The 56,345-nt window shown below is 53.8% G+C and carries 56 protein-coding genes and 1 tRNA gene (1 of these 57 running past the window's edge); 24 read left to right on the top strand and 33 right to left on the bottom strand.

What is annotated here, in order from left to right; translation table 11 throughout:
* From ABF287_RS12885 to ABF287_RS12875, 3 genes are all read left to right on the top strand, one after another.
* Window positions 1-1,046, top strand: the 3' portion of a protein-coding gene (locus ABF287_RS12885; RefSeq protein ID WP_347185406.1) for a hypothetical protein. 412 nt of this gene lie to the left of the window's left edge; the window shows 1,046 of its 1,458 coding nt (coding positions 413-1,458); its start codon lies off the left edge, out of view; the stop codon is at window positions 1,044-1,046.
* Between the two features lie 9 nt (window positions 1,047-1,055).
* Window positions 1,056-1,805, top strand: coding sequence for a hypothetical protein (locus ABF287_RS12880; RefSeq protein ID WP_347185405.1), 750 nt, complete (start codon window positions 1,056-1,058; stop codon window positions 1,803-1,805).
* Window positions 1,806-1,870: 65 nt separating this feature from the next.
* A complete protein-coding gene (locus tag ABF287_RS12875; RefSeq protein WP_347185404.1) occupies window positions 1,871-4,138 on the top strand; it encodes a sulfatase-like hydrolase/transferase in 2,268 nt (755 codons plus the stop codon).
* Window positions 4,139-4,155: 17 nt separating this feature from the next.
* On the opposite strand, the gene ABF287_RS12870 is transcribed toward ABF287_RS12875, so the two are convergent.
* Window positions 4,156-5,016, bottom strand: coding sequence for an N-formylglutamate amidohydrolase (locus ABF287_RS12870; RefSeq protein ID WP_347185403.1), 861 nt, complete (start codon window positions 5,014-5,016; stop codon window positions 4,156-4,158).
* A 173-nt stretch (window positions 5,017-5,189) separates the two neighbouring features.
* Between ABF287_RS12870 and ABF287_RS12865 the strand changes: the two genes are divergently transcribed.
* Both ABF287_RS12865 and ykgO read left to right on the top strand, forming a co-directional pair.
* Window positions 5,190-5,264, top strand: a tRNA-Val gene (locus ABF287_RS12865).
* A 59-nt stretch (window positions 5,265-5,323) separates the two neighbouring features.
* A complete protein-coding gene (ykgO, locus tag ABF287_RS12860) occupies window positions 5,324-5,449 on the top strand; it encodes a type B 50S ribosomal protein L36 (protein WP_085850311.1) in 126 nt (41 codons plus the stop codon).
* Window positions 5,450-5,543: 94 nt separating this feature from the next.
* Here ykgO and ABF287_RS12855 read toward each other — a convergent pair whose 3' ends face one another.
* The 10 genes from ABF287_RS12855 to ABF287_RS12810 all read right to left on the bottom strand — a co-directional run bounded on the left by ABF287_RS12855 (window position 5,544) and on the right by ABF287_RS12810 (window position 18,507).
* Entirely contained in the window at window positions 5,544-6,716 is a 1,173-nt protein-coding gene (locus ABF287_RS12855) for an MFS transporter (RefSeq protein WP_347185402.1), read from the bottom strand.
* 85 nt (window positions 6,717-6,801) lie between these two features.
* Complete coding sequence (gene rmuC, locus ABF287_RS12850) at window positions 6,802-7,965, bottom strand: DNA recombination protein RmuC (RefSeq protein WP_347185401.1); 1,164 nt, start codon at window positions 7,963-7,965, stop codon at window positions 6,802-6,804.
* A gap of 14 nt (window positions 7,966-7,979) precedes the next feature.
* Window positions 7,980-9,905 (bottom strand): DNA mismatch repair endonuclease MutL, encoded by a 1,926-nt coding sequence (gene mutL / locus ABF287_RS12845; protein WP_347185400.1) that lies wholly within the window; start codon window positions 9,903-9,905, stop codon window positions 7,980-7,982.
* Between the two features lie 45 nt (window positions 9,906-9,950).
* Entirely contained in the window at window positions 9,951-11,270 is a 1,320-nt protein-coding gene (locus tag ABF287_RS12840; protein ID WP_347185399.1) for a pitrilysin family protein, read from the bottom strand.
* Complete coding sequence (locus tag ABF287_RS12835; protein WP_347185398.1) at window positions 11,267-12,604, bottom strand: pitrilysin family protein; 1,338 nt, start codon at window positions 12,602-12,604, stop codon at window positions 11,267-11,269. The genes ABF287_RS12840 and ABF287_RS12835 overlap by 4 nt, the downstream gene beginning before the upstream one ends.
* Before the next feature lie 85 nt (window positions 12,605-12,689).
* Window positions 12,690-13,190 (bottom strand): DUF3035 domain-containing protein, encoded by a 501-nt coding sequence (locus tag ABF287_RS12830; protein WP_347185397.1) that lies wholly within the window; start codon window positions 13,188-13,190, stop codon window positions 12,690-12,692.
* 52 nt (window positions 13,191-13,242) lie between these two features.
* Window positions 13,243-13,716 carry a signal peptidase II gene (gene lspA / locus ABF287_RS12825; protein WP_347185396.1) on the bottom strand — a complete coding sequence of 158 codons (474 nt, stop codon included), beginning with the start codon at window positions 13,714-13,716 and terminating at the stop codon, window positions 13,243-13,245.
* 17 nt (window positions 13,717-13,733) lie between these two features.
* The gene (gene purH, locus ABF287_RS12820; protein ID WP_347185395.1) at window positions 13,734-15,323 is read right to left on the bottom strand and encodes a bifunctional phosphoribosylaminoimidazolecarboxamide formyltransferase/IMP cyclohydrolase; all 1,590 of its coding nucleotides are present in this window, start codon (window positions 15,321-15,323) and stop codon (window positions 13,734-13,736) included.
* Between the two features lie 60 nt (window positions 15,324-15,383).
* Complete coding sequence (locus ABF287_RS12815; RefSeq protein WP_347185394.1) at window positions 15,384-17,129, bottom strand: heparinase II/III family protein; 1,746 nt, start codon at window positions 17,127-17,129, stop codon at window positions 15,384-15,386.
* Between the two features lie 97 nt (window positions 17,130-17,226).
* Window positions 17,227-18,507 (bottom strand): RsmB/NOP family class I SAM-dependent RNA methyltransferase, encoded by a 1,281-nt coding sequence (locus tag ABF287_RS12810; protein WP_347185393.1) that lies wholly within the window; start codon window positions 18,505-18,507, stop codon window positions 17,227-17,229.
* Window positions 18,508-18,554: 47 nt separating this feature from the next.
* Here ABF287_RS12810 and ABF287_RS12805 point away from each other — a divergent pair, with 47 nt between their 5' ends.
* A complete protein-coding gene (locus ABF287_RS12805; protein WP_347185392.1) occupies window positions 18,555-18,761 on the top strand; it encodes a DUF1674 domain-containing protein in 207 nt (68 codons plus the stop codon).
* A 10-nt stretch (window positions 18,762-18,771) separates the two neighbouring features.
* On the opposite strand, the gene ABF287_RS12800 is transcribed toward ABF287_RS12805, so the two are convergent.
* A complete protein-coding gene (locus ABF287_RS12800) occupies window positions 18,772-19,125 on the bottom strand; it encodes a dihydrodipicolinate reductase (RefSeq protein ID WP_347185391.1) in 354 nt (117 codons plus the stop codon).
* Between the two features lie 68 nt (window positions 19,126-19,193).
* Window positions 19,194-20,015: a 4-hydroxy-tetrahydrodipicolinate reductase gene (dapB, locus tag ABF287_RS12795; protein WP_347185390.1), complete on the bottom strand. Its 822-nt coding sequence runs from the start codon at window positions 20,013-20,015 to the stop codon at window positions 19,194-19,196.
* Window positions 20,016-20,118: 103 nt separating this feature from the next.
* Here dapB and rbfA point away from each other — a divergent pair, with 103 nt between their 5' ends.
* The 3 genes from rbfA to ABF287_RS12780 are packed head-to-tail and all read left to right on the top strand — an operon-like array spanning window position 20,119 to window position 22,001.
* On the top strand, window positions 20,119-20,544 hold the full coding sequence (gene rbfA / locus ABF287_RS12790) for a 30S ribosome-binding factor RbfA (RefSeq protein ID WP_347185389.1): 426 nt from the start codon (window positions 20,119-20,121) through the stop codon (window positions 20,542-20,544).
* Window positions 20,544-21,446 (top strand): tRNA pseudouridine(55) synthase TruB, encoded by a 903-nt coding sequence (gene truB, locus ABF287_RS12785; protein WP_347185388.1) that lies wholly within the window; start codon window positions 20,544-20,546, stop codon window positions 21,444-21,446. The genes rbfA and truB overlap by 1 nt, the downstream gene beginning before the upstream one ends.
* A gap of 33 nt (window positions 21,447-21,479) precedes the next feature.
* Window positions 21,480-22,001, top strand: a complete 522-nt coding sequence (locus ABF287_RS12780) for a DUF1643 domain-containing protein (RefSeq protein WP_347185387.1) — start codon at window positions 21,480-21,482, stop codon at window positions 21,999-22,001.
* Here the strand turns inward: ABF287_RS12780 and ABF287_RS12775 are convergent.
* Window positions 21,998-23,386 carry a calcium-binding protein gene (locus ABF287_RS12775; protein ID WP_347185386.1) on the bottom strand — a complete coding sequence of 463 codons (1,389 nt, stop codon included), beginning with the start codon at window positions 23,384-23,386 and terminating at the stop codon, window positions 21,998-22,000. The two genes, ABF287_RS12780 and ABF287_RS12775, sit on opposite strands and share 4 nt — an antisense overlap.
* Window positions 23,387-23,529: 143 nt before the next feature.
* Between ABF287_RS12775 and ABF287_RS12770 the strand changes: the two genes are divergently transcribed.
* Together ABF287_RS12770 and rpsO are read left to right on the top strand one after the other, a co-directional pair.
* A complete protein-coding gene (locus ABF287_RS12770) occupies window positions 23,530-23,835 on the top strand; it encodes a DUF5665 domain-containing protein (RefSeq protein WP_347185385.1) in 306 nt (101 codons plus the stop codon).
* 145 nt (window positions 23,836-23,980) lie between these two features.
* The gene (gene rpsO, locus ABF287_RS12765; protein WP_215943092.1) at window positions 23,981-24,250 is read left to right on the top strand and encodes a 30S ribosomal protein S15; all 270 of its coding nucleotides are present in this window, start codon (window positions 23,981-23,983) and stop codon (window positions 24,248-24,250) included.
* 499 nt (window positions 24,251-24,749) lie between these two features.
* Here rpsO and ABF287_RS12760 read toward each other — a convergent pair whose 3' ends face one another.
* The gene (locus ABF287_RS12760) at window positions 24,750-25,856 is read right to left on the bottom strand and encodes a hypothetical protein (protein ID WP_347185384.1); all 1,107 of its coding nucleotides are present in this window, start codon (window positions 25,854-25,856) and stop codon (window positions 24,750-24,752) included.
* A 540-nt stretch (window positions 25,857-26,396) separates the two neighbouring features.
* Between ABF287_RS12760 and pnp the strand changes: the two genes are divergently transcribed.
* Entirely contained in the window at window positions 26,397-28,529 is a 2,133-nt protein-coding gene (pnp, locus tag ABF287_RS12755; RefSeq protein WP_347185383.1) for a polyribonucleotide nucleotidyltransferase, read from the top strand.
* Window positions 28,530-28,831: 302 nt separating this feature from the next.
* The gene (locus ABF287_RS12750; protein WP_347185382.1) at window positions 28,832-29,608 is read left to right on the top strand and encodes a glycosyltransferase family 25 protein; all 777 of its coding nucleotides are present in this window, start codon (window positions 28,832-28,834) and stop codon (window positions 29,606-29,608) included.
* Here the strand turns inward: ABF287_RS12750 and ABF287_RS12745 are convergent.
* The 3 genes from ABF287_RS12745 to ABF287_RS12735 form a co-directional block, all read right to left on the bottom strand.
* Entirely contained in the window at window positions 29,602-30,390 is a 789-nt protein-coding gene (locus ABF287_RS12745) for a sulfotransferase family 2 domain-containing protein (RefSeq protein WP_347185381.1), read from the bottom strand. The genes ABF287_RS12750 and ABF287_RS12745 overlap by 7 nt on opposite strands.
* Before the next feature lie 148 nt (window positions 30,391-30,538).
* Window positions 30,539-31,192 carry a peroxiredoxin gene (locus ABF287_RS12740; RefSeq protein WP_347185380.1) on the bottom strand — a complete coding sequence of 218 codons (654 nt, stop codon included), beginning with the start codon at window positions 31,190-31,192 and terminating at the stop codon, window positions 30,539-30,541.
* Between the two features lie 109 nt (window positions 31,193-31,301).
* Entirely contained in the window at window positions 31,302-31,949 is a 648-nt protein-coding gene (locus ABF287_RS12735; protein WP_347185379.1) for an RluA family pseudouridine synthase, read from the bottom strand.
* A 210-nt stretch (window positions 31,950-32,159) separates the two neighbouring features.
* Here ABF287_RS12735 and ABF287_RS12730 point away from each other — a divergent pair, with 210 nt between their 5' ends.
* Both ABF287_RS12730 and ABF287_RS12725 read left to right on the top strand, forming a co-directional pair.
* Entirely contained in the window at window positions 32,160-32,504 is a 345-nt protein-coding gene (locus ABF287_RS12730; RefSeq protein WP_347185378.1) for an STAS domain-containing protein, read from the top strand.
* Entirely contained in the window at window positions 32,494-32,976 is a 483-nt protein-coding gene (locus ABF287_RS12725; RefSeq protein WP_347185377.1) for an ATP-binding protein, read from the top strand. The genes ABF287_RS12730 and ABF287_RS12725 overlap by 11 nt, the downstream gene beginning before the upstream one ends.
* A gap of 25 nt (window positions 32,977-33,001) precedes the next feature.
* On the opposite strand, the gene hspQ is transcribed toward ABF287_RS12725, so the two are convergent.
* Window positions 33,002-33,328: a heat shock protein HspQ gene (gene hspQ, locus ABF287_RS12720; protein WP_347185419.1), complete on the bottom strand. Its 327-nt coding sequence runs from the start codon at window positions 33,326-33,328 to the stop codon at window positions 33,002-33,004.
* Window positions 33,329-33,413: 85 nt separating this feature from the next.
* On the opposite strand from hspQ, the gene ABF287_RS12715 reads away from it, so the two are divergent.
* Together ABF287_RS12715 and ABF287_RS12710 are read left to right on the top strand one after the other, a co-directional pair.
* Window positions 33,414-34,295 (top strand): AEC family transporter, encoded by an 882-nt coding sequence (locus tag ABF287_RS12715; RefSeq protein WP_347185376.1) that lies wholly within the window; start codon window positions 33,414-33,416, stop codon window positions 34,293-34,295.
* A gap of 85 nt (window positions 34,296-34,380) precedes the next feature.
* A complete protein-coding gene (locus ABF287_RS12710; RefSeq protein WP_347185375.1) occupies window positions 34,381-34,965 on the top strand; it encodes a lytic transglycosylase in 585 nt (194 codons plus the stop codon).
* A gap of 4 nt (window positions 34,966-34,969) precedes the next feature.
* Here the strand turns inward: ABF287_RS12710 and ABF287_RS12705 are convergent, their stop codons facing one another.
* The 4 genes from ABF287_RS12705 to ABF287_RS12690 form a co-directional block, all read right to left on the bottom strand.
* A complete protein-coding gene (locus ABF287_RS12705; RefSeq protein WP_347185374.1) occupies window positions 34,970-35,620 on the bottom strand; it encodes an outer membrane lipoprotein carrier protein LolA in 651 nt (216 codons plus the stop codon).
* 40 nt (window positions 35,621-35,660) lie between these two features.
* On the bottom strand, window positions 35,661-38,633 hold the full coding sequence (locus ABF287_RS12700) for a DNA translocase FtsK 4TM domain-containing protein (protein WP_347185373.1): 2,973 nt from the start codon (window positions 38,631-38,633) through the stop codon (window positions 35,661-35,663).
* An 11-nt stretch (window positions 38,634-38,644) separates the two neighbouring features.
* Entirely contained in the window at window positions 38,645-39,826 is a 1,182-nt protein-coding gene (locus tag ABF287_RS12695) for an aminotransferase class I/II-fold pyridoxal phosphate-dependent enzyme (RefSeq protein ID WP_347185418.1), read from the bottom strand.
* A 126-nt stretch (window positions 39,827-39,952) separates the two neighbouring features.
* On the bottom strand, window positions 39,953-41,281 hold the full coding sequence (locus tag ABF287_RS12690; RefSeq protein WP_347185372.1) for an amidase family protein: 1,329 nt from the start codon (window positions 41,279-41,281) through the stop codon (window positions 39,953-39,955).
* 91 nt (window positions 41,282-41,372) lie between these two features.
* Here ABF287_RS12690 and ABF287_RS12685 point away from each other — a divergent pair, with 91 nt between their 5' ends.
* Entirely contained in the window at window positions 41,373-42,596 is a 1,224-nt protein-coding gene (locus ABF287_RS12685; RefSeq protein ID WP_347185371.1) for an FAD-dependent monooxygenase, read from the top strand.
* A 6-nt stretch (window positions 42,597-42,602) separates the two neighbouring features.
* Here ABF287_RS12685 and ABF287_RS12680 read toward each other — a convergent pair whose 3' ends face one another.
* The 5 genes from ABF287_RS12680 to ABF287_RS12660 all read right to left on the bottom strand — a co-directional run bounded on the left by ABF287_RS12680 (window position 42,603) and on the right by ABF287_RS12660 (window position 45,676).
* Complete coding sequence (locus ABF287_RS12680; protein WP_347185370.1) at window positions 42,603-42,791, bottom strand: Trm112 family protein; 189 nt, start codon at window positions 42,789-42,791, stop codon at window positions 42,603-42,605.
* Window positions 42,791-43,426 (bottom strand): LON peptidase substrate-binding domain-containing protein, encoded by a 636-nt coding sequence (locus ABF287_RS12675; RefSeq protein ID WP_347185417.1) that lies wholly within the window; start codon window positions 43,424-43,426, stop codon window positions 42,791-42,793. The genes ABF287_RS12680 and ABF287_RS12675 overlap by 1 nt, the downstream gene beginning before the upstream one ends.
* A 26-nt stretch (window positions 43,427-43,452) precedes the next feature.
* A complete protein-coding gene (locus tag ABF287_RS12670) occupies window positions 43,453-44,358 on the bottom strand; it encodes a co-chaperone YbbN (RefSeq protein WP_347185369.1) in 906 nt (301 codons plus the stop codon).
* Window positions 44,359-44,413: 55 nt separating this feature from the next.
* Window positions 44,414-45,202, bottom strand: a complete 789-nt coding sequence (locus ABF287_RS12665; protein ID WP_347185368.1) for an exodeoxyribonuclease III — start codon at window positions 45,200-45,202, stop codon at window positions 44,414-44,416.
* A 90-nt stretch (window positions 45,203-45,292) separates the two neighbouring features.
* Window positions 45,293-45,676: a VOC family protein gene (locus ABF287_RS12660; RefSeq protein WP_347185367.1), complete on the bottom strand. Its 384-nt coding sequence runs from the start codon at window positions 45,674-45,676 to the stop codon at window positions 45,293-45,295.
* 82 nt (window positions 45,677-45,758) lie between these two features.
* Here ABF287_RS12660 and soxR point away from each other — a divergent pair, with 82 nt between their 5' ends.
* On the top strand, window positions 45,759-46,193 hold the full coding sequence (soxR, locus tag ABF287_RS12655) for a redox-sensitive transcriptional activator SoxR (protein WP_347185366.1): 435 nt from the start codon (window positions 45,759-45,761) through the stop codon (window positions 46,191-46,193).
* A gap of 53 nt (window positions 46,194-46,246) precedes the next feature.
* On the opposite strand, the gene ABF287_RS12650 is transcribed toward soxR, so the two are convergent.
* The 4 genes from ABF287_RS12650 to ABF287_RS12635 form a co-directional block, all read right to left on the bottom strand.
* Complete coding sequence (locus ABF287_RS12650; RefSeq protein ID WP_347185365.1) at window positions 46,247-47,035, bottom strand: transporter substrate-binding domain-containing protein; 789 nt, start codon at window positions 47,033-47,035, stop codon at window positions 46,247-46,249.
* 34 nt (window positions 47,036-47,069) lie between these two features.
* The gene (locus ABF287_RS12645; RefSeq protein WP_347185364.1) at window positions 47,070-47,765 is read right to left on the bottom strand and encodes an amino acid ABC transporter permease; all 696 of its coding nucleotides are present in this window, start codon (window positions 47,763-47,765) and stop codon (window positions 47,070-47,072) included.
* Complete coding sequence (locus ABF287_RS12640; protein WP_347185363.1) at window positions 47,762-48,439, bottom strand: amino acid ABC transporter permease; 678 nt, start codon at window positions 48,437-48,439, stop codon at window positions 47,762-47,764. The genes ABF287_RS12645 and ABF287_RS12640 overlap by 4 nt, the downstream gene beginning before the upstream one ends.
* A gap of 213 nt (window positions 48,440-48,652) precedes the next feature.
* The gene (locus tag ABF287_RS12635) at window positions 48,653-49,339 is read right to left on the bottom strand and encodes a response regulator transcription factor (RefSeq protein ID WP_347185362.1); all 687 of its coding nucleotides are present in this window, start codon (window positions 49,337-49,339) and stop codon (window positions 48,653-48,655) included.
* Window positions 49,340-49,505: 166 nt separating this feature from the next.
* Between ABF287_RS12635 and ribA the strand changes: the two genes are divergently transcribed.
* Window positions 49,506-50,594, top strand: a complete 1,089-nt coding sequence (gene ribA, locus ABF287_RS12630) for a GTP cyclohydrolase II (RefSeq protein WP_347185361.1) — start codon at window positions 49,506-49,508, stop codon at window positions 50,592-50,594.
* Window positions 50,595-50,647: 53 nt separating this feature from the next.
* Window positions 50,648-51,103, top strand: coding sequence for a L,D-transpeptidase family protein (locus ABF287_RS12625; RefSeq protein ID WP_347185416.1), 456 nt, complete (start codon window positions 50,648-50,650; stop codon window positions 51,101-51,103).
* On the opposite strand, the gene ABF287_RS12620 is transcribed toward ABF287_RS12625, so the two are convergent.
* Window positions 51,100-51,759: a YggS family pyridoxal phosphate-dependent enzyme gene (locus ABF287_RS12620; protein WP_347185360.1), complete on the bottom strand. Its 660-nt coding sequence runs from the start codon at window positions 51,757-51,759 to the stop codon at window positions 51,100-51,102. The genes ABF287_RS12625 and ABF287_RS12620 overlap by 4 nt on opposite strands.
* Before the next feature lie 215 nt (window positions 51,760-51,974).
* On the opposite strand from ABF287_RS12620, the gene ABF287_RS12615 reads away from it, so the two are divergent.
* The 3 genes from ABF287_RS12615 to leuS form a co-directional block, all read left to right on the top strand.
* Window positions 51,975-53,093, top strand: coding sequence for a porin (locus ABF287_RS12615; RefSeq protein ID WP_347185359.1), 1,119 nt, complete (start codon window positions 51,975-51,977; stop codon window positions 53,091-53,093).
* Between the two features lie 158 nt (window positions 53,094-53,251).
* A complete protein-coding gene (locus tag ABF287_RS12610) occupies window positions 53,252-53,803 on the top strand; it encodes a DUF3576 domain-containing protein (protein WP_347185358.1) in 552 nt (183 codons plus the stop codon).
* Between the two features lie 75 nt (window positions 53,804-53,878).
* On the top strand, window positions 53,879-56,345 hold a 2,467-nt coding region (leuS, locus tag ABF287_RS12605; protein ID WP_347185357.1), incomplete at its 3' end, for a leucine--tRNA ligase.

Below are 56,345 nucleotides of genomic sequence, written 5' to 3'. Positions count from 1 at the left end.
ACGTCCTTGCACCCGCCGACGAAATTGGAGCTGCTGGTTACGCTGGAACCGAAACTGCTGCGGTGGAAAGTACGTTGCAGCGCGTCCCTGAAATGACGCGAGATACAGCCCTTTCCGATGCCATCGTGGCGCGTCAACATCGGGCGCATGAGGCGCTATCCCTGCTGGTCACACGCACAGAAACCGATTCTTCCTCAAGCATCAGTGATTTTGTGTCTGGGGCTGCATATGAAAATTTCTTGACGGCAATTAAGTCATTGAAGGCGGCAGCTGATCGCCTAAACCGCCCCGCAGCGCTCTATGCAATTGGGTTAGATTTTGCGCTCGAAGACGTTTGGAGTGATCCAAGCACCTATCAGTACGGCATTTTCGCGCTTGTCGCTCAGATCACCGCTGACATTGCTAAATTGAACATGCGTTGCCCGCCCATTTTGGCGCATTTCGACTGCGGAACACATCATATCAGTGATCACCCGATCTTACGGGCGCAAACAGAATTGGCATGGCAAGGCGCCACACATGGGCTTTGCTACACAGCGCCAAGCTATATGTTCAAACAAGACCGTTTCGGCCGCCCCGACAGTGCCTCATTGGCAAACATGGCTGAAATCGATGCCTGTGCTTTGGAAGCGCTCCACGATGACAAAGAGTGGCTTTGTCCCACCTTCTTGTTGGCAGAGCGCGAGGCGAACGACTGTCAAATTCGCGTGCGTGCGCGCGCGTTGTCAGACCTTGTGATTGATAAAAACGACCCTTTTGGGTCAGGGGCCTGCTGTGGCTTCAGCTTGAGCGGCGCTGATAATGCGCCAGAACTCGTTGATGTATCCGTCTGTGCAGACGATCCACAGGATATCATTTTGACCTTCGACAAGGCCCCAACGGGATCTGCTTTAGAAGTGCTCTACGCCTTTGGGCAAGACCTAGAGCGCGCAGACGTCGACTTCCCTTCAGCTTGCGGATCGGTACGCGACACATGGGCCTTTGAAACAGAACAAAACGTAGTGTTGCACCGCTGGGCTATGCCTGCCGCAATACCGGTTTGGTAGGGTAGAGAAATGTTGAACCTAGATTTTTCAGTGCCTGACGCGTTGCTTCTGCCAAAGAGGGTAACCGATTTACGGGAACATCTGTCCAAGGCAAATGCTCATTGGTTTACAATGTCGCCTGAATGGGTCGACGCGGATGACAGTTCCCCAAATAGCATTTCCACTTTGCGGAGCTGCATAACCGCAGCGCATGCAGAGCGTACGATCCCACACGCCGATTCACCCTTTGAGAATTACAAAACAGCGAATGCACGGCTTGAATTTCGCGCGGGACAGCACTGCGGGTACACCTTGCCAGGGCCCGCAGACACAATTCAGGACTGGTCCTATGCCATCCGGTTTCAGGCACATTCAGGAGAAGCGCTCACACTTTTGACCCTGAATTTCAGTGACTCAAACAACTACGCTTTCTTACAGCACGTCGGCGGCGCAATGACGTTTCAAGATCGCAAGGGCGCGCTCAATGTGTCCACCCCATTCAAAAGCACCGAAGACTGTCTTGTGGTTGCTGGGCAATCTGATGGTCGGTTTTGGTTGCGGGTGAACAATGAAACAGTTGTATCGGAAACCCAAGCCACACCTGATCTGGCGGGCCCATCCCATCTGTTTATCGGTTGCCGCAGCCAGCGTGCCGGCCTGAAGAAAAAGCTGGGAACCTTTGAGCTGACAGATGTGATTTTTTGGCCCGACCGAAATGTCCTCAAGGCAGATCATGAAATGACAGTGCAGGCGCTTGATCTGCTCGGGTTGCGAGGATAGCGAACGTGACATTTACGCGAGACGAAATATCAAACGACAATATTTGTATCATTTGGATCGATGATATGATTGATGTTTTTACTTGGCGTGAGACGTTTGGCCTTACAATTCAAACCCCGAATATTGACCGTCTGACAGGCCATGGCGTTCGGTTTTCGAATGCCTACGCGACAATTCCACTGTGCGCGCCGTGTCGGGCTGAACTCGCCACAGGATTGTCGCCGTTCAGAACTGGACTGGTGGATCTGAACCGCATTTGGCGAGAAATGCTACCGCCAACGTCAGGGTGGCAGCTTGATCTGCGTCGCGCAGGATTTAAGACCTTTCAGACTGGCAAAGTCGACGGCAAATACAGACCCATGTCCGAAGAATACAAACGCATTCTTTTTCACGAGGAAAGGGAATGCCGTGACCGTGGAAAACGCACAAAAGTGAAAGATTACCTCGGGCGTGGCCCCGGGATTTGCGGTGTGAACCACCCGAATGACGATGGCAGCCAAGACCAAAAGTTCTACGACTATGAAGTAGCAGAAAACGCGATTCAATATCTGAAAACAGCGGACCCAAAGCGGCGACACCTCATGCAGCTTGGGTTCAAGCATCCGCATTACAAACTCGATTCACCGGATCGATTTTATCAGATGTACGATCCCGCGAAAATCGAATGGCCCAGCATTGCTGCGCCAGAGGACTTCTACGGCCCTCAGCCAGGCTTCGCGGTGTATGAAGCGGCCTATATCGCCAACGGAAATTGGACGCCTGAGCGCGCAGGCGATGAAGGATGGCGCCAAGTGGTGCGGGCGTACTTTGCAGCGATAAGCCATGTCGATCATGAAATTGGGCGGTTTTTGGACGCTTTAGAAGCCTCTGGAATGGGCCAAAACACCACCGTGGTGCTGCTGTCGGACAATGGCTTCAACCTTGGCAATCACGACAGTTTCCACAAGATGAGCCAATGGGACAGTGCTGCACACATCCCGCTGGCGATGTGGAACGCTCGGATGACTGAGCCTCAGGTGATCGACACGCCTGTTTCATTGCACAACTTGCCAAAGACAATATTTGATCTGGCTGGCATCCCGCCGCGTTTTCATTGGACGTCTGGCCAAAGCTTGCTCCCACTTATCAACAGTGAATTCGGCGAGTTTGACTGCACAAAGTCACCCATCACGTCAGTGTTCGGCACCTTGTCGGTCCGTCCGTCTGTCGAGGGTCTGTCCCAGTACAGGTACTTTCGTTATCCAAACGGCGAAGAACACGTCTATGACTTGGTCGCAGACCCCGGCGAGACCACAAACATCGTCGAGACCGCGCCTCTCGACAGATTGAGACAAGAGCTCGTGGATGGCGCGCTCAACTTGGGCTTGGACCTGCGTGGTTTTGAAAACCCAGCCGATGGCGTGAATGCGATGATGGCCGTTGACGGCACTGTCGTTCTTGAGGGCGGCGCAGGCGACAATGATTATTGGGCATACGGCGACGATGTAGAACGCATCAAAGAAGATAAGTACGGCGGCAATGATACCCTGTGGTACATGGGCGGCCCTAATGACTATGTGGTGCACATGCCCGCAAACGTTGAAAAGATCCGCATCGGCACAGTGGTTGCCCTGCCTGAGGCTGAATCAGGAACCGACAGGGATTCACTGCCTCGGCGTACGATCCACGTCGTCGGGCACCCTGACTCCCCTATGCATTTCGAAACCTCTGAGCGTGTATCCGTGGACGTCAAAGGTTCGCTTGGCGACGATGTTATGATCGGCGCAAAATTCACCTCCGCGACATTCTATGGCGGGGCCGGAAATGACACGTTGATCGCGTTACGTGAAAACAAAACTCGGAACAGGTTTTACGGCGGCGCTGGAAACGACACGCTGATTGGCGGATCGGGGAAAGACATTCTGGACGGCGGATCTGGAAACGACGTGATCATCGGGAACAGAAATCACAACCTGCTCATCGGGGGCACGGGGAATGACACAATTTCGGACGGGCTAGATGGGTCCGAGATTCACACAGGGCCAGGTCACAACACCGTTGTGTCCGAGGGCGGAGACGACAAAATATACATCGGCTCCGGTGACAACCAGATCACGACCGGTGACGGCGACGTTCGCTTCATCGTCACCTACGGCGGCGTCACCCATCTGAATACGTGGAAAGATGGGTATGTTTTGGATCTTTCCGATTGGCCCAAATACCCTGACATTCAAATGACAAACGACGGTGCAAGACTGTCCCTCGGCCTGTCATTCATTGTGATCCATGGCGCAAAAGATCTAAAGCAGCTGAAAGCGGCGATCGTGCACTCTTCATTACCCTCAAAAGGATGACCCTTGGCCAGAGAGGCTTATTCAGCCGCCAAAGGTAAGCTCTGCGCATCCAGATCGATAATGCCGCGCGCGACGCGATCAAGCGCTTGTTTGACGTCCTTAAAAGCGTCATTCGGCGCTAGAGTTTTTTCATCCATGTACAAAGATCGGTCGATTTCGATTTGAACACAGTGTTGGTTGAACGCTGGCCGCCCATAATGCTGTGCAATAAACGCGCCTGCAAAGGGCACATTTCGGATCACGTCAAAGCCTTCTGCGCGAAACGCCGCCTCGATTCCATCCACGAAAACGCGATGCGCCGAAGCACCATGCCGATCACCAATGACAATTTGCGGTCGCGCGCCACTGGCAGTGCGCACATGTTTAAGAGCTTCGCGAGGCATCGAATGACAATCCACCAGCAGCGCCTGCCCGAACTCTGCCTTGGTTTCCTGCAATAGCGCGTTGAGCTCCGCGTGATAAGGCTGCCAGACCTCTGCAATTCGCTGATCAGCCTCCGCGCGTGTCAGTTTGCCGCTGTAAATGGCGCGCCCATTGGCCACCACCCGTGGAATCACTCCAAGTCCAGACAGCACACGCGCATTGAGCGTGCGATTCGCAACCGTCTCGATCAGCGCAGGGTCCAGCTCGTCGGTCTGACGATTGAGATCGACCCAAGCTCTGGGATAAATCGCGTTCAAAAACGCCGCGCCGTGACTGACGGAATTTTCAAACAACTGGTCCACATAGGCATCTTCGGACGATCTAAGGGTCTCAGGGCTCAAAACAGAGCGCTCAACCATCTCCGTAGGATACTTGCGACCACTATGAGGCGACGCAAAGACAACGCATGACGTCCGCTTTTTAGGCCGACGGAGCCGATAAGGAAGTGTGCTCATCTCGTTGTCCTTTCACTGAAAACTATAGGTTTTAATTTTACTTCTCAAAAGCCCTTGATCAATGGTTCGACTCCTTTTATACGCGCTCGGACTGACGTGGGAAATGCCCATGTCTTGTTCATGGATGCCAATCGGCCGAAATGATCAAGGCGTGACACTCCCGTGGACGATATGGGTGTATAGCTCAGTGGTAGAGCACTTCGTTGACATCGAAGGGGTCACAAGTTCGAACCTTGTTATACCCACCATCGTTCCGTTAGAATGGTTTTAACAGGCGCACGCAGGCGCCGCGAAAAGGAGACTGGACATGAAAGTTCGCAACTCACTCCGCTCGCTGAAAAGCCGGCACCGCGATTGTCGCATCGTGCGCCGTAAAGGCCGCGTTTATGTGATCAACAAAACGCAGCCGCGCTTCAAAGCTCGTCAGGGCTAAGCTTCAGCAGCTTACTAAATTAAAAGAGCCGCTCAGGAAACTGAGCGGTTCTTTTTTGTCTTCAGGTATGAATACGACGGGCGTGTCCCCCGTTCTAAATGGCGGCTCTCTTGCGCACCTGTGCCAACCACAGATGCATCGCCGCACCGCACCCGAACATGAACACAGCAAAGGCAATAAGCCCCGAGATGCCGAACATATTGGTCAGCAAGATCAACAACGGGGTGCCGATCATGTTTCCTGCGTTGCCGCACTGCGCCAACGCCCCGTTCGCAAGCGCTTGATCTTGCGGCGTGATGTTCAAAACTGGAATAGATGAAAAACTGCCAGACTGGACCAACCCCATAGCAGCCAACATCGCCACACCTGCGACATCTATCGGCATCCCCAGCGCAATGGAAAGCGCGCAGGCCAAAGACAAGCCAAACCCCGTAATGACCACAGGAATCGACGTATATCGTCTGATCAACGCGATCCCCAATGTCATTGAAACGACCAAAGCCGACAAGGGCAAAACCCCCACCAAAAGGTCGCGGCGCTCTGGCGCAAAAAAGTCAGGCATGACGGTCACCAGCGCGACAAATCCCGCGGCATAGAAAAACCAACCCGCTGCAGGCGCTGCGATCCGAGGGGATGAATATGCTGTGACGTGGCGAGCCATGATGGTGCGCAATGTCAGCGGCTCCGGCGAGCGCGGTATAATATTACTTGGCAACAATGCCCAAACAGCGATAGCGATCACAGCAAGTGCCGCACTGTGGAGTTGAAACAATGCCGCCTCGCCAAACCGATCAACAAGCGGCGCGCCACCCCACGCGAAGACCGCAAAGGACACTGCAAACACAGTGCTCCACCCCGCCAGTGTCGCTGAGCGATGACGCGTTTCAGTGATTTGGCCCAAAACCGTTGGTGCGGCGACAACGATAATCAGATGCGATATGCCCTCAAAGGCACGGCTGATCAAAAACGGCGCGAAACTTGGAACTGTGCTTTGATACAAGGACAAAGCCGCCCCGAGGCATAGCGCCGCGATCAATGGCTTTCGCGCGCCAACACGCGCCACAAAAGCCCCCGCGAACAACCCACACAGCAATCCCACAGCTGAAATCAAGGAAACCAAAAACCCCAGCGTTGATCCGTGTGACGCAAAAATCTCGCGAAAATAGGGAAAAGTCACAGATATTTTGGCGAACTGACCGGCGGCCAAGACGCCGCTGAGCCACAAAACTGTGACCAAAACAAAAGGGGTGCGCGTGACTGTTTTCATATCACGGTGATGCCCTGCACATTCGCCGTTGGCAACGTCGATTAATGCAAGTGACTTGCACAGGTGCAATGAAAGCTGCGCGCGCTTAAGACTTGGGCGTCAAGGGCAACACACCCGCTGCAGGTGCTGAGGCCGTGTCAGCCGCCAGTTCTTCAAAATCGAAATGATCCAAACGGTGCGCGCGCTTTCCTGCCTTGTCGGCCGAAATTTTGATATCTTCGATATCTTTCGCAGCCTGACCAAAGTGACGATCCAGATTGCCGACACGCGTGCCAAGCCGATCCACATCGCCCGCCAAAAGCGCCAGTTCCTTGCGAATAGACCCCGCTTGCTCGCGCATGCGTGCGTCCTTCAGAATCGCCCGCATCGTGTGCAGCGTCGCCATGCAGGTGGTCGGCGAAACGATCCAAACGCGCTTATCAAATCCTTCACGCACAAGCTCAGGGAAGTTGGCGTGCAGCTCTGCGTAAACCGCTTCTGATGGCAAAAACATCAGAGCACCACCGGCAGTTTCACCTTCAATGATGTATTTCGCTGAAATGTCATTGATGTGTTTTTTCACCGCCGTGCGCATCATCTTCGCCGCTTCATTCACTTCCCATTGGGTGTCGGCGCGGCGCAATGCTTCATAGGCTTCCAACGGGAACTTGCTATCGACCACAATCGATCCGGGTGGATTCGGCAAGTGAATCAAACAGTCCGCGCGCTTGCCATTCGACAGCGTCGCTTGCAGCGTATAACTGTCTTTCGGCAGAGCTTTCCCAACGATATCATTGAGTTGGATCTCGCCAAACGCGCCACGTGTTTGCTTATTCGACAAGATATCTTGCAGCGACAGTACATTGCCCGACAGCTTTTCGATGTTGGCCTGCGCCTTATCAATCGTCTGCAGTCGTTCCTGCAATTCGCCCAAAGAATGCGCCGTGCGTCGCGCGGAGCCTTGCAGATTTTCTGTCATCGAAACCGTGACATCCGCCAGTCGTTTTTCCATCAATTGCAGCATATTGGCTTGCGCGGCTGCTTGGGCCTCGGACACATGAGACAACCCGCCAGCCAGCTGGTTTTGCCCATCAGACAGCGATTGCACACGGTGCCCCAGCTGGCTCATTTGATTGGCAAGGGGCAGCGCCAAACGGGCCGCCTCACCCGACCTGCGCAGCACTGCAAACAGCATGACGATCATCAAAATCAATACAGCGCCACCAATGCAGGCGGCGATCACCAACGGATCAGAAAAGTCGAGTGTCATAGATCCATTTTCCATTATGTGCGGCCAAACAAGCGTTCGATGTCAGACAATTTCAATTCCACATAGGTCGGGCGCCCATGGTTGCATTGACCCGAATGCGGTGTGCTTTCCATCTCACGCAACAGCGCATTCATTTCTTCGCCACGCATCCAACGACCAGAGCGAATGGAGCCATGGCAGGCCACACGCGATAGCACAGCTTCGATACGCGCCTGAACCGTTTGACTGTCGCCCAAATCAGCCAACTCATCCAAAATATCGGTGATCATCGCCGTTGCATCAACGCGGCCTAAAATGGCAGGCGTTTCGCGCACAGCAATCGCACCTCCGCCAAAGGCCTCGATCACCAAGCCAAGCTTGGCCAAGTCATCCGCCAGATCCAACAGCATCTGCGCGTCATTTGCACCAAGTTCGATCACTTCTGGGATCAACAGCGCCTGCGATGCAACGCCGTTTTCCGCCATCAGATTTTTCAGCTTTTCGTAAACAAGCCGCTCATGTGCTGCATGCTGATCAACGATCACAATGCCCGTCTCAGTCTGCGCAATGATGTAATTCTCATGCACCTGCGCGCGCGCCGCACCAAGAGGCAAAGCTTCCGCGCTTGGCGATGGCGCAACGTCTTCCACCCGCGCAGACGGCGCGGACATTTCGGAAAAGCCCTGCATTTCAGACCGCTCAGGCGCTTGCCAGTTATAGCTGTTTTGCACGGTGTCCGTTGCGTGCCGTGGTGTTGATGTGTACCCACCCGAAAATCTGCGATCCATTTGATACACGCGCGGTGCATCTGCCTCTTGCGGCGCTTGCCCTTCGGCCCGCGGCGCCTCGGGGCGCATGGCTCCCAACGTGGCTTGCGCCACGGTCGTCGACGCGCGGTGCCCAGCAGCCGCCAAGGCCGTACGCAAACCCGTCACAATCAAACTGCGCGCCTCAGCAGGTTCACGAAACCGGACTTCAGACTTGGCAGGATGAACGTTCACATCCACACGGTGCGGATCAACATCGATAAACAGACAAGCGGCAGGGTGACGATCCCGGCTGAGATAGTCAAAATAAGCCGCCCGCAAGGCGCCGTACAACAACTTGTCGCGCACAGGGCGCCCATTCACGAACAGAAACTGCTGCACAGACGAGCCGCGCGAATAGGTCGGCAGTGCTGCGTACCCTGTCAGGTGCAGACCCTCGCGTTCTGCATCAATCGCCAAGGCGTTTTCCGCGAAATCTTTGCCAAGCACCCGCGCCAAGCGCCCGTGCAAAGCGTCAAACATGTCGCCAGTTTGCGGATCAGCACGGAATGTGACGCGCCCCTCTCCGCCACCAGACACATCGCGCAGGGTGAAACCAACGAAGGGTTCGGCCATTGCGAGGCGCTTGATCACGTCAGAAATCGCTTGGGCTTCGGCGCGATCTGTGCGCAAAAACTTGAGGCGTGCGGGTGTCGCGAAAAACAAGTCACGCAGCTCAACCACGGTGCCTTTGGTTAACGCGGCAGGTTTGATCGGATCAACACGACCACCAGACACAGACAGGCTTACGCCGTCGTGCCCTTCGGCGCGCGATGTGATTCTCAGCCGTCCCACAGCGCCCAAAGAGGGCAAAGCCTCCCCGCGAAAACCAAATGTGTGAATGTCCAAAAGGTCTGACCCGTCAATCTTGGATGTCGCATGGCGTGACAGGGCCAACGGCAGATCGTCAGCGGTCATGCCGCACCCATCATCGGTAACGCGGATCAGCGTTTTACCACCATCGGCATAGTCCACGGTGATGCGATGCGCACCAGCATCTATGGCGTTTTCAACCAATTCTTTGACAGCCGATGCAGGGCGTTCAACCACCTCGCCAGCCGCAATTCGATTGATCACGCCTTCGTCCAGTTGACGAATGACGGGGCGCGGCGTCTCAGCGCCAGAATGGCTTATATTGAGGTCAGAAGAGTTCATGCCACTAGAAATAGCACAGACTCTTCCGATTCGACCATGTTCAAATCATTCAGATTTTAGGTCTTCTGGTTGCCCGACCACCACGAAGGTAAGGTCCTGTGGTTTATACAAATCGCGCACGACGCGGTTGATGTCGTCCAAGGTCACGGCCTCGACCAAGGCGTTGCGAAGCAAGATGTAGTCGCGATCCAGTCCCACCATTTGCATCCCGACGAGAATACTGGCGATCGGTCCGTTCCCATCAAACCGGAGCGCATAGGCGCCAGTCAGATAGGTTTTTGCCACCTCAAGCTCTTCACTTGTGATGCCCTCAGCAACGAATTTGCGCCATTCTTCTTTCACGACATCAATGGCTTCGGCCGCAACAGCATTACTTGAGGAAAACTGACCCAAGACCACTTCGGAGTGGTCGAAAGGCACAAGGTAGGAGCCGATTCCATAAGTTAACCCGCGCTTTTCGCGTACCTCGTGCATCAGTCGCGATTCACGACGCCCGCCAAGGATTTCATTGGCAATATAGGCGGCTACAAAATCCGGATCATCGCGCTTGATACCTGAGTGACCGAACATCACAACGGATTGCGGTGACTCAAACGGCACAACTGTGATGCCGCCGTGAAGTTTCGGCTCCACCCGCTTTGCAGGCTCAGGGCCGGATTGTGGGAGATCGCTGAGCAAACCGTCCAAAAGCGCGGACAGCTCAGTGGGCGTGATATCCCCAACAGCGGCGACGAAAACCTGATCTTTGACGAGGGTACGATTTCGGGCCGCAAACATATCATCGCTGGTCAGTCCTGCCACAGACTCAGGCGTACCATTTGCCGAACTTCCATAGGGGTGATCCCCGAATGCCTGTGCGTTTAACGTTGCTGAAGCGATGTCATTTGGCGACTTGGCATCAGAATCGATAATCGACAGCACCTGCCCCCGCACGCGATCAATCGCGCTTTGATCAAACCGCGGCTCCATAATTGCGGTGCGCAAAAGCGCCACGGCTTCATCGCGGTTTTCGGTCAAAAAGCGCGCCGAGATTGTGACCGTGTCAGAATAGGCATCAAAGCTAAAATCCGCAGCAAGACTGTCACGCGCCTTTGCGAACTCTTGCGCATCAAGATCCGCCGCGCCTTCTTCCAGCGTGGCCATCATCAAATTAACTTCACCACGCTTTCCAGTGCGATCCAGCGATGTCCCACCCCGAAAGCGCAGCTCTAGCGCTGTGAACGGGATCGAATGCTCTTCCACAAGCCACGCTTCAATCCCGCTTTCGGTTTTCACCTCTTGTACATCGATTTGAGCCAAGGCGGGCATCGACAACATAGCTACAGTCATGAAAGCGCCGGTGAGACTTAAAATGAACGACTTCATTGTGTGCCCTCCATTGGTGCGGTTTCTGGCATCAAATGCCCTGTCACCGCGTTGGATTTAGCAAAAACGCTACGTGCAGCGGCCATAACATCTTCGGGCGTGACAGCAGCAAGGACATCCGGCCACGCCTCGATATCCTCAATCGACAGGCCAATGGCCAAATTGGCGCCGACTTCTCGCGCAAGGCCTTCGATATTGTCTTGCTTGTAAATGAGCGACGCGCGCAATTGCGTTTTGAGCCTTTCGAACTGCTCCATATCAACACCTTCGGCCAAAAAGCGCGCTATTGTTGCGTCTAAGGCCGCTTCTGCATCATCCAGAGATACGCCTGGTACAGGCACGATGACCAAGCCAAATGTTGCAAGATCAAGCGAGGCGCCTCCATATGACGTAGAAACATAAATTGCTTTGGGATCTTCAAACATCAAAGCCTGCCCCAAATAGGACGTCGCCCCATCACCCCCCAGCAGATTGGCCAAAATCGTCAAAGCGGCTGCATCAGACTGATCACCAGAATTGCGCTCTGGTGCGATATAGGAGCGCGTCACATAGGGTTGCGAAACACGCGGATCGCGCATCGCCATGCGCCGTTCTGCGCGCTGTGGTGGTTCTGTCGGGCGCACGCGATCTTGCAAACCGATTGTTGGCGCAATTGGACCATAATAGGTTTCCGCCAACTGCCGCACATCGTCAGGATAAACATCGCCTGCCACCACCAAAATAGCGTTGTTAGGTGCGTAATACTGGCGATAAAACGCAAACGCATCATCGCGGTTGAGCTGTTCGATTTCGTGTCGCCAGCCAATCACGGGAATGCCGTAAGGATGGTTTAAGAACTGGGCTGCGCGCATTTGCTCACGAAACAACGCGCTTGGATCACTATCCGTGCGCTGGTTGCGCTCCGCAAGAACCACGTCGCGCTCGGTCGCAACATCCCCTTCGGTCATTTGCAAACCACGCATACGGTCCGCTTCCATTTTCATCATCAAGGGCAGGCGATCCGCAGCGACTCGTTGGTAGTAGGCCGTGTAATCCCAACTTGTGAACGCATTATCAGACCCGCCGTTGCGTGTGACAGTCTCAGACAGCTCGCCATTTTCCATTTTATCCGTGCCCTTGAACATCAAATGCTCAAGAAAATGCGCGATCCCGCTTTTGCCTGGAGCTTCGTCCGCGGCGCCGACCTTGTACCAAACAGTGTGGACCACGACGGGCGCGCGGTGGTCTTCAAGAACCACCACTTCCATACCGTTATCGAGTTCGAAGCTTGAAATGTTGCTCGCAAATGCTGGCAATGCAAAACCAACGAATAGAGCACTGAGAAGAAATTTCATGTGGTCACCTTACGACAATTTCAGCGCTATAGTTGCTGCACTCTTGGACGAGGGCAAGCGCTCATGACGGTTAAGTGAACAGTGTTTAGCGCAATGGTGGGTACGACGGAACTTGCACGCCAAGGTCACGCAAACGTGCAGCCTCTACCCAAGGGTCAAGTGCAAATCTGCGGTACGCGCGCTCGTATTTATTTTTCACCCATGGGAATGAAGGCGTTGCCGATTTTCGCTTAAGAAATCGTGTGTCCGCCAAAGACAGCTCTGCACGGATCGCAGGATCAACACCATAGCGCGACGCATAGGTTACAATACCACCATCAATTCCGGATGCGGGAACTCGGCCACCTAACGCGATAATTGCGTCTGCGTTGGGTGTTGCATCGGTTAGATTGGTTCCACCCAACGTTGGTGCCGGCAAGACCGAGAAATCATCAGGGGATTCCAAAGGTTTCGCAGGTGTGATGGAGAATTCATCAGGTCCAGCGCTTATTGCGGAAGGCGTAAGGGGCGTTTTAGACGCACATGCGGATAGTGCGACCAAAGCCAGTGAGCAGATCACCATTTTAATGCCAATTACGCGCAACATATGCTTCCTCCGACAGACGTTCAAATATCTCTACCGCAAGCGCGCAGTAAGGTCACGCGCGCTTTTTCGTCTCACCTGTAAACAAGATAAGCCCAAACGCGCCAATGAAAATAGCAATATCCGCCACGTTAAATGAATATGGGTTCGCAAAGCCGCAACAGGACATGTTCAAAAAGTCGGCGACCGCGCCGTATAGAATACGATCAAGCCCATTCCCAAGCGCGCCACCCACTAGAAAACCCGCACTGATCAGGCCAATGCGGTCAAAGTTTTCACGCTGCGCCCAAATGAGAACCCATACGGAAATCGCGACCGCCAGAGCAACCCATCCCCAACGCAGCATGCCAGCATGTTCCGAAAATAAACCAAAATTAATCCCCGTATTCCACGCCATGCGGAACACAAGAAATGGCGGGAAAACATCCATTTCCCCGATAGTGCGCAAATTGAGCAGGTGCACCACGACCCACTTTGAAAGCTGGTCGATCACAAAGATAACGAAAGCCGTCAGGACCGTGGTGCGCATGCTCAATTCCTAGTTTGTTAGTGACGGAAGTGACGCATGCCGGTGAAGACCATGGCAAGACCAGCCTCATCTGCTGCATCAATCACTTCTTGGTCGCGCATAGAGCCACCCGGTTGGATCACGCAAGACGCACCAGCCGCAGCGGCTTCAAGCAAGCCATCTGCAAATGGGAAGAACGCGTCAGACGCCACGGCTGAGCCGATAGACAAAGGCTGCTCCAGCCCCATCGCGTCCGCCATACGTTTGGATTTCGCGGCCGCAATCAAGGCTGAATCAAGGCGTGACATCTGCCCAGCACCGACACCAACCGTGGCTTGGTCTTTTACGTACACAATTGCGTTGGATTTGACGTGTTTCGCAACCTTCCAAGCAAAGAGCATGTCTTTGAGTTGCTCTTTGGTTGGCGCGACCTTGGTCACAACTTTAAGGTCATCAAGGCTGATGAAGCCCGCGTCTTTGTTTTGCACCAGCAAACCACCAGCGACTTGGCGCACAGTGTGAGAGGCTTCCAAAACATTTGGCAGACCATCTGTGGTCAGCAAACGCAGGTTCTTCTTCTTCGCGAAAATCGCTTTCGCCTCATCCGATGCACCAGGTGCGATCACAACTTCGGTAAAGATCTCAACGATGGCTTCAGCCGTTTCAGCGTCCAGTTCTTTGTTCAAAGCAACGATGCCACCGAACGCAGATGTGCGGTCACAATCGAATGCGTTTTTGTAGGCCTCAAGCAGTGTTTCACCTTTGGCAACGCCACATGGGTTCGCGTGCTTGATGATCGCAACAGCAGGTGTTTCGGCAGGATCAAATTCTGCCACCAACTCAAACGCCGCATCGGTGTCGTTGATGTTGTTGTAAGACAGTTCTTTACCTTGGTGCTGGGTCGCAGTTGCCACGCCAGGACGGTTTGACCCATCTGTGTAGAACGCCGCAGATTGGTGCGGGTTTTCACCGTAACGCAAAGTTTGCTTGATTGTGCCAGCAAAAGCACGACGACGCGGAGCCGCTTCGCCAATAGCCTCAGCCATCCAGTTGGACACGGCCGCATCATAGGCGCCAGTGCGCGCATATGCGATTTGCGCCAGTTTCTGGCGGAAAGCGTAAGATGTCTGACCATCGTTGGCTTCCAATTCAGCCAGCAACGCGTCGTAATCTTCAACATCCACAACAGTCGTCACGAACCCGTGGTTCTTCGCAGAAGCGCGGATCATCGCAGGACCGCCGATGTCGATGTTTTCAATCATCTCGTCGTAGTCTGCACCACGCGCCAACGCGGCCTCGAATGGGTAGAGGTTTACAACCAACAAATCGATGCCGCCGATGTCGTGCTCATCCATGGCTTTGACGTGATCGTCGTTGTCGCGCAGCGCCAAAAGGCCACCGTGCACTTTTGGGTGCAGTGTTTTCACACGGCCGTCCATCATCTCAGGAAAGCCGGTTACGTCGGCCACATCTTTAACCTCAAGACCAGCATCGCGCAGCGTCTTGGCGGATCCGCCAGTGGACAACAGCTCCACTCCACGCGCAGCCAGTGCTTTGCCAAGGTCAACAAGACCCGTTTTGTCAGAAACAGAAAGAAGCGCGCGGCGCACCGGATAAAGATCAGTCATCAAGAGGTCCCCAGAGTGGCAGTCATTCGGGTGATCCAGCAAGCCAGATCACAGTTCAGATCAGGTCAAAATATCTTCGTCTCGTTCAAGATCTCGCAAAGCAGACGGCGTACCCCGCGCCTTGGCAAGACTCCAACGGACGCGCGTCGCATAATCCATTGCGGCGGCAGATAGAACCACTTGTTTGCATCCACGCGGCTTTAATCGGTCTTTTTCGAGATAAACTGAGCTTTCCACGCTCAATTTCGCCGATCCGTCGTGCTCAAAGACCCAAACTTCACCAGATTTGAGCAAAATGGCGACCGTGCCGTCCTCCACGTTATGCTCGACAGCCACGTCTGGATGCAGGTGAAACCGAATGCGAAACGGTACGCCCTGACGTGTCACTTTATCCGTCATCAAATCAAACTGTGCTTCGTCCGCACTTGTAATGGTCGCAAGCGTATCTTCGCCAACTATGCCCCGCCCGTCTGTGCTCAAGTCGATCTTGCGAATGTGGGTTAGGCCGTGTGTCGGGGTATATCCATTGTGTGCCGCGACAAACCCAATGACCGCTTCAGACGTGTGTGTTTCCAACCGCACGCTTTGTGGCACATCGATCAAGAACTCTCGGACACGGCCCCCGATCAATTGCCGTGTGCCCAAGCGCGATGACGAAAAGCCTTCAATGGCAAGTGTGGAATGAGATGGCGTGGCTCGCCCAGCGCGCCGCCAATCATCCCCAAAGTTCGTACCAGCACCGCAATTCACGATCAAAGGTCGCCGCCCAGACGTGAGCTCAAACGCCAGTGTCGAGGCATGCGCATCAATGGAATGTTCGCCAGTGACAGGTGGCGCGACATCAGTGATCACCGACGTGCGGCCCGCAGAAAGACGCACAAAACCCATGTGAGGCTCCGCCGAAGGTCGCTGCGTGTTGCCGGAACTGGCCAGTGCGTAATCAAGCCGCCCTTCCAATCCGCGTCCGCCACCATGAAACCGCGCAAGACTGCCGTCAGAGTGCCTGAGCGTGCGCAACACTGGCGCGATTCTATCGATTGTCTGGACAAGCGCCGCATCCGCCATCAGGCCCGCATCGGACAATGCACCAGCCGTCCACGTAAGAAGCGTAAAGATCTCCAACAGCTCTTCTGGGTTGCGCGACGGAACGGCACCAGTGTCATCGATATGCGCAGAGCATGCACGGGCCAACGCGTGAACAGCCGGTTCAACATGACGCTGCATGCCATGCAAGGACAGTGATGCGTAAATCAGACCTGCCAAGGCCTCAAACCGCGGCAATCCCGTGGGCACCGTGTGCCATCTGCGAGACAAAAACAGGGTTTGTTGCGCAAGCGATGTATAAAATGCATTCGCAACAGCCTCAGGCTGCTCAGACAGACAGAATGATGAGTGGTTGATCCAGCGTGTCAGTCGCCGGCCTGTCAAATCTGGCCGCCACCCCCGTCCAGAACCACGCCCATAGCGCTCAAGCCAAAGCAATATCCAGTCCTGCGCATGACCTCGGGCGATATCATCGCCCACCGCCGCCAAATCATCGAGCCACGCAAAGCCTTGAAGCTCGTCCACGAAATCGTCGGTGACGTCGTTCAAGTCCCAAATCGCGACGGATTGCGCCTCGATCAACTGGCCCGCGAAAAGAAAGTTGCCAGCGTTGAGCTGCCGCCCTTTGGCGTATGATCCAATTGATTTCGGCTCAGGCTGAGACACAAATGCGGTCGTCACCGACGCGCGCGCTGCGCGCCACGCATGAAACCTGTTCATGCGGCGGGTCATTTTTGCGCGCCAATTTCCGGTTTGCGACATGATCTGCCTGCCTCACCCTGCATTGCTCAAGGCTTATGTGCTCTGCATTATGAATACAGGCTACAACAGATTCTGTCATTGAAGATTTGTCAGAGGTCTAGGACTGGCGGAAAACCGTAACAAAGAACCCGTCCATACCGCCTTGCTCTGCCCAAAAATCAGGACGCGTGCGCAGCCCCTCTGGACCAATCCAGTCAGCGTCCACACCGGCAATTTTCAACGCATCCAAATCAACGCGCAAATTGGGGTGACGTTCCAATGCATCTCGAACTTGCTCTTCGCCTTCATCGATCAACAAAGAACAGGTGCAATACACCAAACGACCATCGGGCTTCAAAAGGGTCAAAGCCCGATCAATCATGTGCTCTTGCAACTCAAACAGGCCCGGAAAGTCAGACCCGTCTTTGGAGTAGGGCAAATCTGGGTGGCGTCGAATCGTGCCCGTAGCCGTACAAGGCGCATCCAACAAAATCGCGTCAAACGCTTCGCTTTCAAATTCAAGCGCGTCTTGCACCACAGGAATCGCAGGCAAATAGCAGCGCTGAAGATTCTCTACCAACCGTTTCATACGGCTTTCGGACACATCCAAAGACGTCACTTCCGCACCAGCAGCCGACATTTGCAGGGTTTTACCACCGGGTGCGGCGCACATATCCAGCACGCGTTCTCCTTTTTGCGCGTTCAAAATACGCGCGGGCAAAGCGGCTGCAGCATCTTGAACCCACCAATCGCCCTCTTCAAATCCGTGAAGTTTTGTCACCTGAGCGCCATCTGGCACCCGCACAGACCCCGTAGGCAAAAGCGTCGCGTTCAAGTTTTGCGCAGTTTTTGCGGCATCCGCTTTAGACGTAACATCCAATGGCGCGCCCTTGGCATGGGCTGCTTCGATCGCTGAAACCACTTCTTTGCCGTAATCCGCCAGCAATGGCTTGCGCAGCCATTTGGGCATCATCGGCACAGGCAAGCTGTCCCATTTCGCGGCATCATCAGTGACTTTTCGCAAAACGGCGTTTACCAAACCCTTGAAATGGCTTGATTTTGCGCGCTCCTGCATCAATGACACATAAGAATTTACCACACCATGCGATGCTTCACTCGCACCACAAATTTCATAAACACCTAGGCGCAGCGCATTCATCACATGTGGCGCTGGGCGTTTGGACAGGTGCGGCCCCAACATGCGGTCACTGCGATCCATCGCGCGCAACGCCTCAGTCACCAAACGTTGCGCGCGCGCGCGTTCGCTTGGATCTAGACGCTCGGTCTTTGAGGGCAAAACTTCGGACAGCAGCCGTTTTTCAACGGTCACGGCATCAAGAAGCGCGAGGGCAGCACGGCGCGCATCAAGGCCCGCGTCTTTTGGAGATCTTGTTTTCATGGCTTTGCCTCGTATATCACTCTCATGAACCGAACAAGGATTTCCCGATGACCGACGAAACGTCAAAGCCGCAAACGCGTGATATTAGCCACCTTCCAGCAGCCGCCCAGCGCGCGCTCGCCGAAGCAGAAGAGCGCCGCGCAGCACAGGAAGCCAAACTTGCCGCGATGCCGCTTGAACTTGGCGGCCGTGAAGGCCCAGAGCCCGTGCGCTTTGGTGATTATGAGAAAAAGGGAATCGCTGTCGATTTCTAAGCGGTCGCCCTTAGCGAAGCTTAAACATGGCAGAATCACCGGCGCCGCGATCAGAGGTAAACCGAATCCGGTCGCCGCGCGCCGTGACCAACTGACAATTTGGCCCCAAATCTTCGTCTCCAAAGAAAAGGTCGCGGCAAAAGTAACCCGCATCCCAGCGCCACTGACCAGTGACATCTTTGCCAAAAGCACGCCCGCGAATGTCACCAGAGGGCGCCACCGTCAATTTGATACCAAAACGGGTTAGTTGACGCCCCTCGACGACCTCAACAAACTCCGTCAGCGAAGTGAGACGTTGCATATCCTGTGCGGCCAGAGGCGTCGCACTGAACAGCAATCCACCAAGAAAAAACATACGCAGCATGCGCCACCTCTTTACGTCAACTAAAGAGGTGTACGTGCAAAAACGCAAATTGGATCAAATTTTAGAGGCTACGGCCCAAATCCAAGTCCCAGCACATCCATCATGTCGTACTCGCCAGGCTTTTGGGTTTGACCCCAAAGGGCTGCTTTCAAAGCGCCTTTGGCGAACAATGCACGATCTGACGCCACATGGCGCAGGATGATCCGTTCGCCATCGCCCAAGAACATCACGTCGTGTTCGCCGACAATGTCGCCTCCACGAATGGCAGAGAAACCGATGTCACCGCGTGTACGCGCGCCTGTGATGCCGTCGCGGCCCGAATCTGACACATCCGCCAGTTTCACCCCGCGCCCTTCGGCAGCAGCTTCACCCAGCATCAACGCCGTGCCAGACGGCGCGTCGACTTTGCGGTTGTGATGAGATTCGACAACCTCAATATCGAAATCGGCATCCAATGCTTGAGCAACCATTTTGGTAAGCTTTGTCAAAAGGTTGACACCCAACGACATGTTGCCTGCACGCACAATCGTACAGTGATGTGCCGCAGCACCAAGCTTCGCGATGTCATCCTCGGTCATGCCGGTTGTGCCAATCACGTGCACGCAGCGCGCCTGAGCGGCCAAGGCCGAAAACGCCACAGTGGCGGCGGGGGCGGTGAAATCGATGACAGCTTGTGCCTGCGCAAAGGCTTCAAGCGCATCGTCAGTTACGATCACGCCATTTGGCATGCCGCCCATGGCCTCACCCACATCGCGGCCAACCCAGTCATGGCCACTGCGCTCTACGGCGCCAACCAGTTTGCACTTGTCGGACCCCATAACAGTGTTAATCAACATCTGACCCATGCGGCCTGATGCTCCTGTGATCACGATACCTGGTAGATCGGTCATTTTGGGGCTCCTGTGCTTTGATTTAGGGCGTGGTTTAACGCGCTCGAAACAGTTTGGCAAAGCCTCGCTTGCAAGAACGGCCAATCACGACTATTTCGCATCTATGGCTAGACGTACAAATTCAGGCGGACAATCAGGTTCGCACCGCACCCTTCGCGTTGGCGAAGCAATTCGCCGCCGCTTGTCGGAGATGTTCGCACGTGGTGAAATTCACGATCCTGCGATCACTGCGCTGTCGATCACCGTTGGTGAGGTCCGCGTGACCAACGACATGCGTATCGCAACGGTCTACATTATGCCGCTTGGTGGTGAAGGTGCCGCAGAAGCCCTTGAAGCGATGCGTCGCCGTCAAGGTTTGATCCGCCATCACGTCGCCAAAGCCCTGACAATCAAGCACATCCCAGAACTGCGCTTTGAACTTGATGACACCTTTGATCGTATGGACGCCACGCGTGAGTTGTTCAAAGACGAGCGCATTCAGCGTGATCTCGAAAAGAACGACACTCCAGAGACGGACGAAGAAGAATAATGGCGCGGACTAAAAAAGGCCGTGCTGTTCACGGTTGGCTCATTGTCGATAAGCCTGCCGGCATGACATCCACTGCGGTTGTAAACAAAGTGAAATGGGCGTTGGACGCGCAAAAAGCGGGCCACGCTGGCACCCTTGACCCCGAAGCCACAGGTCTTTTGGCTGTAGCCTTGGGTGAAGCTACAAAGACCGTGCCCTACATCACCGACGCATTGAAATGCTACCGATTCTCAGTGCGTCTCGGGCAAGCCACGAACACAGACGACACCGAAGGCGAAGTGATTGCAACCAGCGATCTGCGCCCAACTGACGCTGAAATCGAAGCCGCACTTCCACAATTCGTTGGCGACATTCAGCAAGTGCCACCTAAGTTCTCCGCCGTTAAAATCGACGGGCAGCGCGCGTATAAACTGGCGCGCGAAGAAGAAGACTTCGAGATCGCCGCACGCCCGCTCTACGTTGACGAAATGCTGATGATTGAGCGTACTGATACAGACCACGTCTTGCTGGAAATGACCTGCGGAAAGGGCGGCTATGTGCGCTCTATCGCGCGCGATTTGGGCGAATCCTTGGGCTGTCACGGCCACGTTGAATGGCTGCGCCGCGAATGGTCCGGTCCGTGGGAAACAGACGATGGCGTCACCATTGACGTTATCAACGAACTGGCCAAAACCGAAGAACTCGACGACTACATTTTACCGGTATCAGAAGGCCTTGGTGGATTGCCAGAACTGCAAGCGACTGCCGAGGGTGCTGCCAAGTTGAAAAATGGCAATCCTGGCATGGTGCTCACTGGCGCTGAATACGGTGATGAGGTTTGGGTGTCATACGGCGGTCAACCTGTTGCCGTGGGTGTTTACAAATCTGGTGAAGTGCACCCAAGCCGCGTATTCAATCTGTAAGGGCGACGTGATGATGGGTTGGAGTGTCGACACATGATCACGCGCACGCACACCAAAGGCGATGCGCCATCAACGGCGGTCTATTCAGACTGCGAACGTTACCGGTACGCATTGACCCGCGTTTGGGATCCATTGGGGTCCAAAGTGCTTTTTGTGATGCTCAACCCCTCGACCGCAACCGAAGTGCAAAACGACCCTACGGTAGAGCGCTGCGAACGGCGCGCGCGCACCTTGGGGTATGGAGCATTTTGCGTCACGAACATCTTTGCATGGCGCGATACTGACCCACGAAAAATGCGGGCAGCCAGTGACCCTATCGGATCGGAAAACGACAAAACGATCGTCGATTTTTCCGAATGGGCGGACACAATTATTTGCGCTTGGGGCACCCATGGGGAACACCTTGAACGCGGCAAGCACGTCGAGGTGCTCCTGCGAGAAACTGGTCACCCGCTCTATCATTTGGGGTTGTCGAAGGCAGGGCACCCAAAGCACCCGCTCTATATCGCCTACAGTGAGCAGCCAAGGCCTTGGCAAGTCGGTGGCGCTCTTTAAGCGGTAAAATCCAAAATCACATCGCTTGCCGTTGCGTTCGGCGCCCCATGAAGAACCGCGACGACATCGCCGTTTACAGTGACCTGCGCCGCTAAACCGTCATCTGTTGGCGAGACCTCGATGTCAAAATTTCCAGACTGTTCGGCCTCAGCAGGCAGGCTGATACGAATGATGTCCTCCCCTTGAGAAAAGTCCGTAATCTCTGCAAAATTTGTGCCAGCGCCTTCAATCGAAGTGATCCAAAACGTGTCATCACCCGCGCCGCCTTCAGCGGCATCTTGAGTATCTATCAGCAAAGTATCATCGCCTGCACCGCCGGACAGCGTATCAGAGCCGGCGCCGCCAATAAGAGCTTCCGCGGCATCACCGCCGACCAATTGGTCATCCCCCGCACCGCCACTCAAAAGATACTCCGATCCAAGATCGCTGCCGCCATAGATGGTATCATCGCCTGCACCCGCATCAACAATTGCGGTGCCTTCACCCGCGAAGATGGTGTCATTTCCATCCCCCGCCTGAACAATCGCAGCATGGTCACCAAGCACAATTGTGTCAGCAGCGTCGCTGCCTTGAACCTGATGCAGTGGGTAGTCCGTCTCGATTGAAACTGTGTTGCCAGACGTCACAATAGAAGCGTCCGAACCGCCTTCAAGCGGGTCGTTGTTCAGCACCAGAGCCTCGTCGCCTTCTGCCATATTGTGTGTGAAAATTTGGCCATCGTCATCGGGTGAATTCGGCGTCAAGACAGGACCATCTGGATCCTCAGACCCATTGGGAACCGCAGGATCTTCAGGATCATTGGGCGCAATGATGGGGCCATTCGACCCGTCATCTGGAGTCGGAATTGCAGGGTCTTCTGGGTCATTTGGATCGAGCGCGTGAAAATCCGCAAGCTCCGACAGCCCATACAGCTCTTCTTCGCCCGTGTCTTGAGACGTAATACCTATTTCGATGCTGTCTTCAGGCATAGTTGTTATGCCAAGAAAATTTAGGGTCGTCTCTACGCCCTCCGAAACATAGCTCAGGCTGACACCAATGGGCTCTCCAGTGTTGTCTTGCAGGGTTTCAGAAATAAATTCGCCGCTCCCATCGTCCGTGAGATGAAGCGTGATTTTGTCTTCGTCGGTATCAAAATTTTCGAACAAGGTCTCAGCGCCATTGGAAACCAATTCGTGATGTGAGGCCTGAGAATCTTCAAGGGTGCCCTCCTCGGCCTGCCCAAGGGCAATATCAAACACGTCGGGCCCGATGTTTTCTTGTGACACGGCCTCTTCGTTTTGATCAGAGACGTCGTTGGCGCCTTGCTCATCGTCGGTCTCGCTCTCATCTTCGTTGAAAATGAAAGCTGCTGGTAGAATACCCAGAAGTGCTAGCGCCCAGAGCATGCTTAACCTCACCATTAATTTCTGCAATACTCATATCACGTGCGCCAGATACGCCGAAGAACATAATAAAAACATTTTGATTTAAAGCGTTGTTAGTAAATGATTAATTCGAGGCACAAACCCCAAAAGCGGACATCATACCCATGGACACTTCGACACAGACTCTAGCGAATGAACTCGAAGCTTTGCGCAAAGAGGTAACGCTGCTCAATGGGCATCGCTTTGTGCGGTTGCACGATTCCACGTGGCGGTTGATGTGGTTTAACTTCTTGCGTGGACTGGCTTTTGGGTTCGGATCGGTGGCAGGTGCGACCATCGTTGTGTCTATCGTCGGGTACTTTTTGAACCAAATCGAAGTGGTGCCAATCATCGGCGAATGGGCCAAACAACTGGCCTCGGAAATCATGGCCCTGCCCCCTGCGTCCGATCCCACATCGCCGCCAAATTAGACCAATGCGCAAAAAACTTTCCTTTTGCACAGAATCCGCCTATACGCCCACATCCCCATAGAAATATGGGGTGATTCATGGGCCTTGCTGGACGACATCCCGGCTCGTGCCGTCTTCGTACCCTAACCTTATAAAGGAGACCCCGATGTCGATTACTGCAGAAGATAAAGCACGCATCATGAAAGAATTCGCGACCAAAGAAGGTGACACTGGCTCACCCGAAGTTCAGGTTGCTATCCTTTCCTCACGCATTGCTACGCTCACTGAGCACTTCAAAACACACAAAAAAGACAACCACGGTCGCCGTGGCCTGTTGATGATGGTTGCGCAACGCCGCAAACTTCTCGACTACGTCAAAGGCAAAGACGCCGCACGTTACCAGTCGCTCATCGAGCGCCTCGGCCTGCGTCGCTAAGCTTTTCGCACAGCGATTTGTGATCAGATCTATTCTGAGAAAAACGCGTCCCTCGGGGCGCGTTTTTTGCTTGTTTTGACCCGAAACCCCTTACCCCACCGCGCGTTGCAAAAGGCCGTCACGCAAAACCGTGTTTGCAAGTCTTACACAACATTGTGGCGCGCGTTTGCAAAAGTTTAAAGCTTTCAGCCCACCTCACTTTACATGTTTTAAAGGTGGTTTTGTGGGGTTTTGGGCGCGAACGGACCACGGACGGCACCGAGGAGTGTTGTGTAAGTATGGGTGGATTGCGGACTTTAGTTCCTTAGGCGGGAAACGGATGTTCGCTGCGCTCTATACCAATTTCCGCCAAGCGGATTTTGCTGCCGTTCGCTGTAGTTCTGCCTATGGCCGCTATCAGCGCAAAGCCGATCGATACCTTGAAGCTCATGCTCGGTCAGCAAAGCATTGCTCGGTGCCGGCCCCTGAAACCAAACGGGGCGACAAAAGCGTTGCGATGCTACTCCGCCGGATTGCGGGCCGTCTCTAATATGGCTCCAAGAGCTTCAATTATGGCTTCGTTCTGTAACTTTTGCTGTTGCAGAAGCTGGTCGATTCTTTGTAACAGCGCGGTGTTAGTTTCGCCCGTCGAGTTGACTGAATCTGCAACAGCTGCGGCAGTTTCCGCTTGCGCAGCTTGGTAGCTTGTGAGGTCCGCTCCCAAAGCAGTCTGTAGCTCATCGATTTCGCCACGAACGCTGGCGAGCGCAGCATCCATTGCAGCGGTGTCTTGAGGCACGCGCCTAAACTCTGTGTAGAAGATCTGTCCCACTGAGAAAAGTACGGCGAAAATACCGACCCAAATTGCCTTGTTCGCTGCTCTGCTGTTGTTTTCCGCTTCGGTCGAGAATTTTTCAAGGAACTCCACCGATGCAACCTGAAGCCCAGTCATTATTTGGAGAGCATTCTCTCCAAATCCAACTAGGTTCTCTAGTCGCTCGGTCATGTCGCCGAGGCGGTCATTAGTCTCGTGAATTGGATTCGGCGGTGGGACAAAAAGTTTAGGCGACGGTTCTAAAATTTTTAGCTTTGGGCTGTAATAGCTTTCAAGTCCCCTGTTTTGCTTGAGAAGGTCTTCGCTAACTCTTCTAATTCCAGAGTTCTTGCTGCCCAGAAGTCCACCAAGGCTGCTATTCAGCTTTGAAAGCATGTCGCGTCTTTTTTCGCTCTGTTTCTTGTTTTCGCCTTCTAAGACTTGGAGAAAAAATTCTGCGTCCGATTGATCTTCCGATTTTTCTAACTTGTCCGTCGTGCCCAAAGAGTTGTCATGCTCTAAAAATTCACGTGAAAAACTGTTAATATCTTCGTCGGTAAATGCGGCAAGATCTTCTTCGGTCGGTTCCGTTGAGGTGCTGTCGTCATCTTCTTGATTGTCGTTATGGGTTTTGCACATCACGCTGATCAGTGCGCGGACCGCCTCGATGGAATCTGCTATTTCGCCGGAGGAATACTTTTCGACCTGGACCGCCGCGTTCACAGAGTAGAAATAAACGTCCCAGTCTCCTGCAGTTTCAGATCGAAAAACCCATTGGGGCGTATTTGGAATCTTAAAATCAGCTATTGCCATTACTGCCCCCTGTTACGCGTTCCCGAGTGTTTTCTATCACATTAGGCGTTGGTTGAAAGGTCATCTTTCGTGATCCACTCCTGCAAAAAAGCCGCCGTTCGCACACGCCGCAGCATTCGACACTATGTGCTAAAAGCTGACATTCGCTGCAATGTGTATCAGTGGCAGCTTCAGGGCCGAAAATATCATTCGCCTAATCCCTGCCCCCTATCGCATCGCTCTTTGCTTTGGCCAGAGCAACCACAGCCCCAAACACCCAACCTCAGCCAAACCCCGAAGCCGCTTCGAACATCTATCGGATTTGCGCTTTGGGTGGTGGGGATGGTTGTGATGTTTTGGGGCAAAACCCCTTCAGATATGCGCAAATATATAGATCTCTTCCCAAACACAGGAAATTCGTGTATGGCCCGTCTATCTGAGACGTAGCGCGATGATCCCCGCGCTGTGAAGAATGATAGAGGGATCGGCGGCAATGGGGCCGCTATATATCACGGGAGACCTGACAGGGGTCAGGGTGCTCCCAATTAGGATGCTGAATTCATGTTCAATGAAGTTAAAAAATCAATCCAGTGGGGCGAAGAAGAGCTTACACTGGAAACCGGTAAAGTTGCGCGTCAGGCTGACGGCACAGTGATCGCCACTTTGGGTGAAACATCTGTCATGGCCAACGTGACCTTTGCCCGCAAACAAAAGCCTGGTCAGGATTTCTTTCCTCTGACTGTGCACTACCAAGAGAAATACTACGCGGCTGGTAAAGTCCCAGGTGGTTTCTTCAAACGCGAAGCACGCCCAACTGAAAAAGAGACTTTGACAGCGCGTCTTATCGACCGTCCGATCCGTCCTTTGTTCGTTCCAGGCTTCAAAAACGAAGTTTTGGTGATGTGTACAGTTTTGTCACACGATCTTGTCAACGACCCTGACGTTGTTGCGATGATCGCGGCTTCTGCTGCTTTGACAATCTCTGGCGCGCCGTTCCGCGGCCCAATCGCTTGTGCGCGTGTTGGTTTTGAAGATGGCGAATACATCTTGAACCCAACTGTCGACGACATGCAGGACCTGCGCAACAACCCTGATCAACGTCTTGATCTGGTTGTGGCTGGTACCAAAGACGCCGTGATGATGGTTGAATCTGAAGCTTACGAGCTGAACGAAGAAGAAATGCTCGGCGCTGTGAACTTTGCCCACGAGCAAATCCAACCTGTGATCGACTTGATCATCGACTTGGCAGAAGATGCTGCCAAAGAGCCATTCGATTTCCAAGCACCTGAGTACTCTGAATTGTCTGCTGCTGTTGCAGCGGCGGGTTCTGACGCGATGAAAGCGGCTTACGCGATCACCGACAAACAAGAACGTGTTGCGGCGGTTTCTGCTGCGAAAGAAGCGATCTTGGCGACATTGACCGAAGAGCAGCTTGAAGATGCGAACCTCGGTTCCGCTTTGAAAGGCCTTGAGTCTTCCGTTTTGCGCGGCGTTGTTGTGCGCGAAGGCAAACGTATCGACGGTCGTGCGCTTGATCAGATCCGTCCTATCGTTTCTGAAACTGGTATTTTGCCACGCACACACGGTTCTGCCCTGTTCACACGCGGCGAAACACAAGGTTTGGTTGTGACCACATTGGGCACAGGCGATGATGAGCAATTCATCGACGCCTTGCACGGCAACTTCAAATCCAACTTCCTGTTGCACTACAACTTCCCTCCCTACTCTGTGGGTGAAGTTGGTCGTGTGTCTGGCCCAGGTCGTCGTGAAATCGGTCACGGTAAACTGGCATGGCGCGCGCTTCAGGCTGTATTGCCTGCTGCAACTGATTTCCCATACACAGTTCGCGTTGTGTCTGAGATCACTGAATCAAACGGTTCGTCTTCAATGGCGTCTGTTTGTGGTGGCTCCTTGTCCATGATGGATGCGGGCGTTCCGCTCAAATCCGCTGTGGCTGGTGTTGCTATGGGTCTGATCATGGAAGACGATGGCGAATACGCTATTTTGTCTGACATCTTGGGTGACGAAGATCACTTGGGCGACATGGACTTTAAAGTGGCGGGTACTGAAAACGGTATCACATCTTTGCAAATGGACATCAAAATCGCGGGCATCACACCTGAGATCATGGCAAAAGCCTTGGCACAAGCCAAAGAAGGCCGTTTGCACATCTTGGGCGAAATGAACAAAGCTTTGTCCGGCGCGTCTTCTTTCTCTGAGCACGCGCCTAAGATTGAGACCATGCAGATCCCAACGGACAAAATCCGTGAAGTGATCGGTTCCGGTGGTAAAGTGATCCGCGAAATCGTTGAAACATCCGGCGCAAAAGTCGACATCAACGACGAAGGCATCATCAAAATCGCATCCTCCGATGCGGCTGCGATCAAAGCTGCCTACGACATGATCCACTCCATCGTGGCAGAGCCTGAAGCCAACAAGATCTACAAAGGTAAAGTTGTTAAAGTCGTCGACTTTGGCGCCTTTGTGAACTTCTTCGGCAAACGCGATGGTCTTGTGCACGTGTCTCAAATCGAGAACCGTCGCTTGAACCACCCATCTGACGTGCTCAAAGAAGGCCAAGAAGTGTTCGTGAAACTCTTGGGCTTTGACGACCGCGGCAAAGTGCGTTTGGCGATGAAAATGGTTGATCAAACAACTGGCGAAGAAATCGTTGAAGAGAAAAAAGAAGACTAAGCTCTTTAGTCTTTAAGTTGTGATAAGCCCCGTTGGAAACAGCGGGGCTTTTTGTTTGGCCACGTTTAGGTTGCGGCCCTCAAGGCGCTACTCGTAATAGCCAAATGACACTGAAAAAATACGATGGCAGATATGCGCGTATTGAACGCCATTTAAAAAGTTCTTCTCGTAACCCGACCCAGAATGGGCATAGAATCGTCTTGCTGAGCTACAACCATAAGCGGTAATAACAGCCAGAAGCTGGGCATTGTTTTTGCGCCAGTGGCGCAAATTTCAGGCGCTCACACGAGAAAGATAAAAACATGAATGAACTCTTGTCGCTAGTCATTAACTTGGATGGATCAGATCAGCGCTGGGCGGATGCCTCATCACAATTGGATGCTGCGGGACTCAATTTTGAGCGCCTCGCTGCAGTTGATGCGCGCGGAAAGTCCCCCGAAAGCTTTGCCCAATATGACGAAAAGCGTGCGGTTGATTTTTATGGCCGCGCTATGACGGGCGGCGAAATAGGCTGCTACCTAAGTCACCTTAAATGCGCCAAACGTTTGCTAGACAGTGACTGCGACTATGCACTGGTCCTTGAAGACGACGTCGTGCTTGCAGAGAATTTTACGCAAATTCTTCAGAAGTTGATCCAAAACCTTGACGCTGGTGTCGCCCCCGACTGGGAGCTGATCAACCTTGGCCGCCATGGGCACAAACTGAAGACGCCTGTTTCGGACATTTGTGGTCACAGCTTGGAACACGCTTTTTATTTTCCGGTGACCACCACCGCGCTTTTGTGGTCTCGAAAAGGTGCGAAAGCATTTTATGACTCACGGGACACCATCTATGCCCCCGTTGATCACTATTTTAGAAAAATGTTTTCGCAACGCGGGACCGGCTTTGCCCTAAATCCGCCATGCGCAATCCCATCTGGCGCCGAAAGCGAAATCGACAACGCAGTTCTTGCTCGGAACCGAATTCCCCGAACGCCAGCCTACTTTTGGTCGGAATTCAAACGCCAGTCGAAGAATTACGCGAACGCTTGGAAACACAAAACGCTATCTGAACGCTTGTCTTCCAGAAAATTTCAATAACCAAACGCCTCGTAGTCTTTGGCATATAACGCCTCAATCTTTTTCACCTGCATCGCTGATGGTGAAAACTGGCTGGGTCTAGACGCGTTCTCGCGCTTTCCGAGAGCCCCACTGTCACGCGGGAACATAAACCCAATATCTTTGAACACCGCCTGCATATCAGCATTATAGTTTTCAAGCTTGCAGATACGATCGTAGAGAATATCTGGATACCCAAGGTTGAGTGTCTGCAAGCGAAAGTGCGGATCAGTCAAAATAAGGTTCTGTGTGAAGGACAATTCAATCAACCTTAGAAAGCTGTCAAAGTTGTCTTCCATGGGTCCTCCGTCAACGAACCCCAATTTTCGGATGGCACGACTATACTTCGGATAGTGCCCATTTTTTTTGTCTATGAAAAAGTTTTTAAAACAAGAGACGGCCCGCTTTAAAGGGTCGCGAACGATTGAAAAGACGTAAGTCTCTGGACTATTCAATGCAATTAAAGCGTCATCAAAGTATGATAAACCCCTATGAAGACCTGCATCGCCCCCATGGATAGCGCCTTCATAACGATTGCCCCGCGAGTATTCATAGATCAGATGGGATGCAGACGTGCAGCCCGCCTTTGAGTTTTGGACAAAAAGCAGCTTCCGATCATCACTCATAACGATGTGAGGAATGATGGTCTGAAGGGGCATCGCACTGGCTGCGATCTTTGCCTTGGTTTTGTATCGTTCGGAAAACGGCGCAAGCATCCGATATTTGAACGGGTGCAAGGGTTTTTGCATTTGAATTTTGGGCATGAATTAGTCTCTTACCTGCACAAGGTGGTCATCAGAAATGGTGCAGAGTGACCTTTAATTCCTAGAGCCGCGGTTGCCAACACGGAAACATCATTGAACAGAAAACCCCACCAATAGGCAGGGTTTTCTTCGTTTCAGTGCGCGAAATTTACGCAGGGTCTTTGGCCATCCGCAGGTAAGGCAGTTTGATATCAAGCGCGCCGTATTTGGCTTCTGCTGCTTCATTATCAAGCGACAAGGCCACCACAACGTCTTGGCCTGTCTGCCAATTCGCAGGCGTCGCCAATGGTGCGCCGAATGTCTTTTGCAACGCATCCAAAGCCCGCAGAACTTCGGCAAAGTTGCGGCCCACAGACATTGGGTATGTCATGGTCAATTGCAGCTTTTTGTCAGGCGAAATGATGAAGACAGAACGCACAGTGGCGCTGTCAGCAGGTGTACGACCATCGGGCATGTAGGCGTCTTCTGGCAGCATATCAAAGGCTTTCGACACCTTCAGATCACTGTCCGCGATGATCGGGAAACCAGCAGCCGTGCCGGCAAAAGATTCGATGTCTTTCTTCCAGCCTTTGTGCTCTTCCACGCCGTCCACAGACACGCCGATCACCTTGGTGCCACGCGCCGCCCATTCGTCGGCCAACTGCGCAACCGCACCGAATTCAGTGGTGCACACTGGCGTAAAATCTTTGGGGTGAGAGAACAAAATCGCCCAGCTATCGCCAATCCAATCGTGAAATGAAATCTCACCTTGATCGGTTTGAGCGGTAAAATTTGGAACAGTAGAATTGATGCGCAGACCCATGTGGAGCCTCCCTTACAGATGTGTATTTATCCTTCAAACATAAGGGTTCGCTGCGTCATTGAAAGACATCAATGCAAGAAAGAATAACGTTCTGTAACTTGGTCCCGCGTTAGAACGGGCACTTCGCGGAATAGCTCATACCAGCACCGCCATCAGGGTGACGGAATTTCAAGTTCTCGGAATGCAGCATCAAACGCGGCGCATCACGGGCCTCACCTGTCGCATAAAGCGGATCGCCAATGATCGGATGCCCCAAGTGCAGCATATGCACACGCAGCTGATGTGACCGGCCTGTGTGAGGATACAAACGCACACGCGTGCCGGTTTCATCATAGCGCTGCACCCGCCAATCGGTCTGCGCCGCGCGCCCTGTTTCATGGCAGATCTTTTGCAAAGGACGGTTTTCCCAATCGACGATAATGGGCTGATCCACCGTGCCCGTCTTTTCCTCAAGCCGTCCCCATATGCGCGCTACATATGTCTTTTTCGTGCGGCGCTTTTCAAACTGCTGCCCGATGTGTTTTTGCGCATGTGGCGTCAAAGCAAAGACCATCACCCCGCTCGTGTCACGATCAAGACGATGAATCAGCAAAGCCTCTGGAAAGACTTTCAAAATCCGCGCCATCAAACAATCAGACAGATGCTCCCCCTTGCCCGGCACTGACAAAAGACCAGCGGGCTTATCGACAATCAAAATTTGATGGTCGGCATGAATGACAACCAAAGGGTCGTGGGGGGGATTATATGTATCGCTCATGCGCAGCCGATAACATGTTCATTCGGTTTGGCCAACGCGTTTGGCCTTTATTCACGCGCGCCGCGCTAAAATCATCGCGCAATATCTTTGTGTGAGTAGTTAAATTTCTATGTATCTTTTCGCATTTGCGCAGGCGCTTTGCGACCGATGAAAACTGGTTGGTAAGAATTCGAACATAGTCTCAAATCAAATTTGGACAAAAGGTGCACGATGAAACTAAACCACAAAGACTTTGAAGACGCGCGTCTTGTAACGGTATGCGAAAACAGAATTGACGCGGTTTGCGCTATTCAATTTAAAGACGAAATGCGCAAGCTGACGGATGAGGGGCCAACGCGCGTCATCCTTGATCTGTCACAGGTCGAATTTCTGGACAGTTCGGGCCTTGGGGCTGTGGTTGCCGCCCTCAAGGCAAAGAAACTTGAACAAACGCTGGAATTGGCCGCACTTCAACCCGCTGTCGAAAAGGTGTTTCACCTCACGCGCATGGACACCGTCTTTGTGATTCATGACAGCGCCACCACCGCAGTTGAGGGCGCTATTGATGCATCATGAGAAGTTTCCAAAGATTCCCAAACCCGCCACAGACAAGGAAGAAGCTGCGTTGCGTCTCGTTATTCCAGCCAATGAAGAAGCTGTCCGAGAAGGTCTAAGCACCATCAAGTCTGGATTGTCCGATCTCGAATTTTCCCAAGACGAATGGAGTACCCTTGAACTCGTCGTCGCAGAGGTGCTCAACAACATCGTCGTGCACGCCTATCAAGAACGCAACGATGGCATGATCGAAACCCATATGGATCATTCCAACGGGTCACTGCTGTGCAAAATCATCGACACGGGAAACCCAATGCCCGGTGGTGAGCTTCCGAACAAACCGCAAAGCGATTTGACCTGCGCGACCGAAGACCTACCAGAAGGGGGGTTTGGGTGGTTTTTGATCCGTCAACTGACCAAAGACCTAAACTATGGCCGCATGGAAGACCAAAACGTCCTCACCTTCAGGCTTAAATTCGGAGAGGCCTCGTAAACCAAAAAAGGCGGAGACCGCCTGCTCAGTTCATGTGAAAATGAAGTGGGTAGGCGCCGCCTTCAAATGGCCCAAACAACTCTTCCAAATCGGGGTGCTCAACGGGCACACCCGATTGATCGATCATCAGGTTTTGCTCTGACACATAGGCCACGTAGTGGCTTTGGTCATTCTCGGCCAAAAGGTGATAAAACGGCTGATCACGTTTGGGGCGACTGTCTTCGGGGATCGCCTCGTACCATTCTTCTGAATTCGAAAAGGTTGGATCCACGTCAAAGACCACCCCACGAAAGGGGTGCTTTCGATGGCGGACGATTTGTCCCAAGTGATATTTAGCCTGTGTCTTCAACATGACATTGCAACCTTCGTTTATCGTTATTAAGCTTTTCCAAGCACTGGTGTCCACGGTGGACAAGTAAATATTCGGGAAACTGTTTGTGAACGTCATTTTAACGGTCCTAGAAATCGTCGCTCCGGTGTTTTTTTTGGCATCTATTGGATTCATATGGGTCAAATTGGGCTACACCTACCCCATCGAATTTGTCACCAAGATGGCCATGACATTGTCTGTGCCGGCGCTCATCTTCACCGCCTTGGTCAAGGCAGAGATTGATCCCGCGGCTCTGACGAACTTATCCATGGCGGCCATTGTGGCCTACGGCTGCGTCACGCTGATCATGTATGCAGCTGTGAAAATCCTAAAACTGGAAACGCGCACCTACCTGAATCCTTTGATTTTCGGCAACGTGGGCAACCTCGGATTGCCTCTTGCCTACTTCGCGTTCGGCCAAGAAGGCTTGAGCTACGCCATCGTGGTATTTGCGGTCATGGCGATTTGGTCGTTCACCTTCGGCGTCTATGTGACCGCGGGAGGCGGATCCATCGTCAAAGCCATCAAAGAACCTTTGGTTGGCGCGACGATACTGGGGTCGATATTCTTGTGGCAAGGCTGGACGTTGCCAACATTTGCCATGAACACGCTGGAATTGCTGGGGCAAATCGCGATCCCGATCATGTTGATCACGCTCGGCGTTGCGGTGGCGCGCTTGGCGCCCAAAGGCCTTGCCCGCGCGGTCATATTGTCCCTGTTCAAAGCGGTCATTTGCACCGGAATTGCTGTCGCCGTTGGGCACCAGTTCAATTTGTTGTCCATTCCCTATGCGGTTTTGATTTTGCAAATCACAACGCCAGTTGCGGTGACATCCTATTTATTGGCTGAAAAATATGGCGCAAAAGCCGACGATGTCGCGGGATTGGTCGTCGCCTCGACAGTTTTGTCTATTTTTTACATTCCGCTGCTCCTTGCCTTTGTGGTTTGACCCAAAAATTGCTCATGCAAAAAAAATCCATTTTATGACGTCGTAAAAAACGGTAGAATTTGGAAAACAACAAATGAGAGCAGTTATGAAAAAAGGTCTTCGCACACTGGCACTTTTGGTGCTTGTTGCCGCATGCGGCAGTGGCAATTTTTCCGCACCACGCAACCTCGATAACGCTTGTTCAATCGTGAAACAGCGCCCCTCATATCTGCGCGCGATGAAATCGAGCGAGCGCAAATGGGGCATCCCTGTGAACGTGCAAATGGCGGTGCTGTACCAAGAAAGCAAATTTGTCGGCAACGCCAGAACCCCCTACAGATACGTGCTTGGCGTGATTCCGATGGGTCGTCAAAGTTCCGCCTATGGCTATGCGCAAGCGCTTGATGCCACTTGGGACGAATACCGGAAAGACCAAGGACGCTTTGGAGCAAAGCGGAATCGCATTTCTGACGCCGCCGATTTTATGGGTTGGTACATGGATGAATCGACTGAAATGCTTGGGATTTCAAAATCCGATGCGCGACGTCAATACCTTGCCTACCACGACGGTCGCGCCGGCTACAGCCGTGGCACTTACAAGTCCAAGCCGTGGCTTTTGGACGTGTCGGCGAAAGTCGAACAACGCTCACAAACTTACAAGTCTCAGCTTCAGTCCTGCGGCAAAATCTAACGCATTATTCCAGAGGTGTGCCCCTGCGGCGCGCCTCTGACCGGATGTTGAACTCTGTATCCCGCACGGTTCCGCCCAAAAGCATTTTGGTCAGTTGCACGGTGGTGGACCCGCCGCTTTCGTCATTGATCACCCATGCTTTCAGGATCGGCCTGTCGCCGAAGATCAAATCAATCGACCCATATTCTGGGTGGTTAGGGTCTTGCGCGCGCACGATCGTGTCGCCATCTTTCTCGGTATGCGACACAACCATTTTGGCGCGACTGAGATCAACGTCTTTCGCCAAAATCAAAGACAGGGGTGTTTTGCTCATCGGAAACCGCTGTGGCGGTTCGTTGGATGCAGGATCAAATATCGCAACCTGACCACCAGAGCCCAACACCAAAGGGTCGTCTTGGCCGCCATAAGAAAGACGCATCCGACCGGGACGTTTGAGCGTCAAAACACCGTTGCTCGTTGACCCATCATCGTTCATTTGCACAAAGTCCGCTTGCACAGTGCCGAGCGAATTGAGGTAGCCTGACAGCTCATTCAAAGACAGCTTTTCAGCTGCCGCAGGCAAGGCAAAACAAACAGAAGCGATAACGGGCGCAAGAGCGTAACGAAGTGTTTTCATACGCCCAACATATGCATCTTTGACGCGCAGAACAGCCATCAAGTGATCACATAAACCGGAAAACCGCGTGATGGGCAGATTACTGCTCGGGGACCAAAATATCGCGTTTACCGACATGGTTTGCGGCAGACACAACGCCCTCTTCTTCCATTTGCTCCACAAGGCCGGCCGCTTTGTTATAGCCGATCGACAGTTTGCGCTGGATGTAGGAGGTCGAACATTTACGGTCCTTGATCACGATCGCAACGGCGGTGTCATACAAGGCGTTTTCCACATCTGTGTTGCCACCCGTAGACAGGCCGAGCACCGCGTCGATGCTGTTTTCTTTGTCAGAAGGCGGACCTTCGACCACACCACCGACATAGCTAGGCGGACCATATGACTTGAGGTAGGAGACGATCTTTTCGACTTCTTCATCTGAACAGAATGGCCCGTGAACGCGGGTGATTTTCGACCCGCCGCCCATGTAAAGCATGTCGCCCATGCCCAAAAGTTGCTCGGCGCCCTGTTCACCAAGAATGGTGCGGCTGTCAATTTTCGAGCTCACTTGGAACGAAATACGGGTTGGGAAGTTGGCTTTAATCGTACCGGTGATCACGTCAACTGACGGACGTTGTGTCGCCATAATGATGTGAATGCCAGAGGCACGCGCCATCTGTGCGAGGCGTTGAATACAGGCTTCGATTTCTTTGCCCGCCACCATCATCAAGTCGGCCATCTCATCGACGACAACGACGATGTACGGCAATGTTTCGGGCTGGAACTCTTCGGTTTCAAAGATTGGATCGCCCGTCTCATCATCAAAGCCCGTTTGAACGGTGCGCGAGAACATCTCGTCCTTGGCCAGCGCTTCTTTGACGCGACCATTATAGCCGTCAATGTTGCGCACACCCATTTTCGACATCTTGCGGTAGCGATCTTCCATCTCTGCCACGGTCCATTTCAAAGCCACAACGGCCTTTTTCGGATCGGTCACAACAGGCGACAACAGGTGCGGGATGCCGTCGTAAACGGACAGTTCGAGCATCTTCGGATCAATCATGATCATCCGGCATTCTTCCGGCGTCAGCTTGTACAGCAGCGACAAAATCATCGTGTTGATCGCAACAGATTTACCGGAACCGGTGGTACCCGCGATCAGCAAGTGCGGCATCTTCGCAAGGTTCGCAACGATGGGATCGCCGCCAATGTCTTTGCCCAAGGCCAGTGGCAACTTCATGCTGCTGTCGCCGAAACCGCGCGCAGACAGGATTTCACGCAAGACCACTTTCTCGCGGTTTTCATTTGGCAATTCGATACCAATCACGGTGCGACCTGGCACGGTGGACACGCGCGCAGACAAGGCGGACATAGACCGCGCGATGTCTTCGGCCAAACCGATAACGCGTGATGCTTTAAGACCGGGCGCGGGTTCAAGTTCGTACATGGTAACAACGGGGCCCGGACGCACAGAAACGATTTCGCCTTTGACGCCGTAGTCATCGAGCACATTTTCAAGCATGCGCGCGTTTTCTTCCAAGGCCTCATCGGACAAGGTGTATCGCTGAACCGTGGTTGCACTTTCCAAAAGCGACAATGGCGGCAGTTCGTATTCGGCCTCTTTGGGGTCAAACTTCAAAGTTGGTTGCGCCTCAGCTTGCGCCTGTTTAGAGGCGGCAGCTGGCTTGCGAACGGGGTTCTGCACAACGCGTTTGGGGTCTGGCTTGGCCACCACAGGAGGCTCATACCGCGCCGCATCGGGGGCAACATAGTCGGGCGTGTCGAGTGGCTCAGGCATGTCGAGCGCAATTTCATCATCATAGACAAGAGGCTCTGAATCCGTGGGCGCGGCAAAGGATGCGGCCTGCGGATCGTCGTTTTGAAGTTCAGTGTATGGCGTCTCATAAGAAACCGGCGCGGGTGCTTCTGGCTGCTCAAAGCGCATGGGCTTTGGACCCTTTTTGTATTTCGCAACGGCCGCCTGCGCGGCAGACAAAGGTGGCTCGACACGACCTGCACCGGGGGTAATGGCGCGCGAACCAACGCGGGCACGGGCATTCACCACATTTGAGATTTTGTTGCGAATGCGGTCATCAAAGCCACCATCAATATCTGGCTCAGGCGCGTATTCAGGCTCAACCAATTCTGGCTCAACCGGCGCCTCTTGCGCGCGTTTCAGCAAGGTTGGCATTTTCGCAAACAGACCTGATTTTTCGGCAAATTCAGCTGCGCCAGCCGGTGGCACGTCGGCTGCAGGCATCTCGGCATGGTCTTCGACCACTTCTGAGCGGAACACACGCGGCGCAGCTGCTGGCTGGTTATGATAGTCTTGCGCGGCGAATTGGTGCTGGCTTTCTTGCGCAACCCGCTGCTTTTCAGCGCGACGTTCCGCGTTCTTTTGGGCCAACATTTGACCCGTCGCAATAGAACCGCGCCCTGCTTTGCCAAGCATGTGAAGCACCAAAGCATAAAGACCCGTCAGGCCCAACAACAAGAATTTGAAACCAGTTTTGAGTTCGCTACGGGTAAAACCAGTGACGAACAACATCATCGCGCCCGCAGCAAAAAACGCGACAAATGCCAGCGCTTTCAGCGAAAATTCAGGGCCGAATGGCAACAATTGAATGAGGGCGGCCAAAACAGTATCGCCAAACAATCCGCCATGGCTTTGCGGCGCAGTGCTGGCATAGCTTGATGCGTAAATGGCCAAAAGGGCGATCGCAATCGGTGCAAAAACCACGCGGGACAAGGCACGTTCAGACCCTTGATGGCTTACAAACCGAACACCCCAAGCGGCAAAAACCACTGCGATGCCCCAAGATGCGGCCCCCACAATGATCATCAACGGGGATGCGACAGAGGCCCCAAAGCGCCCCAAAATGTTGCGCACTTCGGCGTCAGTGGCAGACAACCAGCTGGGATCTTCAGGCAAATACGATCCAAGAAGCAAAGCCATAACAAGAGCCGCACCCAAAAGTGCGACACCCACAAGTTCTTTGCTTCGGCGTTCCAAAACCGCTTGAGTTTTTCTGTCAAAAAGTGGATCGCGACCACGTGCCTGATAGGATGCCATTTTCGCCTCTTTCAATCGTACAAACAATCACGGAGCGTGATAAGCCCGCGCTGAGTCTCTTCTATTGGGGCCACCAAAGCGACCCGGATATAATTTTTGCCAGGGTTTTGTCCCTGAACATCTCGTGACCAATACGCCCCCGGAACCACCCGAACGCCTGTTTCAGTCCAGAGTTTCAATGCGGCCTCTTCCCCATCTTCGACAGGAAGCCACAAAAAGAAACCAGCATCAGGCGCATGTGCCCCATCAATGCCGGAAAACACCTCATCCGCCATATTAAGCTTGTCGACATACAGCGCGCGTGACGCCTCGACATGGGCTTCATCCGCCCAAGCGCGCGCCGACACTGCTTGAATTGGCATAGGCAGTGGCGCACCCGCATAGGCGCGCAATTGCTTGATCTGTTCGATATTTTTCGGGCCAGACGCCACAAAGCCGGACCTTAGCCCAGGCAGATTGGAGCGTTTGGACAGAGAATGGAAAATCACCACCCGCTCTGGATCTGCGCCGATATCTTTTGCAGCTTCGAGCGAGCCAACAGGGGCCTCGCCGCGAAAGATTTCGGAATAGCATTCATCGGCAAAAATCTTGAAATCGTGCTTTTCAGCCAATGCAATGAGCGTCTGCAAATAGTCACGCGGCGCGGCAACACCTTGTGGATTTGACGGGCTGCACAGATAGACAATCGTTGTGCGGTCCAACACCTCAGTCGGCAGACCTGCGTAGTCAGGCAAAAAGCCGGTTTCTTTGGTCGCGGGCACGTAAATTGGTTCTGCGCCAGATGTCACGGCGGCCACGGCATAGACTTGGTAAAACGGATTTGGGATCAAGACGACGGGCTTTTTGCCGTTCTTTTGCTCAGGCGACAGCGCGATACAGGCGTTCATCAAGCCTTCGCGTGTGCCGTTAAGCGTCATGATTTGTGTCGAAGCATCCAGCGAAACGTTGAACCTTTTTTGAACCCAATCGGCAATCGCCCCAAGCAATTCAGGCGTGCCATGGTTGGCGGGGTATTTTGCAAACAGGTCGACATTTGCAGCCATAACGTCAGCAACGAAATCGGGCATCGCATGGCGCGGCTCACCAATCGTCATATGCACGACTTCGCCCCCTGGCGCATGAGCGTCAAGAAGGGTCCGCAAACGCGGGAACGCATATTCAGGCAGGTTTGAAAACCGCTCAGGAAACGTCATGATTGCTGCTGCCTCGTATTTGCGGATCATTTTGCCCGCTTGTTTTAACCCACAATACCCATTTCAACGCGAGCGGTCCAGAAAAACACACGCGTTTTCAATTCTCTCATCAACGACCTGTGGCTTTTAAGTCAGCGCGACCTCCGCCGCAGCACCAAGACGCAAGAGCTTATTTTCGGTATTTGGGGCGGTTTGCAGCAGTATTCCGGTGGATGAAATACCTGTCGGAAGCGTCAATCCTGTGAGCCCCATCAAGTTGCCAATCCGCGTGTTGCGCAGCGCCAAAAGATTTTCCGTCACGTAATAATCATTGTCGGACATCAGCCGCTCTGCACTTGGGGGCAAAATCGGCGCAGTTGGCAAAATGACAGCGTCATAACCTGCCGTTGCGGCCAAATACTCCGCGCGGTAGCGCGCCAATTTTTGCCAAGCTTCCACATAATCAGCGGCCATTACCGTGCCACCTGCGCGAAAACGTTCCAAAATCGGCGCAAACATCGCGTCTGGATTGGCCTCAATCGCCTCACGCCACGTGGCATAGGCTTCGGCTGGGAACAAAATTCCAGATAGATCCATAGCCGCGCGCACGGCTTCAATCGTGCCAAATTCAACCACAGCGCCAGCGTCCTTGAACTTTGCAACGGCCTGTTCAAATCCGGCCAAAGGGTCCGCGCGAATGTCATCAAAGGCGATTGTTTCCAACACCAAGAACCGCTTGCCCTTCACGCTCGCACCGCGCAAATCCGGCGCTTGCGATCCGTCGAGAACGGCGAACATCTGTGCTGCGTCTTCGACCGTTTTGACCAAAGGGCCCACGGTGTCAAACGACGCCGCCAAAGGCACAACGCCCGTGCTGGGAATGCGTTTCGCCGTTGTTTTCAGGCCAACCAAGTCGTTCCAAGCCGCCGGAATACGCACAGAACCGCCCGTATCCGTGCCGACCGCACCCGGTGCCAATTGAAACGCCACCGACCCCGCAGCCCCCGACGATGAGCCGCCAGAAACCGCCGCGTGGTCATTCACGCAAGGCGTTGTTTCGGTGCTCGGGTTTAAGCCAAGACCTGAAAATGCCAGCTCGCTCATGTGGGTTTTGCCCAAACTCACCAGACCTTGCGCGCTGGCGCGCTCCACTACCTCAGCGTCGCGTGTTGGCACACGGTTTTTGAGCAACGCAGACCCCGCTTCTGTCGCTGTGCCCGCCGTGTCGAACAGGTCTTTCCAAGACACAGGTACGCCATCCAAAAGCCCCCGCCGCACGCCGAGTTTGGCGCGTTCAGACGCGGCTTCGGCTTCGGCCATGGCGCGATCTTTGGTGAGGCGCGCGTAAATGCGGTGCCCGAGCGGATGCGCCTCAGAGGCTTGCAAATACTGCGCGGTCACATCAACCGGATCAAGCGCGCCAGTCGCAAAGGATCGCCCCAAATCACACATCGACAGTTTGAAAATATCACTCATGGCGCAGGGTCTTTCGAAGATTGGTCATTTGCCACACGCTAGCGGCACAAGAACGCATGGACAATCCCGCATTCAACGCCATATTGGCGACATGACAAATTCGAGCGACATTCTGATTGTGGGCGGTGGCCTGAACGGACCTGCGTTGGCGCTTGCCTGCGCAAATGCAGGACTGACGGTCACGATCATCGACAAAATCAACACCGCAAAACTGTCCAGTGACACCTTTGATGGGCGCGGATATGCCTTGTCGCTGTCCTCGCAAAGGTTGCTCAAGGCGATTGGTGTTTGGGATGCGGTGAAAAGCAACGCGCAGCCGATTTTGGACGTGAAGGTCACGGATGGCAAAGCAGGCGATGGCCCTGCGCCGTTTATGTTGGAATTCGATCACGCCGAAACAGATGACGGCCCCGTTGGGTTTATGGTCGAAGACCGCTTTCTGCGTGTTGCCTTGCTGAGCGCACTGGCGGCACATCCGCATATCACGCAGATCGAAGCCACGGTGACGGCACAAACCAGTGACGCCGCAACAGCCCAAGTGACGCTTGACGATGGCACGGTTTTGACCAGCCCGTTGATCATTGGCTGTGATGGGCGCACATCGGGCACAGCGCTGCGCGCGGGCATCGGGCGGACAGGCTGGGGCTATGATCAAACCGCATTGGTCTGTGCCATTGCTCACGAAAAGCCACACAACGGCTGCGCGCATCAATATTTCATGCCCGCTGGACCTTTGGCGATTTTGCCCCTGCCCGGCAACAAAAGCTCCATCGTTTGGACGGAAAAGACCAAGGCCGCTGCCGAAATTCAAGCGCTGTCTGACGCTGACTATTTAGAGGTTCTGCGCCCCATTTTTGGTGATTTTCTGGGTGAGATCGCGCTGGCTGGCAAACGATTCACCTACCCATTGAATTTGACCTTGGCCAATGCCTTTGCCGCGCCGCGCGTGGCGTTGGTGGGGGATGCCGCCCACGGGATGCACCCCATCGCGGGACAAGGATTGAACGCGGGCTTCAAAGATGTTGGGGCTTTGTCGGAAGTGATCGTAGAGGCGCACCGCCGCGGCGAAGACATCGGCCGCATCGACGTGTTGGAGCGTTACCAACAGTGGCGTCGATTTGACGTGGCCTCACAGGCTGTGATGACTGATGGGTTTAACAAGTTGTTTTCAAACAACAACCCGATCCTCAGATTGGGACGGGATATTGGCATGGGCATCGTCAACGCGCTGCCAACCGTGCGCCGCGCCGCCATGCGCGAGGCCGCTGGGGTCAGTGGTGATCTACCAAAACTGATGCAAGGCAAACCACTTTAGCGACGTTTAGTTGTCGAGCGCGCGCGCTTCGTCGGCCAACATAATCGGAATGCCGTTGCGAATGGGATAGGCCAGCTTGGCGGTCTTTGACACCAGCTCTTGCGCGTCAGCATCATAGCTCAGCGGGCCACGCGTAAGCGGGCAAACCAAAGCTTCGAGCATTCTGCGATCAAATGGGATTGTCTCGGGTGTCATTACATTATGTCCTCGTTGTTGCCGCCTCGTAGCGCAAATTCCATCAGCGTGACAAGTGTTTCGCGGCGCGTTGTGAGCGACGGGGCCTCAAGCAGCGCCTGTTTGTCTTCTGGCTCAAACGGGCAGAGCATCGACACCGAATTGATCAATGCCTCATCAGACGCCGCCGCCAGACTGTTCCAATCGACGTCCAATTCTTCGTCCGCAAAGTAACGGCGCAGAACTTTCAAAAACGCATCGCGGTCCAGCCCAGCGTCGTGCTCTGCTGGCCCCAGATCGCGTTCGAAGTCGGTCCACTCAAGGGTCGCGCGCCTGTAGGGTGCAAAACCGCTCACTTCTTCACCGATGCGACAACGCGAAATACCAGTGAGCGTGATCATGTAGCGGCCATCTTCGGTTTCGCTAAAGCTGGTCAACCGCCCAGCGCAACCGATGGCGTTCAGCCTGTCGCCCGCTGCCCCGCCGCGCGGTTGCGCCATGACAATCAGGCGCTCAGGCGTTTTCATGCAATCTTCGACCATTTGCAGATAGCGTGGCTCGAAAATGTGCAGCGGCAAAGGCGCGCGCGGCAACATCAACGCGCCTGGCAGCGCAAAGATGGGCAGCACGGAGGGTAGATCATTTGAATTTTTCATACCCATGAACTAGCCCGCCATTCCAATCAGACAAATATCATTGATGATAATTTGCGACGCCCGTTCAAAACAATCGGATCATTGGGTTTCAAACTGTCGAAAACCTTGAACAATTGTTCTTTGGCAGCGCCTTCATTCCAATCGCGATCTTGTTTGAATGCGGCCAACAAAGCCTCAACAGCTTCTTCGACCTGACCCTCTGCGTGCAAAGCTGTGGCCAAATCAAGGCGTGCTTGCATATTGGCAGGATCGGCTTCCACAACGGCGGTCAGTTCGGCAACAGGGCCTGCGTTTTCGGCCTCACGCGCCAGCGCGATTTGGGCGAACACGGCCTCGACCAAAGGTGAGTCTGAGATCTCAGCAGGCATGCCGTTCAGCACCGCTTCGGCTTCCTCCAGTGCATCTTTGGCAACATGGCATTTGGCCAAACCAACAAAAGCACCAACGTTCTTTTGGTCTTCTTCCAAGATCGCGGCGTATGTTTCGGCCGCGTCATCAACCTCGCCCGCTTCAAACATCTCGTCGGCAGCTTCAACAGCGGCGTCCAAACCACCGTCATCGCCAAGGTCCAAAAGCTTGGCCACGAAAGCGTCGATTTCGGACTGCGGCAGCGCGCCTTGGAAGCCATCGATTGGCTCGCCTTGCCAGAAGGCAAAGACCGTCGGAATGGATTGCACCCGCATTTGCCCTGCGAGCATCTGGTTTTGGTCCACGTCAATTTTTGCCATGCGCACTTTTCCGTCGGCTGCGTTCACGGCAGCCTCCAAAGCCGGCCCGAGCGTTTTACATGGGCCACACCAAGGCGCCCAGAAGTCGACGATCACAGGGACCGTTTTCGACATCTCGACCACTTCTTGCATGAAGTTGTTTTCGGTCACGTCAATGATATGTGCGCCCGCAGTTGGGGCGGTGGATGTCCCGAGTTCGATCATTTGGGTCTCTCCTGAAACGTTGCTTGGTCTCTATATGCGCTTGTTTGCAGAGATTTTAAAGGTCGAAGGTGGCAAAGACGGGCGCGTGATCAGATGGTTTTTCCCATCCACGCGCATCGCGCAACACGCGGCTGGAATGGGCCGCATTGGAAATGTCGGACGTGCCCCAGATATGGTCGAGACGACGGCCTTTGTCGGCCACGTCCCACTCTTTGGCGCGATACGACCACCAGCTGTACAAAAGCCCTTCGGGGATGTCTTGGCGGGTGATGTCGACAAAGCCGCCTGCGTCTTGGGTCTGGGCCAGATGTTCGACCTCGATCGGGGTATGCGAGACGATTTTGAGCAGTTTTTTGTGGTCCCACACATCATCTTCGCGCGGCGCGATGTTCAGATCGCCCACGAGAATAGATTTTTTCGGTTTATTGGCATGAAAAGCGTCGCGCATTTCGGTCAGGTAGTCGAGCTTTTGGCCGAACTTTTCGTTGATCTCGCGGTCCGGTTTGTCGCCACCTGCGGGCACATAAAAGTTGTGAATGGTCACCCCGTTTTCCAGCTTGCCCGCCACGTGGCGCGCATGACCCAGAGAGGCGTAATCTTCGCCGCCCGCGTCCTCAATCGGCAGTTTCGACAGGATCGCAACGCCGTTATAGCCCTTTTGCCCGCGCGCAACCATGTGCTCGTAGCCCAGCGCACGAAAGCCTTCGAGCGGGATTTTTTCGACGGGGGATTTGCACTCTTGCAGACACAAAACGTCAGGCGCTTGTTCTTCGAGAAGTTTCAAAACAATCGGCTCGCGCAGACGCACTGAGTTGATGTTCCAAGTGGCGAGCGTGAATGACATGAGCGACTTCCTGAGATACGGCCAAAGCGGCCTTTTACATTTGATCGTCAGGTTAATCTGCCTTGCACGCTTGCGCCACCCAGAATTGGGTCAATCGTATTGGACCACTTCGACCTCAATGCCATCGGTGGCGTCAAAGTAGAACCGGCGACCTGGTTCATAATCGGCGTGTGAGCCTGTGGTGAACCCCGCCCGTTTCACGCGTGCCTCAACCGCATCAAGGTCATCGACCACAACGGCGATGTGATTGAGACCCGAAAGCATGCCATAGCTGTTGGCGGCTGGGACTGGGGCGGTGGGCGGCTGGTAGATGGCGATATAGCTATCGGCCCCACCCACATGGGCGCTTTTACCACCATTGATTGACGGCCCCTGCCAGCGGATGTCCCACCCAAAAATGTAAGTCATCCAGTCGGCTGTTTCTTGCAGGTTCGCGACGGTGACATTCACGTGTTCTAGCTTCACTTGTGTCATGATTCTCTCCAATTCAGGTTTGATTTGCTTTGGTGAGTTAAGTGTGTAATTGCTAAAGCTCACTTTAGGTCAAGGGTTTTTTATGGCACTTTCAAAAGAACTTTCCATCGGGCAAGTCGCCGCGCGCACTGGCATCGCTGTGTCGGCCTTGCGCTACTATGAATCTGAGGGGCTGTTGCAGGCCAATCGCAACGCAGGCGGGCAGCGGCGCTATGCGCGGGTGGCGCTCAGACGGATTTCATTCATCATCGCGGCGCAAAAGTTTGGTTTTTCCATCGCGCGCATTCGCGAATTGCTGAAAGACCTGCCCGAAAACCGCACTCCGAACGAGGCAGACTGGGGCAAGATTGCTTTGGACTTTCGCGCAGAGCTGGACGCGAAGATCGCATCACTGGAAAAGCTGCGCGACAATCTAGAAGGCTGTATTGGCTGCGGCTGTCTGTCGATGAAGAAATGCGCCATCTACAACAAAGACGACGCGGTCGCCGCCCGTGGGCCTGGTCCGCAGTTGCTCTGAACAGCAAAAAGGCCCCCAAAAGGGAGCCTTTTCACAAGGGAAAGGTCTAAGCCTTAGAATGTTGGCAAAGGTGGCAATGGCTGACCGAGCCACTCTTCGGAAATCGCATCCAATTCACCGCCAAGTGTCTTGTGCAAGATAAAGACGTTGACCCACTGAAGCAGATCGAAGTTGCCTTTTTTCACGCCGATGAAGGCAGGGCTTTGCTTCAAGATGAACTTGGTCTCAACGCTCATGTCAGGGTTGTCAGCGGACACTTGCGCGGCAGCTGTGTTACCAGCAACAAGCACGTCAACTTGACCAGATGTGTAGGCCGCCAAAGTCGCAGCGTTGTCACCGAAACGGATGATTTCAGCATCTTCTGGCGCGATTTTTGTCAACTCTAGGTCTTCCAAAGTACCGCCTGTAAGGCCGATTTTCATGCCTGACAGATCAGCCGCAGAAGAGATCATTTTGTCGTCAGCAGCAAAAGCACCAGAGTAGAACGGCGCGTAAGCAGCAGAGAACCAGATGGATTTCGCACGCTCAGGGTTGGCACCCATAGTGGCGATCACAAGATCAACGCGGTCTGTTTCCAAGAACGGGATACGCTGTTTTGACACAACAGGGACGATTTCCAATTCAACGCCGAGGTTTTCCGCGATCAATTTAGCAACGTCGACGTCATAGCCAACGTGCTCGCCTTCCATGCCCAATGAGCCGAATGGCGCAAAGCTTTCAGGCACAGCGATTTTAACAACGCCAGCGGACAAGATGTCTGACAGGTCAGCTTGTGCAGGGGCAGTGAATGGCAAAGCCATAACCGCGGCTGCGACCATAGATTTAAAAGTAGTTTTCAACATGTTGGAACTCCTAGGTTGAGATGTGCGTCCTGCTTTAGGCAGGTTTCTTTGAAACTGAGCCCAGACGTTTCTCCAACCAGCGCGACCATAAAGACAATGGGTAGCACAGGCAGAAATAGATCAACGCCATGAGCGGGAAGATGATGTAAGGTTCGGACCCTTCGATGGGCGCGTTGGCCCAGCGTTTGCCGATCGCCATAAGGTCGTGAAAGCCAATGATGTAAGCCAGCGAGGTGCCCTTGATGATCTGCACCATGAAGCCGACGGTGGGCGCCAAGGCGACGCGCAGTGCTTGCGGCAAGATCACTTTGCGAAGAGTGACGAAAAACCCAAGACCGATGGCACGGGATCCTTCCCATTGACCTTGTGGAACGCTTTCAATCGCGCCACGCCACACGTCCGCCATATAGGCCGAAGAATACATGGTGAGCGAGAAAATCGCCGCGATCCACGGATTAACAGTGACACCAAACAACGCAGGCGCGCCAAGTCCGGTGAGGAACAACAGCATCAACAGCGGCGTCGATTGGAACAGCCAGATATAGCTGATGGCAAAGCGCTTTGCGGGCTTGCTCGGCATGATCCGTAGCAAGGTGATGGCCCCGCCCAGAATGCCACCGCCGATAAAGGCGATCAGCGACAGATAGATCGTGTACTGCGTGGCTTCGATCAGTTGGAATAGAATGATGCCGTCGGGTTTGCCCAAAAGGCTGACAAAAAACTCTTTCATCGTGCGCCCTTCCAGCGGAAGGCCCGCTTTTCAACCACCTGCATCAGCCATTTGAAGGCCAAGGAGATGAGGATGTACAAAACCGTCAGGGTGAAGAAGACCTCGAAGGACCGGAACGTACGGCTGTCGATATAGAGACCCGCTTGGGTCAAATCGCGCACGCCGATCTCGGAAATCACGCCCGTTGTGAGGAACAAGAAGATGAACTGCGAATTGAGCGAGGCAAACATCTGCGCCACAGATTGTGGCACGATGATTTTGAAAAACTGGACATAACGCGGCAGGCCCAAAGCCTTGGCGGCGTCATGCTGCCCGTCGTCGACAACCTGAAAGCCTGCGCGCAGAATTTCGGCGAAATAGGCAGAAAAGTTGAGCGTCAAAGCCAAAACAGCGTGCGCCCAAAACGGCCAGACATAGCCCAAAAGCTGCGGCAAACCGAAAGCCACGAAAAACAACTGCACAATCAGCGGCGTGTTACGGATGAAGTCCACATAGGCGGCAGACACATAGCGCAGAACAGGGACTTTTTCATAGCGTGCGGCGGACAAGCCCAGCGCCATAATGAAACCAAGTATCGCCCCTGCCAGCGTCAAGACCGCACTCAACGTGACGCCTTCCGCCAGCAACCACAGATATTCCGGATTTCGGTAGATTTCGAAGAATCTCAGTTCCATGAATGCCCGGCTCCGCGCTGATCAGTTCGTATACAATCTTGTACTTCAGTCGAACCAATAGGCAGTCGCAGGTAGGTACAAGATAACGATAACAGCTAAAGGTCAGCATTCATGGCCACGCCAAAAATCGAGGCTAAATTTTGATCACCCGCACAATAAAAGGGCCGGATCATAACGATCCGAGCCCTTTTGATGGCGATAGCAGCGTAAAAATTATGCGGCCAAGCGGTATCCGCCAGATTCTGTCACCAAAATGCGCGCATTCGAGGGATCAGGTTCGATCTTTTGACGCAAACGGTAGATATGCGTTTCCAAAGTGTGCGTCGTCACGCCCGCATTGTAGCCCCATACCTCGTGCAACAGCACGTCACGCGGCACAACGGATTCGCTTGAACGGTACAAATATTTCAAAATATTTGTTTCTTTTTCCGTCAGACGAATTTTCTTTTCATCATCCGTGACCAACATCTTTTGGGCAGGCTGGAACGTGTAAGGCCCAAGCTGGAACACCGCCGCTTCAGATTGTTCATGGGTGCGAAGTTGCGCGCGAACGCGGGCCAAAAGCACAGGGAATTTGAACGGTTTGGTGATGTAATCATTTGCGCCTGCATCCAGACCCAAGATCGTATCCGCATCGGTGTCGTGACCTGTAAGCATCAAGATCGGTGCTTTGACACCGCTTTTGCGCATCAATTTACACAGCTCGCGACCATCTGTGTCTGGCAGGCCGACATCCAACATGACCAGATCATAGTGCTGATCCTTAATCTTCTCCATGCCCGTTGCGCCGCTGTCGGCTTCGAAAATGTCGAAATCTTCGGTCATCACCAACTGCTCGCTGAGCGCCTCGCGCAAGTCGTCGTCGTCATCAACCAGCAAAATCTTTTTGAGAGTGGCCATTGTGAATGCCCTCCTTTGTTGTCTCTGTCTAAGAAGTGATGCGCGATCACGCCTGCGACAAGATTTGCGACAGTCATTTCACGCAACCGTGTAAATCGGGCGGGATATGTTTCACTTTGCGACAATAATCACTACATATGGCGCTGTCACACCGATGGAAATGCATATGAGCCTTGCCCCTAGCCTACCAGAATTGATCGCCCGCGCCCGCGCAGACCTGCGCATGGGGGTGCCTATTGTCCTGCGCTCAGAGTCTGGCATGTCTTTGGCAATCGCGGCGGAAAATCTTTCAGGCGACCGCTTGGACACCTTCAAATCCATTGGCAAGGTTGTTTTGGCGATCACATCACGCCGCGCAGAAACGTTGAAAGTGCCGATCTATGACGGCGATGTCGCGCGACTGGACGTGCCTGCGGAGGCGAAAACCTCATGGATCGAATCTATCGCGGACCCCGCTGATGATTTGAACACCCCGATGAAGGGACCGTTTGTGAGCACCCGTGGTGGCTGCGCCGAACGGCACCGCGCCGCGATCAAGCTGGCCAAGTCTGCCCGCTTGCTGCCCGCCGCGATTTTGGTCGACACAAGCGACGCCCTTACCTTGGCGGCTGAACACGGGCTGACCGTGGTGCCCGTTGAAGAGGCCACACCTTATATGGAGCTGCTCGCGCCGTTGCAGGACATCGTGAATGCGCGCGTGCCGCTGACAGCCCATGACGCGGGGCGCGTTCATGTGTTTCGCCCTGATGATGGCGGCGAAGAGCATTTCGTCATTGAGATCGGAAAACCAGATCGCAGCAAGCCCGTCTTGGCACGATTGCATTCGGCCTGTTTCACCGGCGATCTGTTTGGCTCGCTCAAATGCGATTGCGGGCCACAGCTGCACGCAGCGCTCGGCGCGATGGGTGAAAACGGCAGTGGTGTGCTGCTGTATCTGAACCAAGAAGGTCGCGGCATTGGTCACGCCAACAAGATGCGTGCCTATTCTTTGCAAGACCAAGGCTATGACACTGTTGAGGCCAATCACCGCCTTGGCTTTGAAGATGATGAGCGCGATTTCCGCATTGGTGCGGCGATCTTGAAAGAAATGGGGTTCTCTGCTGTCAATCTGATGACCAACAACCCCGCCAAAATCGCCCGCATGCAAGAACATTGCATCGAGGTCGTTTCCCGCGTGCCTTTAGAAGTCGGCAAAAACCGCCACAACAGCGCTTACCTTGCGACCAAGGCCAAAAAATCGGGGCACCTTCTATAGTGCAGCCGTTTTCCCCCACAGATATTGTCGCCAGCAAATGGGGCGTGCGCTTTATGGGGCGGCGCTTTCCCTGCTCAATCGGCAAAGGCGGGATCACGTCACACAAGGTTGAGGGCGACGGCGCCTCGCCACGTGGCACACATTATATGCCCGGCATTCTATACCGCGCGGACCGCACACCGACGATCACCGGACCGATCACTGGCGAAATGATCTTGCCGCGCGATCTGTGGTGCGACGCACCCGATCATCCTGACTATAATCTATTGGTCAAAGCACCCTTTGCGCCCAGTCATGAAAAACTGCGGCGCGGGGATCGTCTGTATGATCTGGTGCTGATCACCGATTGGAACTGGCCAGAAGCGACGCCACATAAGGGATCGGCGATCTTTGTGCACCGGTGGCGCAGACCGCGATACCCGACAGAAGGCTGCATCGCCTTTCGCCCAGATCATTTGCGATGGATTGCACAGCGCATCACGCCTCGCACCCGCCTGATTATACGCTAAGTGATCTCATACGCCCGTGCGCCGAAAATGGCAGATCCCACCCGCACATAAGTCGCGCCATGGGCAATCGCCGTCTCAAAGTCGCCCGACATCCCCATCGACAGCTCTGGCAAATCGTTGCGCTTGGCGATCTCGGCCAACATCGCAAAATGCGGCGACGGATCTTGATCCGCCGGTGGAATACACATCAATCCTTCGACAGGCAGACCCAAATCGCGACACTCATATATAAAGGTGTCCGCGTCATCTGGCAGCACGCCAGCTTTTTGCGGCTCTGCGCCCGTGTTCACCTGTATATAGAGACGCGGGCAGTTTCCGGTCTCGGCCGCGATACGCGCAATGGCTTTGGCGATCTTAGGACGATCTACCGTATGGATGACATCGAACAGCTCCATGGCTTGGCGCACCTTGTTGGATTGCAGCGGTCCGATCAGGTGCAATTCCACGTCTGAATACGATTCCTTGAACGTCGGCCACTTGCCTGCAGCCTCTTGAATGCGGTTTTCACCGAACACGCGATGACCCAAGCGCAAAACATCTTCGACGCGTTCATTTGGCTGAATCTTAGAAACTGCGATCAAATGGGCTGATTTTGGGTCTTTTCCGGCCAAAATGGCCGCTTTTTCCACCCGATTTTGTATATCTTTGAGCCCCACGGACGCCTCCAAACCTAATAAAACTTGGCTATTTTCACACATTTAGGCCGGATTGCCACCGATGCGCAACAAGTGTGTGACCAACTTGCATCAATTCTTATCAGACCACCCAAAGTCACCCCACTTCCCTTGACCCAAAGCGCCATAAGTCGCAAATGTCTCGGCATGTGCTGGATTATCTAGCATCACATTTTTTCAAATCCACGAGGGTAACAATGAAAAAGATTCTTCTCTCCTCTGCAGCTATCGTCGCCTTCGCTGGCGCAGCAGCTGCTGACGTAAGCTTCGACGGCGGTTCTGCTGAACTTTCTTACAACGACATGACTGGCATGGCTTGGGAGCTTTCCACTGGCTTGTCATTCTCACAAGAATTGAACAACGGCTGGACAGCTGGCGCATCTGCAGCCATCGAAGTTGCTAACGACAATCTCGGCAACACCAGCGACGATCATGTCATTCAATTCGAAGACCTTGAGTTGTCTTTGACGTCTGAAATGGGCGGTCTTTACCTCGGTGACACAGCAACAGCTGCTGGCGTAAACTTCTCAGCTCCTAAAGCTCTTGACGGCGCGCCTGAAGCTGACTTCGACGTCAACATCTTGGATGAAGACACAGACGAAGTTGAAGCTGTTCTTCGTGCAGAATTGACATACGGCGACTACTCTGTTGCAGTTTCTGGCGCAACTGGTGCCGGTGCAACTGACTTCTCACACGTCCAGTTCTCTGCTTCTGCTGACCTCGGTGGCGTAACTGTTTCTGCAGCTTACCAAGACGCAGATCACGACGGTCTCGACGACGACGGCGACCTAGAGAACCTTGTTGGCGCAGCGACTGCATTTGCAGTTTCTACAACACTTGCTGGTGCTGACCTTTCTTTGGGTTACCTCGACAATGGCGCAGAAACATCAACTGGCCTCGGTGCTTCTTACACAGTCGACGCACTGACAGTTGGCGCTTACTTCACGTCTAACACTGTTGCAGACGACGCATGGGGCCTCGACGCTTCTTACGACGTAAACGAAATGGTTTCAGTTTCAGCTTCTTACGAATCTGACGACTCATGGGAAGTTGGCGTATCTTACGACGCGGCTCCAGTAACTGTTGGTCTTACACTTGAGAACGACAGCGCTTGGGACATCGACGCTACATTCGACGCTGGCAACGGCCTCACATTCGTAGCTGGTACAAACCAAGATGAAGAAGCTTACTTCGGCGCATCTTACGAACTCGGTGGCGACGCTACTCTTGCAATCGAATACGCAAAAGTTGACGAAGCAGACGCTGACGAAGACTTCGACGCAGGCACAACTGTTCGCCTCGGCTTTACATTCTAAGTCTCTAAGACTTTAGATTTTTGGGGCCGCTCCTTCGGGGGCGGCCCCTTTCGTTTGTGCAGTTGCTCGCTTTGAACCTAGCCCCTGTGCCAAAGCACTTGTTCATCCGATATTTGAACGGTACGGTTGCCTCGATTGATCGATAGGGAAACCACCGTATGCTCCGCCTTAAACACACTGCATTTATTGGCTTCATGGCCGCCTTTACATTGGCGGGATGTGGAAACGGGAGCCTTGGCTCTTTCGGGTCGCTCGGCGTAGGATCTCTGTCTGGTGGCGCAAATGCCCAACAGGTGGACGGCGAAACTGTCGATACGCGCAAGACGGGACAAGCGGTTGAGCTGCCCAACGGCGAAGTCATTGTGGTCGAACAACCCAATCGCCGCGGCGTTTTGGGCGGAGGCCGTGGGTCTTTGGAAGCCGGCGCACAAGTGAACAAATACATTTGGAACGCAGCCCTTGATGTGCTGTCCTTCCTGCCTGTTCAATCAGCCGATCCATTTACGGGCGTGATCATCACTGGATATGGCACACCTCCGGGTGGCGGCCGCGCTTACCGCGCTGTGATCCACGTAACCGATCCAGCCCTTGATGCACGCACCTTGAACCTGTCTTTGTACACCCGAGGCGGCGCCGTCAGCGATGACACCGTGCGCGCAGTCGAAGATGCTATCTTGAGCCGTGCCCGCCAATTGCGCACAGGCAAGTAACACACACCATATGTTTTAAGACCACGCCGAGCCGACGTGCTCGGCGTTTTGATGAAGACCCGAAGGATACGACACATGACCAGCTACACCCCTGCCGATCTTGAACCAAAATGGCAGAAGGCTTGGAACGAAGGTGAGGTTTTCCTCGCGAAACGCGATGAGAGCAAACCGAAATACTACGTGCTTGAGATGTTCCCGTACCCGTCAGGTCGCATTCACATCGGTCACGTGCGCAATTACACCATGGGCGATGTTGTCGCGCGGTATAAGTCCTCGACAGGGCATAACGTGTTGCACCCTATGGGTTTTGACGCCTTTGGCATGCCTGCGGAAAACGCGGCGATGGCCTCTGGTGGGCATCCGAAAACATGGACCTACGCCAATATCGACACCATGGTCGACCAAATGAAACCGCTCGGCCTGTCGATTGACTGGACGCGGATGTTTGCGACCTGTGATCCGGAATACTACGGTCAGCAGCAATCGATGTTTATCGATATGCTCGACAAAGGCTTGGTTTACCGGAAGAACGCTGTGGTCAATTGGGACCCCATCGACATGACCGTTTTGGCCAACGAACAGGTCGAAGACGGGCGCGGCTGGCGCTCTGGCGCTTTGGTTGAACGTAAAGAGCTGACCCAGTGGTTCTTTAAAATCTCCGACTATTCCGAAGATTTGCTGGAAGCCATTGATACCTTGGACAATTGGCCTGACAAGGTCAAAACCATGCAGAAAAACTGGATCGGCAAATCCCGTGGTTTGCAGTTCAGCTTTGATATTGTTGGCCGTGACGACCAAATCGAGGTCTACACCACCCGCCCCGATACGCTCATGGGCGCGTCTTTTGTCGGCATTTCTGCGGATCACCCTTTGGCCAAAGAACTGTCTGACGCCAATCCAGACATCGCGGCCTTCTGCGAAGAATGTCGCAAAGGTGGCACCACCGCTGAAGCGATTGAGAAGGCTGAAAAGCTTGGTCTGAACACAGGCGTTAAGGTCAAACACCCGCTCGATCCAAATTGGGAATTGTCGGTCTATATCGCCAACTTCATCTTGATGGATTACGGCACAGGCGCGGTCTTTGGCTGCCCAGCCCACGACCAACGCGATTTCGAATTTGCCACCAAATACGACCTGCCGATCACACCTGTCTTTGGCCCCGTCAAAGGCGAAGCTGCCGAAGGCGAAGCCTATGTGCCGCCAAAAGCCGACATGGTGAAATACTCCAAAGGCTTCGCAGGCGAGACCGTTCAAACCGGCGAAGCAGCCGTGGATGCGGCGATTGAACTGTGCGAATCCAAAGGCTTTGGCACAGGCGTGACCAAATATCGCCTGCGCGATTGGGGCCTGTCGCGTCAGCGTTACTGGGGCTGTCCGATCCCTGTTGTGCATTGTGATGACTGTGGCGTTGTCCCTGAAAAGAAAGAAAACTTGCCGATTGAGCTGCCCGATGATGTGTCTTTCGACATTCCTGGCAACCCGCTGGATCGTCACCCGACATGGCGTCAATGTGCCTGCCCAAGCTGTGGCAAAGACGCGCTGCGCGAGACCGACACGATGGACACCTTCGTGGACAGCTCTTGGTACTACGCGCGCTTCACTGCGCCGCGCGCGACCACGCCGACCATCGCCGAGGACGCCGATTACTGGATGAACGTCGATCAATATATCGGCGGCATCGAACACGCGATTTTGCACCTGCTTTACTCGCGTTTCTTCGCCCGTGCGATGAATGAAACAGGCCACCTGCCTGACAGCGCGCGCGAGCCGTTCAACGCGCTCTTCACCCAAGGCATGGTGACACACGCGATCTATCAAAACGCAGAACGCACAGATGACCACGGCCGCGCGATTTACCACTACCCGGAGGAAGTGGAAGAACGCGATGGCGAAACGGTTGTCAAAGCGACTGGCGAAAAGATCAAAGTGATCCCATCCGCCAAAATGTCGAAATCCAAAAACAACGTGGTCGATCCGGTTGAGATCATCAAACAATATGGTGCTGATACGGCGCGTTGGTTTGTGCTGTCCGACAGCCCGCCCGAACGCGATGTGGAATGGACAGCGTCAGGTGCCGAAGCCTCTGCTAAACACCTGAACCGTGTGCACCGTTTGGCGGCCGAGCTTGAAAACCAACCTGAGCAAGGCACAGGCGACGAAGACCTGATCCGCGCCGCGCATAAAGCCATCGTCGAGGTCACTTTGGGCGTTGATAGCTTTGGCTTTAACGCCTCTATCGCCAAGCTTTATGGCTTCACCAATGCCATCGCCAAATCCAAAGCGGGCCGTGAAGCCAAGCGCTTTGCGATCAAAACGCTGGCACAGTTGATGTCACCGATGACGCCGCACCTATCTGAGGAAATGTGGTCCCTGCTGGGTGGCGAAGGCCTGATCGTGCACGCCCCTTGGCCTGTCGCTGATGAAGCGATGCTGGTCGAGGATTCCGTGACCATGCCGATCCAAATCAACGGCAAACGCCGCGATGAAATCACCGTGCCAAAAGACATGCCGAAAGAAGAGGTTGAAAAACTTGTTCTAAAGG

The organism is Pacificibacter sp. (assembly GCF_039769035.1).
GTDB lineage: Bacteria > Pseudomonadota > Alphaproteobacteria > Rhodobacterales > Rhodobacteraceae > Celeribacter.
Note: the sequence above shows the minus strand (reverse complement) of the source record. Positions and strands in the feature narration are given on the sequence as shown.

Excerpts from the sequence above, each read along its gene's own strand:
- ABF287_RS12880 (WP_347185405.1), top strand. The coding sequence starts at position 1,056 with ATGTTGAACCTAGATTTTTCAGTGCCTGACGCGTTGCTTCTGCCAAAG.
- ABF287_RS12875 (WP_347185404.1), top strand. The coding sequence starts at position 1,871 with ATGATTGATGTTTTTACTTGGCGTGAGACGTTTGGCCTTACAATTCAA.
- ABF287_RS12870 (WP_347185403.1), bottom strand. The coding sequence starts at position 5,016 with ATGAGCACACTTCCTTATCGGCTCCGTCGGCCTAAAAAGCGGACGTCA.
- ykgO (WP_085850311.1), top strand. The coding sequence starts at position 5,324 with ATGAAAGTTCGCAACTCACTCCGCTCGCTGAAAAGCCGGCACCGCGAT.
- ABF287_RS12855 (WP_347185402.1), bottom strand. The coding sequence starts at position 6,716 with ATGAAAACAGTCACGCGCACCCCTTTTGTTTTGGTCACAGTTTTGTGG.
- rmuC (WP_347185401.1), bottom strand. The coding sequence starts at position 7,965 with ATGACACTCGACTTTTCTGATCCGTTGGTGATCGCCGCCTGCATTGGT.
- mutL (WP_347185400.1), bottom strand. The coding sequence starts at position 9,905 with ATGAACTCTTCTGACCTCAATATAAGCCATTCTGGCGCTGAGACGCCG.
- ABF287_RS12840 (WP_347185399.1), bottom strand. The coding sequence starts at position 11,270 with ATGAAGTCGTTCATTTTAAGTCTCACCGGCGCTTTCATGACTGTAGCT.
- ABF287_RS12835 (WP_347185398.1), bottom strand. The coding sequence starts at position 12,604 with ATGAAATTTCTTCTCAGTGCTCTATTCGTTGGTTTTGCATTGCCAGCA.
- ABF287_RS12830 (WP_347185397.1), bottom strand. The coding sequence starts at position 13,190 with ATGTTGCGCGTAATTGGCATTAAAATGGTGATCTGCTCACTGGCTTTG.
- lspA (WP_347185396.1), bottom strand. The coding sequence starts at position 13,716 with ATGCGCACCACGGTCCTGACGGCTTTCGTTATCTTTGTGATCGACCAG.
- purH (WP_347185395.1), bottom strand. The coding sequence starts at position 15,323 with ATGACTGATCTTTATCCGGTGCGCCGCGCGCTTCTTTCTGTTTCTGAC.
- ABF287_RS12815 (WP_347185394.1), bottom strand. The coding sequence starts at position 17,129 with ATGTCGCAAACCGGAAATTGGCGCGCAAAAATGACCCGCCGCATGAAC.
- ABF287_RS12810 (WP_347185393.1), bottom strand. The coding sequence starts at position 18,507 with ATGAAAACAAGATCTCCAAAAGACGCGGGCCTTGATGCGCGCCGTGCT.
- ABF287_RS12805 (WP_347185392.1), top strand. The coding sequence starts at position 18,555 with ATGACCGACGAAACGTCAAAGCCGCAAACGCGTGATATTAGCCACCTT.
- ABF287_RS12800 (WP_347185391.1), bottom strand. The coding sequence starts at position 19,125 with ATGCTGCGTATGTTTTTTCTTGGTGGATTGCTGTTCAGTGCGACGCCT.
- dapB (WP_347185390.1), bottom strand. The coding sequence starts at position 20,015 with ATGACCGATCTACCAGGTATCGTGATCACAGGAGCATCAGGCCGCATG.
- rbfA (WP_347185389.1), top strand. The coding sequence starts at position 20,119 with ATGGCTAGACGTACAAATTCAGGCGGACAATCAGGTTCGCACCGCACC.
- truB (WP_347185388.1), top strand. The coding sequence starts at position 20,544 with ATGGCGCGGACTAAAAAAGGCCGTGCTGTTCACGGTTGGCTCATTGTC.
- ABF287_RS12780 (WP_347185387.1), top strand. The coding sequence starts at position 21,480 with ATGATCACGCGCACGCACACCAAAGGCGATGCGCCATCAACGGCGGTC.
- ABF287_RS12775 (WP_347185386.1), bottom strand. The coding sequence starts at position 23,386 with ATGCTCTGGGCGCTAGCACTTCTGGGTATTCTACCAGCAGCTTTCATT.
- ABF287_RS12770 (WP_347185385.1), top strand. The coding sequence starts at position 23,530 with ATGGACACTTCGACACAGACTCTAGCGAATGAACTCGAAGCTTTGCGC.
- rpsO (WP_215943092.1), top strand. The coding sequence starts at position 23,981 with ATGTCGATTACTGCAGAAGATAAAGCACGCATCATGAAAGAATTCGCG.
- ABF287_RS12760 (WP_347185384.1), bottom strand. The coding sequence starts at position 25,856 with ATGGCAATAGCTGATTTTAAGATTCCAAATACGCCCCAATGGGTTTTT.
- pnp (WP_347185383.1), top strand. The coding sequence starts at position 26,397 with ATGTTCAATGAAGTTAAAAAATCAATCCAGTGGGGCGAAGAAGAGCTT.
- ABF287_RS12750 (WP_347185382.1), top strand. The coding sequence starts at position 28,832 with ATGAATGAACTCTTGTCGCTAGTCATTAACTTGGATGGATCAGATCAG.
- ABF287_RS12745 (WP_347185381.1), bottom strand. The coding sequence starts at position 30,390 with ATGCCCAAAATTCAAATGCAAAAACCCTTGCACCCGTTCAAATATCGG.
- ABF287_RS12740 (WP_347185380.1), bottom strand. The coding sequence starts at position 31,192 with ATGGGTCTGCGCATCAATTCTACTGTTCCAAATTTTACCGCTCAAACC.
- ABF287_RS12735 (WP_347185379.1), bottom strand. The coding sequence starts at position 31,949 with ATGAGCGATACATATAATCCCCCCCACGACCCTTTGGTTGTCATTCAT.
- ABF287_RS12730 (WP_347185378.1), top strand. The coding sequence starts at position 32,160 with ATGAAACTAAACCACAAAGACTTTGAAGACGCGCGTCTTGTAACGGTA.
- ABF287_RS12725 (WP_347185377.1), top strand. The coding sequence starts at position 32,494 with ATGCATCATGAGAAGTTTCCAAAGATTCCCAAACCCGCCACAGACAAG.
- hspQ (WP_347185419.1), bottom strand. The coding sequence starts at position 33,328 with ATGTTGAAGACACAGGCTAAATATCACTTGGGACAAATCGTCCGCCAT.
- ABF287_RS12710 (WP_347185375.1), top strand. The coding sequence starts at position 34,381 with ATGAAAAAAGGTCTTCGCACACTGGCACTTTTGGTGCTTGTTGCCGCA.
- ABF287_RS12705 (WP_347185374.1), bottom strand. The coding sequence starts at position 35,620 with ATGGCTGTTCTGCGCGTCAAAGATGCATATGTTGGGCGTATGAAAACA.
- ABF287_RS12700 (WP_347185373.1), bottom strand. The coding sequence starts at position 38,633 with ATGGCATCCTATCAGGCACGTGGTCGCGATCCACTTTTTGACAGAAAA.
- ABF287_RS12695 (WP_347185418.1), bottom strand. The coding sequence starts at position 39,826 with ATGACGTTTCCTGAGCGGTTTTCAAACCTGCCTGAATATGCGTTCCCG.
- ABF287_RS12690 (WP_347185372.1), bottom strand. The coding sequence starts at position 41,281 with ATGAGTGATATTTTCAAACTGTCGATGTGTGATTTGGGGCGATCCTTT.
- ABF287_RS12685 (WP_347185371.1), top strand. The coding sequence starts at position 41,373 with ATGACAAATTCGAGCGACATTCTGATTGTGGGCGGTGGCCTGAACGGA.
- ABF287_RS12680 (WP_347185370.1), bottom strand. The coding sequence starts at position 42,791 with ATGACACCCGAGACAATCCCATTTGATCGCAGAATGCTCGAAGCTTTG.
- ABF287_RS12675 (WP_347185417.1), bottom strand. The coding sequence starts at position 43,426 with ATGAAAAATTCAAATGATCTACCCTCCGTGCTGCCCATCTTTGCGCTG.
- ABF287_RS12670 (WP_347185369.1), bottom strand. The coding sequence starts at position 44,358 with ATGATCGAACTCGGGACATCCACCGCCCCAACTGCGGGCGCACATATC.
- ABF287_RS12665 (WP_347185368.1), bottom strand. The coding sequence starts at position 45,202 with ATGTCATTCACGCTCGCCACTTGGAACATCAACTCAGTGCGTCTGCGC.
- ABF287_RS12660 (WP_347185367.1), bottom strand. The coding sequence starts at position 45,676 with ATGACACAAGTGAAGCTAGAACACGTGAATGTCACCGTCGCGAACCTG.
- soxR (WP_347185366.1), top strand. The coding sequence starts at position 45,759 with ATGGCACTTTCAAAAGAACTTTCCATCGGGCAAGTCGCCGCGCGCACT.
- ABF287_RS12650 (WP_347185365.1), bottom strand. The coding sequence starts at position 47,035 with ATGTTGAAAACTACTTTTAAATCTATGGTCGCAGCCGCGGTTATGGCT.
- ABF287_RS12645 (WP_347185364.1), bottom strand. The coding sequence starts at position 47,765 with ATGAAAGAGTTTTTTGTCAGCCTTTTGGGCAAACCCGACGGCATCATT.
- ABF287_RS12640 (WP_347185363.1), bottom strand. The coding sequence starts at position 48,439 with ATGGAACTGAGATTCTTCGAAATCTACCGAAATCCGGAATATCTGTGG.
- ABF287_RS12635 (WP_347185362.1), bottom strand. The coding sequence starts at position 49,339 with ATGGCCACTCTCAAAAAGATTTTGCTGGTTGATGACGACGACGACTTG.
- ribA (WP_347185361.1), top strand. The coding sequence starts at position 49,506 with ATGAGCCTTGCCCCTAGCCTACCAGAATTGATCGCCCGCGCCCGCGCA.
- ABF287_RS12625 (WP_347185416.1), top strand. The coding sequence starts at position 50,648 with ATGGGGCGGCGCTTTCCCTGCTCAATCGGCAAAGGCGGGATCACGTCA.
- ABF287_RS12615 (WP_347185359.1), top strand. The coding sequence starts at position 51,975 with ATGAAAAAGATTCTTCTCTCCTCTGCAGCTATCGTCGCCTTCGCTGGC.
- ABF287_RS12610 (WP_347185358.1), top strand. The coding sequence starts at position 53,252 with ATGCTCCGCCTTAAACACACTGCATTTATTGGCTTCATGGCCGCCTTT.